We start from the raw sequence: 55,014 nt of genomic DNA on the forward strand, positions 1-55,014 counted from the left end.
TTCGCGGTGACGGTGGCGGCCGCCGACATCGTCGCTACCGTGGTCGCCCCGGGAAGGCTGTCGTCCTCGCCGAACGTCACACCCCGCGTGTTGGCCGGCGGGGAGCCGGTGACCAGCGACGCGGCGAACACGTCGGAGTCTTCGCCGTCCTCGAACGGGATGTAGATCCGCGGCTGGTTGGCGAGCATCTGGCGCACCAAAGGTGAGCGCAGCGGTGCCGGGCCTTGCGCCAGCCGGCGCAGCACCCCGGCGGCCACGATCGGCGTCCAGGCGTCGCGGCCGGTGATGTCCCACCGCGGGGGCCATTCCGGGACGGTGCCGGTCATCAGGTCGAACTCGCCGGCGAAGTCGTCGACGAGCACGTGCGGCGCCGTGTCGGTGTTCCCGGCGCCGGCGCTCGCGCGCAGGCCGATCGTGCCCGGGGTGACCATTTCGCTGATCGTCCGGGCGATGTGCCAGCCGGCCGGCTCCACGCTCGTGGTGGCGTTCCAGCCCTTAATGCTGACGTAGTTGCCTTGCAGCCGAAACCGCAGCCGGTACGTGTCGCCGATGTTGTGCGCAAGCACGGTCGCCGCGGTGTTGAGCAGGTAGAGCCGCCCGTCGGCGCGGGCCACGTACAACACGATGTTGATCCCGGCGCCGGCGGTGAAGGCCAGCGACGCGACGTAGCCGGTCCAGGTGGTCCCGGCGATGTGCCGGTAGCGGGCCGTGGTCCCGGCGTTGATCGGGCCACCGGCAGGTGTGTACGGCACCCGCACGGTGATCGTGACGTCGGAGTCGAGCGCGGCCAGGCCGTCAATCTGCGGCCGGCGGGAGAACGCCTGATCGGGCAGGTCGACACGTAGGGTGCCGCCGGCGACGGTGTAGTCGCCGGCGGCGCCGCCGAGCACGATCCAGTCTTGCCCGGTGTCGGTGGTGCCGAGCCCGGCCGCGACGGTGCGGTCGAAAGTGTCGGTGACGCCGTCGAGCGCGACCCTGATCGGGGTGTTGCGGCGCAGGTTCGGATACCACCGGCCCATCGGGTTACGGGTCGAGTAGTGTCCGCCCTTGTTGTTGATGCTCATGCCGGCCTTGCTGGCGTCGATCGTGGCGCCCTCGTCGGCCCGGCCTACCTCGATGCTGATGCCGTCGCGGACCAGCACGTCGCCGGTGATGTTGACCCACTGCCACACGGTGGGGTCGCCGGCCGGGTTGGCACCCGGCGCGGCGTACACCTTGACCGGCAAAGGGGTTGCGGGGAACGCGGGCACCGTTCACCCCCTTTCACCGGGTTGCGGGGATGAGGTTGTCGACGCGAATCCACTTACGGATCAGGCGTTTGAGCTCGCCGTCGCCGCCGCGGACGTCGACGACGATCCGCAGCACCCCGCCGCCCGCACCTGCGCGGCTGCCGCGCAGCGGCTCGACGGACGCGCCGGCGGGTAGCCAGACGCGTTCCATGCCTCGCTCGCCGACGTTGGCGAAGCCGGCGGTGCGGGCGGTGCCGCCGGTCGCCAGGTACGGAATGTTCGGGGTGTTGATCGAGATCCCGGGTACGGAGACGCCAGCGAACGAGAACCCGGGTAGCCCGATGCTGAAGTTGTTCCACTTGGCGATCACCCAGTTCAGGGCGGCGCGGAAGCCGGACTTCAGGCCGGACCAGATGCCCGACAGGCTCGCACCGATCCGGCCGGGGATCTTGCGGAAGAAGCCGACCAGCGAATCCCAGTTCTTGACGATCCAGCGGATGGCCAGACCGACCGGCCCAGTCAGGATCGACAGCAGCAACGGCCAGTTCTTGCGCACCCACGACCAACCGCCCTTGATCGCGCCCCACACTGCGGAGAAGGCGCCGGTCACGATCTTGCGGAAGGTCGCCGACCGGGTCCACAGCAGGTACAGGCCGGCGGCGACGGCGACCAAGGCGATCACGATCAGGCCGAGCGGGTTGGCGGACATGGCCACGTTGAGCAGCCATTGACCGGCCGCCGCCGCCTTGGTCGCGGCTGAGGTCGCCACGAGCGCGACCTTTTGCGCGACCATGCCGACCACGGCGCGGCCGCGGGCCAGCACGCCGCCGTTGGTCGCCGCGGTGTCCGCGGTCGTGGCGATGGCGCTGCCGCGGCTGGCCGCCGCGACTTGCGCGTGCGCGGTGGTGTTGGCGCGCAGCGCGGCCGTGAGACGCCAGTTGGTCGCCACCTCGACGGCCTTGAGCGGGATCGACGCCACGGCGACGAGGTTCCCGGCGACCTGTGCGGTCTTGACGATGGCGAACCCTGCCGCCAGGTAGGGCAGCATCGCGGCCAGCTTGCCGGAGTTGTCGGCGAGGAACCCCATCACGACGCGGGTCACGTCGAGGGTGTCGCGCAGCGACCCGCCGCCGCCGGACGCGTCCGCCATGGACGCGCGGAAGTTGCCGAACGCCGCCGCCAGCGAGGGCAGCAGTTGCCCCACGCCCGACAGGATCGCGCGCAGGTTCGACAACACCGTCTGGATCTTCGCCTGCCCGGCCGCGGAGTTGAGGAACACCCGTAGCCGCGTCGTCAGGGCGGTAATCGTGGCGAGCAGTTGCCGACCGGAGTCGGCGCCGCCGCCGCGCAGCAGCGCGGCGAGGATGCCGACGACGTTGCCGGCGATCGTGCCGAGCTGCTTGAGCACGGTGGCGCCCTGGCGCATCCAGCCGACCATGCGGCCGGACTCGCGGGCCGCGGTCGACCAGCGGTCGAAACGCTGGGCCAGCGACAACACCCACGCGCCGAGCTGCGGAAGGAACTGCGAGCCGACGACACCCCACGTGCGGAACGCGCTGATGACCGGCGCCACCGACCGGGCGAGCAGCCCGGCGGTCCGGTTGGTGTTGCCGAGCGTCGCGTCGATGTCCTGCGCGAACTTCTTCGACGTGGCGAGCTTCGCGGACTCGCGCACCGCGAGGTTGAAGCTGCCGGCGAGCTCGACCAGCCGGACACGCGCGGTCGAGAGGTAGGTGCCGGACAGTGCCCGCAGGTCACCGGCGACGCCGTCCCACATCCGGTTCTGCACGGCCTGTTGCACCCGGCGCCACGCGGGCAGCAGGTCGAGCAGCGTCCGCACGACCGCGCGGGCGTTCGGGGCGAGCCGGGCCATGGCGTCGGCCTGGGCGTTGACGCCGCCGCCCCCGCCGCCGGTGCCCTTCTGGGCCTTGGTGAGCGCGTCCTGTGCGTCCTTGACGGCCTGCACGGCGTCGGCCTCGCGCTGCCGGGCGGCCTTGACCTCGTCGGAGCCTTCAACACCGGCCTTGTTGGCGTCGGCCTGCTCGTCCTTGAGTTCCTTGGTGCGCTTCTTGGCGTTCTCCAGGGCGTACTCGGCCTGTTCGACGGCGAGCGCGGCGTCGCGGTACTGATCGGCCGCGCCGGGGCCGCGGGCCATCGACGCCTCTTCGAGGCGCTTCTTGGCGTCGGCGAGCGCGTTGGTGGCCGCTTCCTCGTCCAGCTCGGCGCCGCGGATCTCGTGTGCGTACCCGGCGAGCCGCTCCGCGGCGCTCTTGCGCGCGTCGTTGAGTGCCTCTTGCGCGTCGCGCGCCTCGCGCTGCGCCTGGGCGACGCGCCGCTCGGCGCCGGCGACGTCACCGAGAATCCGGGCCGCGCCGCCGCCCGCGCTGCCCGTGGCCTTCAACGCCGCGCCCATCCCAGCAAAGCCGAGACCGAGCGCGCCGATCACGGCGATGCCGCCGAGACCCACCGCGGAGAGCGAGCCGAGCAGGCTGATGGCCGGCACGACCGCGGACGCCAGGGCGAGCGCGTGCGCGGCCGCGGACGCGAACCCGGCGCCGAGCGCGACCTGACCGGCCGCCGCCAGCAGCGACGCCGCTCGCACCCTGCGGCCGACGCCCTCGACGACCGCGGTGGCCTTGTCCTTGCCGATGATGTTGAACACGAGAGAGGTGTCAGACATGACGTCACCACCCCCCTTTGATCCTGGCGATCTGACGGGTCTCATCCGGAAGGCGTCAACTGGCGCCACCTGGACTTGGACGGCCGAGCATGTCGTGACAATGCGGTATTCGGCTTCAGGCGGCGCGCGTTATCCGGCGCACGAAGCGAATCATTCTCACAATTACCAGGGCTGATTGGCGGCAGAGGGAGGGTATAAACTACTGATCACATACCAGTTAGCAGCGAAGCTTTCGGGGGTCCGGTGTCCTTTTCGTCCATGCTGCGTCAGATTGGCCAGACCGTTACTGTCGTTCGGGACGCGCCCGGGGGACAGACCCGGATGGACGTTCGCGCCTCAATTCAGGGCCGTAAAGGGTTCTTCGAGGTAGATACGGACCTGGAAGAAGGAGATCTGATTGAGCAGGCGATTCCCGGAGGGAAAGTCGTCGTACACCGGGTCACCGACGTAGCGCACCACATCGGCCCGGCGCGCTTTCAGGGAAATCACATTGAGGCGCAACTCAGCAAGGCTCCGCAGACTCCTCAACCACGCACCGTCGGGGGTCCCGAAGCCCTGAGAATTCTGTACCTCACCGCCGCTCCGAAATCGGACCTCCGCATGGATGTCGAGGTGCGGGAGGTGGGCACAGCGATTCGAGCGGCGACACACCGGGATATGGTCGCGTTCGAGATGATGCCAGCCGCGACCGGTACGGATCTACTTGATGGCTTAACTCGCTTTCGTCCTCATGTCGTCCACTTCTCCGGACATGCGAACGAAACTGCGCTGAGCTTCGACTCGGGTGACACTGGCGCAGGCTTCGGAACGCCCATGAAGGCCGCCACTTTCGTGAGAGCGATCGAGGCAGTGGACCAACGACCACGTCTGGTCCTATTGAATGCCTGCAAATCGGCGGCACAGTTGACGGCACTGACAAGCGCAGTATCCGCCGCTATCGGAATGAACGACAGCATCCGCGATGATGCGGCTATTAGGTTCGCTGCCCGGTTCTACGCAGCAATCGCAGAAGGTCAATCTCTCCTAAGTGCTTTGAAGCTCGGCCAGGTGGAGCTTGATGTTCGCGGTATCGCCGGCGCGGACCTGCCGACGCTAGAGACGGCACAAGGCATCGACCCGGCGTCCCTCTTTCTTCTTCAGTGACCGCGTTCAGTTCTCCGCGGCCGCTGCGGCGGCCGCTTCGGCGTCCTGTTTGCGTTTGAGTTCGTCGAGTTGCTCGACCGCTTGGTGTACCTGGGCGTAGGTGAGCTGGTCGACGTCGGACGGGGAGAGGTGCAGCACTTCGGCGAACGCGAGCCAGTAACGTGCGACTAGCTCGCCGTGTGGGCTTTTCCCGCTGCGTCGTCCGGGTCCTGGTCGGGGTGCTTGCGGCGCCATTCGGCGAGCGACATGTCGATCATCATGAGGGCCTGTTCGACGTCGTCGGGGTGCAGCCCGCCGGATTCGGCCATCTTGATTACCTGCTCGCGCTGCTCGACGAGCTCGCCGGCGTCGAGCTCTAGCACGACCTCGCCGTCGGCGAAGTCGACCTCGTCGAACTTGCGGAATGGATGCTGACGGCGCTCGAAGGTCCAGAGCAGCGCCCGGCGGGCGAGCGCGGAGCCCTTGAGCAGGGCCTCGCGGAACTCGGAGCCGAAGGCCATGCCGCCGGTGCGCTTTTCGATGGCCTCGATTTCCTTGGAGCGCAGGTGTTCGAGCTTGAATTCGTAGACGGTCGGTTCGTCCTGGCCGGCGGGGTGGTAGGTGAGCAGCACGATTCGGAACCTCTCGGGTGGTTAGCGGATGCGGCCGGCGATGCGGTCCGCCATGTCGTCCATCGCCTCGTGGCATGCCTGCGCGTAGTGGGGCCGGCCGGGCTGCAACGTGGACTCGAAATACGGTTCGCCGCGCTGGCGAACCGAGCGGCGCCCGTAGACGGGCCGCCGGAATGTCTGCTGGTTGAACCGCTTCGGGGCGTTGGCGAACTGCCGCGGCATGGTCCGGCGGCCGATAGAGATCCGTACGCCGGTCAGGCCGGGCTCTAGGCGGACCTCGACGCGGACGGCCTGGGCGATGGCCCGGCGGATCGAACCGCCGTTGCGGCGCCCGCCGCGCGACGGGATGGCCATCACGCGGGCTCGGACCGCGTCGGCGCCGGGGCGGGCGGCCCGTTCGAGGTTGCGGGCCAGCCGGGTCCGGAACCGCGCCGAGCCTTCCGCCTCCAGCGCGCGAGCAAGCCGGTTCAGCGCTTCCGGGAGGTCGGTGCGGAACTCTGCGGGCACGGCCTCACCCCGCCGGCGCCTGGTCGGCTGCCGCGGCGGGGGCCGGCGGCGTCCAGCCGAGCTGTTGCAGCACCGTCGCGGTGGTGTCGTCGACGACGACGTCGGCGTCGACCTCGAGGACGGCCTTGCGGGTGATGACGAAACGCAGTTCGAGGCGCGGCAGGCTGCCGGGGGTGGCGCGCAGGTCGATCCGGTTGATGGTGCCGGCCGGCACCGGGACGCCGTCGAGCGAAACGGTGGCGTCCTCGCCGGTGCCGATGATCTGGACGTGCGCCCGCATCAGGCGACCGCCCGCGCGACGGCGCCGGACGTCGGCCAGGAGATGTCGAACTTGTTGACGCTGCCGACGTCGCCGGAGATCGGGCTGTACGACTTGGGCAGTACCAGGCCGGACCACTGCGGGTTGGACGGTCCGATCGGTGCGGTGGTGGGTCGGACGGTGAACGGGATCGGTACCCGCCCGATGATCCAGTTCCAGGTGAGTTCGTCGAGGTCGGCGGGCGCGTAGTCGTTGAAGAACGCGGCGTTGAGTTTGGCGTCGAGCAGACCGCCCGTGCGCTTCTTCCACTGGCCGCCGAACACGGTCACGTCGAGTTCGTCGACCTCGACCGGCATCTCCAGCTTGCTCGCCTTGGTGGCCAGCGCGGCGGCGCCGAGGGTGAGCGCGCAGTCGGTCAGGACGAGGATTCCGGTAGGCACTGGGTTGCTCCTTACGCGGGGGCGACGCCGAGCGTGGCGGCGAAGAGGAATGACGGCGTGCCGCCCGTGACGGTCCAGCGCACGCGGTAATGCATGTCCGTGACCGGGCCGGCGGCGCGCAGCAGTTGCCCGGTCTGCGCGGCGGTGGCGGGGACGAACGCGAGGCGCTGCACGGGGGTGGTGAACGCCGGGTTGTCGTCGGACTCGACCAGCACGGACAGCGCCGGCGTGCCGGTGCCGCCGACGGAGAACACGTGCAGCGCCGCCCACAGGTGGTTGCCGGCGGGGATGCCGGCGGCGAACACGAGGGCGTCGCCGGTGCCGGCCGCGCTGCGCACGACGGTGTGCGGGTGGGCGACGCGGCCGCGGACCAGCGGCCCGGAGCCGTTGAGGGTGGCGTCGAACGGCGCCAATTTGCCGTGGTCGCCGAGGAAGCTGTATTTGCTTTCGAGCGATTGGCCGGACCAGGCGAGATCGCCTACGGCGCCGGTGCCCTTGACGAAGGTCCAGACGTCGACGGCGCCGAGTCCGGACCACAGCGCGTCATCGACCTTGGACGGGTCGCCGGCGAACCAGTGCCCGGAAAACCCGGCCTTGAAGTCGAGGACCGTGGCCCGGCGTGCCTTCCACCCGGCGTCGGCGGGGTTGTCCGGCTCGAACACCGTGGCGTCGGCCTCGTCCGCCTCGACCGTGAAGTCGACCTTGTTGGACTGGCCGGAGAAGTTCACGCCGCGGCCGAAGATCCGGGCGTTGATCAGTACGTCGGCCATCAGCCCCGCCCCCACACCCGCACGGTGAACCGCGCGCCGAGGTAGTCGACGCCGCCGACGTCATAGACGCCGTAGCCGAACCGCTTGGCGACCACGAGCGCGTCGACCAGGCCACCGAGCGTCCGGTCGGCCTCAAGCGCCGCCTTGACCGATCCGGGGCCGGACGGGCGCAGAAACCGGCGCAGCAGCGGGTGCGCGAGATCGCCGTCGGACGCGCGGGAGACGTAGAGCCGGCACGTGTACTGCGGCGATTCGAGGGCGCTGCCGAAGTCGTCATCGAACGTTTCGTCGTCGCCGATCTCGACCTCGCCGACCTCGAAGGTCGGCGGGTCGATCTCGTCGCGGGCGAAACCGTGCGCGTTGAGGGCCAGCGTCGGATTGCCGTCGGGGTCGTCGTAGGTGCAGGTCCGGGCGGCCGCGGCGAGCGCCTCGGCGATCAGGTCGTAATCCACAGGTGGTGCGCTCCTAGGCCGCAGACGGAAGGCGGAAGGCGTCGAGAAGCGCGCGGACGTCGGGGTCGGACGCGGCGACCCGTACCGGACCCCATTCGCCGACGCCTTCGACGCCGGTCGACGAGTCCTTGCGCTTGTAGAGGCGATTGGCGAGCAACTTGGTGGCCTCGCGGATGTCGCGCGGGATGACCGGCCAGCCCCACTCCGCGGTGACCCGCACCCGGTCGGTGCCCCACGCGCCCGGATCGGCAAGTAGCGAGGTGACCGGCCGCAGACGGTCGAGGGCGGTGTCGGGCTCCAGGTCGACGGCGCCGGTGATCGTGCGCCAGCTACCGCCGCGGCCGGTGCGGACCTCGACCAGCGCCGGCGCCGCGGCGATGTCCTCGACGAGCAGCTCGTCGCCGTCGCCGCACGAGACCACCCGGTCGCGCACGCGGAACACCCGGGCCGTGGCCGGGGTGCGGTAGAAGATCCGGCCGCCGCAGTACGTCTCGACCGCCCGGGACGCGCTTTCGAGGGCGTCGAGCAGCAAAGTGTCACGGCCGGTGTTCGTGCCGGCCGACATGCCGAGCTTGAACAGGTCGAGGGGGTAGTAGAGAACCGGCCCCGGATCGGTCACGGGGTCGGGACCGCGCGGCGCCGGCGCGGCCGCGGCGCCGGGACGTCAGCCGGGGCCGGCGGGGCGGGCTCATCGGCCGGGGCTGACGGCTGGGGTTCGTCGATGGCAGGCGCGAACGGGGTGTCGTCGGCGACCGGGGCGTCGGTGATCGGTGCGGCGAGCACGGTCGGCGGTGGGCCGAACATCGACGGGTACGCCGCGACGAGCGGGTCGTCGGCCCGGTACTCGTCGCCGAGGCCGATCCGGACCTCACGGCCGTCGAAGCCGACGAACGCGGTACCGCGGGCACGCACAATCGGGGCGGTGGGCTGGGACATGGGCGGAACCTCCGGGCGGGTCGGTCACGCCGCGGGCCGGGCCCCGACGTGGATGGTCGGTGCCGGGTGGAACTGCGCGGGAAAGCCGTGTCCCGGCCGGCTGGGGCTAACCCGCGCAGGGAATCGAACAGGTGTTCTATGATCGTCTGATGGGTCAGACTCGGCCGGAACGCGAGGTGCCGCTAGCGCGCACTACGTACGTCGCGGCTGCCCGTGATTTCGTGGCGGCGATGGCCGGTTACATCGCGGCGCCGCCCCCGCTGGAAAGCCGCAGCGGCACCGATCTACCCGCGTGGAGCCGCCGGGACGTTCAGGTCGTGCTCACGCTTCAGGAGGCGGTTAACCGCCTGGTCGAAACCCGGCGTACCTATGATCAACTCGCACGGCGGACACGGCACGTGCCGCCGCGCTGAGGCTCGGCGCACGGCCCGACCCGCCAGTCGGGCCGTGCGTCGTTACTCGTTCAGCCCAGCGGCGTCGTGGCCGGCGCGGTGGAGAGCTGCAACAGCCGGAACGCGTCGGGGTCGACGACGTCGGAACCGACGCGCCAGAACGCCGCCCATCCGGCCTTGCCGTTCGCGCGACCGTTGGCGCCCTTGAGCATCGGGTCGTACTGCACGCTCATCCCGACGCGGTCGACGATCACGAAGTGCTCGAAGTTGCCCGCGAGCAGCACGTTGGCGCCGGCCGCAACCGTGCTTGCCATGCTGGACGCCTCGTTCGCCGATGCGCCGAGCAGGTTAGCGGGGATGCCGACGCCCATGTCGGCCCAGAACGCCGACCCGCCGGACGTGTCGAGCTGCTTGACCTTGTTATAGATCCGCTTGTGCGCGAGCCACTGCGCCCGGTCGGAGTCCCGCGCCCGCAGCGCGTCAGAGACCGCGTACACGTCGGCCTGCGCGAGCGCGCCGTTGGCCGCGGACGCGACCAGGCACCCGGCCACGCTGGCGATCCGGGCGACGACACCACGCGGCCGGGTGGCGCCGACGTTGCCGGTGGCGAACGCCTGCCCCTCGTGGATCTGCTTCTGATCCGCGAGGAGCCGGCCCAGCGAGGAGGCGAACCCGGAGTCGGCGAGCATCTGGTAGGTGCCCTCGACCCAGATGTCGGCGGCCTGCGGGGTGATGGTGGGCTGGCCGAAGGTCGGCGACCCGTCGGGGAACTCGCCGCCCTCGGCGGTCCACGCCGAGCTGACACCAGCCGAGGTGACGCCGTTCCACGTGTCGGTGGCGATCTGCTTGATGGTCGACAGCCGGCGCAGCGGGTCGACGATGCCCGCGTTCGTGAGGATGATCGTCGGGTCGAGGGTGAACGGCACCAGGTAGCCGCCTTGCGCGTCGACGAGGGTCATGGTGGCGCGCAGGATCTCGCCGGGGTGCCCGTCGCGCATGTACGCCCGGAACGCCTCGTGGTACTCGGCGGAGCCGGTGCACAGCACGTGCCGGGCGATGTGCCCGGCCTGGCGGTTCTCGTCGCCGTCGTCGACGGTCACGAGGTCCTCGACGTGCGCGCGGGCCACATCTGTCATGTGCGCCGGTGCCCGGTCGATGGCGTACCGGGCCCGCTCGATGACGTCGCCGTCGTCGAAGCGGCCGGCGCGGACCAGGTCGAGCCGGTCGTAGATGCTCTCGTCGGACCGCCGGACGTGCGGCGCTCCGACGCGGCCCCGGGTGATCTCCTTGGCCGGGCGGCGGGCGCCGTCGCCGGGCTCGGCGTCCGGGCCGTCGAGCGCACGGGAGAGGATCTCGGCGCGCTGCGCGGCCTGCTTGGTGGCCTCGTCGAGCTCCGCGTTGAGGGCCTCCCACTCGGCCGGGATCGCGTCGGCGGCGCGGGTGACCTGCTCGTCGGTGGGCTCGTCGAGCTCGCCGAGCTCGGCCAGCTCGCTCTGAAGGGCCGCCATGGCGGCGCGGATGATCTCGGGCTTACGAACCTTGGGCATTGGTGCTCGCTCCTAGGTGCAGGGTCGCCAGGCGCACACGCGCGCGGGCGATGGCGAGCCGACCGGAGTGCCCGGATTCTGCGGGCGGGTCCTCGGCGCCGGATCCCGAACGGTCGGGAGTGGCGGGTACCGCGTCCGGGTCGTCGCCGAGACGCTGGTCTCGGTTCGGAGTGGTCGCGGTGAGCGCGCGGACGAGGTCGGCGCGCGCTTCGGGATGGAGGGCGGCGAGTTCGCCAGCGAGGTTGGCAATCGACCGCACGGCGAGGATCTCGGCGCCCGCGTAGATCGGAGCGGGGGTGGGGCCGTACTCGGAGAGGCCGAGCTCATGGCGGACCACGCGGGGCAGCTTGCCGCCGGGGCCGGGTCGCGGGATGCGACCGTTCGGCGATGAGCGGATGATCCGGCCGCGGAAGCTCTGGCCGCGGATCTCCTGATTGCGGATCGACTCCAGCACCTGATCGGCGACGGGCCCGCGGTTGTAGCGGCTGACGGTGCGCAGGCCTCGGCCGTCGACGCGGACGTCGACCGCGCGGGCGATCGGCACGGACAAAGCGGCGTCGGGTTTGCCGGTGAGCGGGTTGACGCCGTGGTTGTAGAACACGCCGATCCGGTCGATGCCGTGCGACAACGTGCGGTTGAACGCCGCCCGGTTGATCTCTTCGGAGTAGTGGCCGTGTTGGTCGCGGACCTCTACCGGGTCGTCGAAAACCGCGGCGTACGCCTCGACGGTCCTGCCGTCGCCACTGCGCAGGATCTCGATACCGTCGAGCGCGAACGTCCGGTCGTAGGTCAGGTGCACGTCACGGCTCCCTCGCGGTGTCGTCGTCGTGGTCGACGTCGCCGGGCGCCGGTGGCCGTTCGGCGAGGTACGCGCCGACCCACGCCAGCGCGAGCGCACGCTCTTGCGGGGTGCGCTGCGCGGCGTAGGGGCAGGCCGTCACCGGGCCGCCGGCCGCCGCGGTGGCGTGGCCGGCGGCGCCCGCGGCGTCGAGCTCGGTTCGGGTCGGCACCGGTCACACTCCAAAGTCGCGGCCGTTGCCGCCTAGCCGGATCTGTTCGAGTTCGGCGCCGTCGCCGCCGTAGATCCGGTGCCGGAATTCGGTGAAGGTGATCCGGCCGCCGTTGTCCTCCCACCAGCGCTTGAGTTCCTCGCTGGCGTGCTTACGCGCGCGGACGGACGGTCCGGAGAACAGCGACACCGGATGAATGCCACGCCCCTGCGCCTCGCCGGTCAGCAGGTGACCACGGGTTTCGGTCTCCGCGGCGAGGTACCGCAGGTGGGTCCACTCGTCGTACGCACGGCGTACGGCCTGCCGGCGGGTCTCCCCGGTGCGGCGCTCGGCGTCGATGAGCGCGAACCGCTGCTCGCGGCGCAGCTTCTCGGAGTCGCGGCCGTAGACGTCGGCGTACGCGGCGAGGTAGTCGGCGCCCGCGGCGACAAGGTCGGTGATCCGGTCTTGGCGCTGCCGTTCGGCGGAGTCGCGGCGGTCCCACTCGTCGCCGATGCGCTCGAAGGCGCGTTCGTCGGGGGCCGGCTCGTGCTGGATGTCGGCGAACAGCGCGTCGAGGCGCTCGTCGCGCAGCTTGCCGAGCGGGATCAGCCCGTCGGCGATGTCGGGTGAGCCGATCTTGCGGAAGCGGCCGCGGTGGTCCCGCGGGTGCAAGTCCGGATCGAAGCCGCGCAGTAGCTCGAGCCGCTCGTCGGCGTCGAGGGGTTCCCCCAGCCACGCCCGCATGAGCAGGTCGGCGAGCCGTGCCCGCGCGGCGTCGCCGCCGTCGCTGGCGTCCGGGGCGTCGGTGGCGTCCGGGTCGTCGTCCTGGTCCTCGTCGTCGCCCGGGTCGGCGGGGTCAGCCGGCGCGGCCGGCGGCGCCGCTTCGGATGCCGGTTCGTCGGTGCCGGGTGGGCGTAGCTGCACGGAGTAGAGCCCGGAATGATCGAGTAGCGACAGGTCACCGCTGGCCACGTAGGCGACGGCGCTCTCCCATGTGAAGCCAGCCGCGGTCAGCGTCGACAGGGTGCCCGCGTTGGTCTGCGCGGTCTGCGCGGCTTCCTGCTCCGACTCTTGCAGGGCAGCGATGTCGGTGACGTCGTACCAGAGCTCGCAGCCGTCGGGGACGTCGACAAGGTTTGCGAGGGCGGCGAACGCGCCGCGCCACAAAGGGCGCATGGTCTGATCGGCGAACCGGCGCAACGCTTGCCGGTACATCGACCACGCGGCGCTATCGAGGCCTTCTTTGAGGCCGGCGACGATGGCGGGGACCTGCGCGGCGACCGCCATCCGGTTCTCGCCGGCGGCTTGCAGCTCGTCGAACTGCACGTCGCGCATCTGCGCGCCGACGACTTGCAGGTCGGCGCCCTCGTCGAGAATCAGCGTCCGCCCGGCCTTGTCCGGGCCGCCGTGCCGGGCGTTGATCCGGTCACCGATCCGCTTGACCTGATCCGGCGACATCTTGCCGCTGTACTTGATGACCATGTTCGGCGTCGCCGCGTTGCGGAAGAACATCTCTCGGTGCTCGGTCATCGACAGATCCGCGTTCAGCTCCCGCATCGCGGGGGTGATCCACGAGACGCCGCGCCAGTTCGCCAGGGGGTCAGGGATCGGCGCCCAGTGCGCCACCTCGGCGACCGGGAAGAAGTCGATGTCGCGGTCGGGGTCACCGACCGGGTCGTAAACGATGCCGATGACCGTGCGGAGCTGGTGGCCGTCGTCGGCCTCGACTACCTCGCTGACGATGGTGACCCAGTCCGGGCGCAGCCGCTCAAGCTGGTCGCCGGCATCACGCACGTAGGCGTTACCGGCGAGGCTGGCGTCTTGCTCCATGCGGGCGAGCAGGTCGGCGAGGGTGCCGTTGGGCCACGGCCGTTCCAGCTTTTCGAGGGCGTCCGTGCGTTCGAGTTTCTTGGTGTCGCGGTGGCGAAACGTCGCGCGGGCCTCGGTGAACAGCAGCATCCGGGCCAACATCAGCCCGAAGATCACGGAGTTGCCGGCGAACGCCTTCTCCGCGAACTGCTGATAGGAGGAGAGGACGCGTTCGGCGTTGGGCTCGCCGTAGGTCTGGAACATGCCGGCCCACGCCTGCCGGGCGGCCTGCCGGGCGCCACCGGCGCGGAGTTTGGCCCACGCCTGCCGCAGGGTGTCGAGCACCGACACGGGGCCTCCTACCAGGGTTAGACGTAGTAGGCCGCGGGCTCGAAATCGGCGGCGAGCGCGTCGACGCACTCGTAGTAGGCCCAGCGGGCGTTACTGCCGGCGACAAGCGGGCTGATGTCGCAGGACGCCAGCCGGCGGCCCCACGCGACGGCGTCGCCGAGGGGTCGGAACTTGACGCCGGCGACAGCGTCGTTGAGCGCCGGGTCGTTGGCGTGGCGCATCCGCAGGCCGCGGGACGCGTCGACGAACTGCCCGACGCTGGCGGCCACATCGCGGGACTTCAGGAGCACGATGTCGCCGCGGGTGTGCGGCACCTCGGCCCGGTGCGGGAACCCCTCGGAGATCCGGCGGCGTTCGCGTTCCTCAGCGGTCAAGATGCCGGCCTTGCGCAGCTCGTCGAGCAGGGCCGCGGCGCTGCCGGCGCTGTCGATACCGATAGCGACCGGGTCGAGCTGCTCGATCAGTTCGAGCAGCCTCGGAATGATCCAGTCGGTGCCGGCGGCGTAGGAGACCACCTTGAGGTGACCGAGACCGTCGTCGCGCACGCCGTAGAGCAGGATCGCAGCGCGGTCGCGCATCGGCGTCACGTCCAGGCCGAGCGCGATATCACCGGCGCGTTTGCTGGCCGGGTCGCACATCGCCACCCAGACCCGCGGGTCGATCGGCGGCGGATCCTTCTTCGCTACCCGCGCCGGCCAGATACCGAGCCGTTCCCGGGCGAACCCGGGGTCGGTCATCGCCCGGCGTTCCCGGTCGGTGAACCGCTGCGTGATGCGATAGCCGTGCGCCGGGTTGGCCCGCCGGTGGTTCGCCCGGTCGTCGAGGTCGATCTCCGGGCGCGCGCAGTCGGTCTTGCAAGCCTCGCTGTGCGCCAGGTGGTCCAGGTCGCCGGCGAGGCCGAAGTCGAAGTAGGCCAGCTCCGGCGCCGGCTCCGGTACCGGCTCGTCCGGGTGGTCCGGGTCCGGTTCGGGCTCGCCGCGGTCGCGGATGCCGAACATGACCTCGCCGGACTCGTACGACAGCGGCGGCGAGCTCGCGTAGATGATCTGCGGATTCGTCCGGGCCGACATGGTCGGCATCAACGCCTCGATGATCTCCGGCGTCAGCGCGAACGCCTCGTCAAGGATGATGAGGTCACCGGAGAAGCCGCGGCCGCTGCCCTTGGATCGGGCGATGAAGCGGATGCGCTGGCCGGTGTCGAGGCGCTCGACGCCTTCCTCGCCGTTGGTGTTGGTCACCTTGACGCGGATCACGGTCGGCTGGCCGTGCTCGTCGGGCGGGCCGTCGATCTCGTACAGGGTTTCGGAGATCTTGCGGCCGAGCTTGCCGAGACAGGCAAGCAGCCGGCGGAACGCTTCGAGGGCGGTCTTGTACTCGTGCGCCGAGTGCATGATCAGTTGCTCGCCGAGCAGGAACAGCCCGGCGAGCTCGCGGGCCTCGATGATCCCGCCCTTGCCGTTCTGCCGCGGCACCCAGACCGCGACCTCGAACGCCGTGTAACGGCCGAGCGCGTCGACCCCGAGCGAGGCGGTGAGGACGTCGTCCTGCCACGGGTCGAGCACGAGGCCGGCGGCCGCGGCCAGCTCCCGGGCGAGCGGGCCGTAGCTGTAGACGTACGGCGGGACGACCCGAACGCGAGGCTTACCCTGCTCGCGGTCCAGGTCCAGCGCGGACGGCGCGGCCGATGATGCTGGAGACACCGGCAGGCACCTCCGCAGCAGTCGGCGGGGCCGGGGCAGGTTTGCCGGTCGGCGCGGCCGGGCCGGTGGTGCGCAGCCGCAGCTCGGCGACGATGCTGGTCAGCCGACCCTGTTGCTGGCGGGCCTCGGACAGCGCGGCGTCGATCACGACGGCGACCTCGCTGCGGCCTTCGAGCTCCGCGGCCAGGGTGATCCACTCGTTGCCCTTGCCGCGGATGACACCGTCCAGGCGCTCAAGCCGATCAGCGGTCCGGCACGCCTCGGCCAACAGGAGCAGCTCAAGCGGGCCGAACCGCGCCCCCGGGGCGGCGGTGACGTCCTGCCAGAGTTTGCGGCCGCGTTTGTCGAGGCCGGCAGGAGCCATGGTCACTGCCCCACCGTCCCTTCGGCGTCGATGACGTGGCGCGCCGCCGCCGCTGGCCGCGCCGTTCACGCCGGGGACCACCATGGACAACGAGCAACCCACCGCACTGCGCAACTGTCCACACTGCGGGCGCCCGTCGCGATCGTCGCCCTGCTCGCTACCTCGCCGCCGCTCAGGTCGAAATACCCAATTGGGTCACTATAAACGCTGAAACCAACCGATAAACTCCGTCCATCCAGGTGCGGAGTTACGTCGAGCAGACCTGGGGATTCCGCGGGGCCGCAGGGGCCGCATCAACCGAACAGTGGGAAAAGCTATGACGGAGAACCACGTGCCAGTCAAGAAACGTGATGTGTTCCGACGGCATCTGATCGGCAGAGTGGCGGTCGTTGCCGGTCTGGCCGTCGCGGCGGCCGGCGCCGCCCCGGCGGCGGCCTATGCGGCGTTGCCGCCCGGCTGCACCCAGAGCGGCAGTACCGTGACGTGCCCATTCGCGTACACGGGAGCCGAGCAGACGTTCGTCGTGCCGACCGGCGTGACAGCGCTGTCGGTCACCGCAGTCGGCGCCGCGGGCGGCGGCGGGTTCGCGACCGGGTCACCCGGGCGCGGTGGTGTCGCCTCGGCCACGCTCTCCGTGACGCAGGGTTCGACGCTGTACGTCGAGGTCGGCGGAGTGGGCGGGGATCTCACTGATGGTCCCAGTGGGGCCGGTGGATTCAACGGCGGGGGGCAGGGCGACGGCGGTGATCCTGGGGCCAACGGGATGCCCGGTGGTGGTGGCGCCAGTGATGTGCGGACCGTCAGCGGCGGCGCCAATCCGGCAAGCACCGGGCTGAGCTCCCGCCTGATCGTCGCCGGTGGTGGCGGCGGCCTCGGGCGCAGCGGCAACGGCGGCGCCGCCGGTCAACCCGGGGGCGATGCCGGTGCAGGAGGTGGCGCGGGCGGCGGCGCGGGCACGCAGACAGCAGGCGGCGCCGGGACGCCGCCAGGGACAGACGGAACGCTGGGGCAGGGCGGCGTCGGCGGCCCACCACCGGACACCACGTTCATTCCCGCGAACCGTGGCGGTGGCGGTGGTGGCGGCGGCCTGTACGGCGGTGGTGGCGGCGGCAACGCCGCCGGCGGCGGCGGCGGGTCGTCGTTCGTGCCCGCGGGCGGCACGACCGGCGTGACCAGCGATCCAGCCTCGGTCGTGATCTCCTACCAGGCGCAGAAGTACACCTTCGCCGGGTTCATTCTCCCGACGCTCAACCCGCCGGCAGTCAACATCTTCCTGAAGAGTGGTGGCCAGTGGGAGCTCAAGTGGCGACTACGCGACAAGGCGGGGGCCGTCGTCTCCACACTCTCGGCGGTCACGTCACTCACCTACAAGTCGACCAGTTGCACAAGGTTCTCCACCGACCCCACAGGGTCGACGCCGGCTGACTCGACCGGCACGGGACTGACCTACAACACCACGACCAAGACCTACCGCTTCCCCTGGAAGACACCGACGACGGCGGGCTGCTACACACTGTTCCTCACCCTGGACACCGGCCAGGTCTTCCACGCCTACTTCCGCCTGCATTAAAGACGCAACTACCGGCCGGGTCCGTAACGCGAACGGCACCTCTCTCGTCAAGCCATCGGCAGCAGAGAGGTGCCGTTCGTGGCACAGCCCCTACCGGCCGCCCACGGGTTGGCCCATCGCCACCGGCGTGATCGAGGGAACCCGTCGGGTCCGGGGTTTTCCCAGCTCATCGCGGGGGGAGAGGTGGGAGACCCTGGGCGTGGGGTCAGCCGGCCGCGTACGCCGGAAATCCGACCCCCACCCCCGCTACAGAGCGCCGGCGTCGACGTGGATGTCGAACGTCATGGGCTTGAGCGCTGCCCCGTCGCGTGCCAAGGCGTGGCGTACCCGCGCGCCCTTGCGTCCGTTGCAGCGACGATGCGCCAGACGTAGTCCGGCCCTGTCGAGCAGTGCCCCGCCGAGCTGCCGTTCGTGTACGTGGTCGGCGGTGCGGGACATGGGGTGCGTGCGCGGCAAGGTCTGGTCGACGTATCCGCCACACAGGTAGCAGTGGGTTTCCTCTGCGTAGACCTGGTGGGTGAGGCGCCGGTACGGGCGTCCCTTGAGGCCGGTGGGCATCGGACCCCCGATGTGGGTCGCCGGAAGCGTCAGGTCCAGCAGGCGCCGTTGTCGCAGGTGATGTCATCGGCCGGGGCGTCCAGGCCGGGCAACGTGTCCTGCGCGGCGGGGACGGCATCGGACAACGGCCGGTTGAAGCGGGTCAACCAGACGGGATCGCGGCCGAGCCGGGCCCGGCGGACGTTGAGGGTGGATTCCAGGTCGCACGCGCGGGCGAACAGCGCGGGATCGTCGCGGCGCCGTTCGGCCCAGGTTTGGGGCCGGGTGAAGGGGCAGAACCAACAGGCCGATTTCCCGGGTGCCGGCAGGCCGGCATCGGTGATGATCCGCAGGCACGCGGAACGGTCGAGCCGCAGGTCGAGCAGCGGGTAGACGACGCGTTCGTGTGGCTGCTCGCGGCGGTTGTGCGCGCGGTGGATCTCGTCGAGCGAGATCCCCACGGCGACCGTCGCCGGGCGGGCCGCGGTCGCGCCGTGCTGGCGCAGCCACCGACCCATCACCCGGATTTTGAAATCGGCGGTACAGGATCGCGTGCCCGGGGCGCCGTTGGACATGCGCACGGGGATCGGCAGCGAGCGGGAGCCGGGGCGGGTGAGTCTGCCGTACAGGGTTTCGGTGGTGCCGTCGCGGCGCACCCGGTCGAGCGCGACGAGGTCGAGGCCGTGGGCTTGGGCGTACGGGCGGGCGACCTGGCGCAGATAGGCGAGGGTCGCGGGGTGCTCGGAGTCGTTGCCGACGTTGGCGAACACGAACGTGCGGACGTCGATGCGGCCGGTGGCGGCCAGCACGAGCAGGGCCGTGGACTGCACGCCGCCGCCATACGCCACGACCTTCAACCCGGCCGCCGGTCCGGGCTCTCGGACCGGTTCGGGGGCGGGCCCATGGGTGCCGGACATGCGCACACCTCCGCTGCGGGATGCGGCGCCGCGTCGGGCGCGAGATGTGGCGGGGCGCCGGACGGTCGAGCCGTCCGGCGCCCTGTCGGCTTACTCGCTGTAGGAGTAGGCGGCCGTGAGTAGTTCCTCGAAGATCGTCGTGTACTCGCTGCGGGCGCCCCAGCGCTCGACGATGCGGTCGGTGTCCTTCCACCTCAGGAAACCGAGCAGGTGGCGCCGGAACGCCTCAGTCGTCGTCTTCCACGCTTCGCTGTAGGCGGCCGTGTCGACGATGCACAGGGCCGCCGAGGAGATCGCGGCCTCGATGTAGAACCCGCCGTCGAACCGCTGGTGGTTGGTCAGGTCGATCGCGGCCAGGCGCAGGATCAGCGCCACGTCGACGACCCGCGTCTCGAACGGGCAGGTGGCGCTACAGGGGCTGTCGATGTGTGCGCGGCAGCCGACGCACTCGTTGTTGGGGGTGAACATGGGTTCCGCTTCGGGCCGCATACGCTGGCGCATGGATGTTCCCTTCGCACGCAATCGGGGATGTCCAGGCCCGGCCGGTGTTCCCGCACCGTCCGGGCCGCCTTATATCCCCAATCTTACAGGAACTTCTTACGACCTGCATAGATGCTTATCCGTAGAAGTTCCTGTAAGGCTGCGTTAGGGTGGCTTCATGACCGATCGCCACAGCGCGGAACACCTCGAAGCGGTGCGCCGTGTCCGGGTCGAGTCCGGGCGCCTGGGTGGGCGTCCGCAGACCCCGCCCCCGGCCGAGGTGGTGCAGCGGATCGTGTCCGCGGTGGAGGCCGGCGACGGATGGTCGAGGATCGCCGCGGCGCTGAACGCCGACGACACGGTGCCGCCGCCCGTGGGCGGGTCGAAGTGGTGGGCCTCGTCGGTGCAGCGGGTCTACCGACGGGCGACCGGCGTCGACCCCGACCGGCCCGCGACCTGACGGTCGCGTCTGGCCGACGCCGCTGTCATCCCGGTCAGCGCGGCGCGGCGTCCAGGTCGAGCAGGTGCCGGATGGCGAGCGCGGCCTGTTGCGGGACGACACCGTTGCCGAGCATCCGGCGCATGTGCCCGGAGGTCAGGCCGGGGGTGTCGGTGACCCAGCCGGCGGGCAGGCCCATCATCCATTCGGCGAACCGCGGGTCGAGGCAGCCGTTGCCTCGACCGTTCACGGCGACGGGGTGGGGTGCGGGTCGTCCGAGGATGGCTTCCCATCGGGCGATGGTCGGGGCGTACTGCTGCCATCGGGGGTCGAGAACGCGGGCAGCAGCCGCACGGCGATCGACAGGGTCGGGCTGAACCGCTTGCCGTGTCGTTCCTGCCGAGCTCGCCACGCTTCGATGCGTTCGCTGTCGCCGAAGTTCGAGGCGGTCGGGGTGGGAAGTAGCGGGCCAAGCGGCGATGAAGACGCGGGCTCGCTGATGTGGTGCGCCGACGGTGGAGGCGCGAACGCTAGTCCACCGTGCGTCGTACCCAAGATCGGCCAGGTCTCCGAGTACGGCTTCGATGGCGCGAAGGGGTCGAAGTCCGTCCACGCGCCGGACGGGTCCCAGCGCGCGAACGGTGGCTGGTGCGGTGTAGAGGCCACGGACGTTCTCCACGATCACGAGTTGGGGGCGCAGGGCGCCGATGGCGCGGGCGAACTCGGTCCACAGTCCCGAGCGGGATTTCTCCGTGATGCCGGCGCGGCCGTTGGTGATACCACCGCCGAATGACACGTCCTGGCAGGGAAAGCCACCGGCGAGGATGTCGACGCCGGGAACGGCCGACCAGTCGACGGCGCCGATGTCGCCGAGGTTCGCCGCGTCGGGCCAGTGCCGGCGCAGGACTCGCACCGCGGCGGTTTCGATCTCGGCGTGCCACGCGGTGTCGACGTCGAAGACGTCGGCGACGGCCAGGTCGAGACCGCCGTAGCCGGAGAACAGAGAGCCGAGCAGCATCGCGCCGCACCTCCCGTATCGGTGAAAGGGGTGCGGGGGCCGCGCGTCGTCCACGAGGTCGCCGCTGTCGGCCGACTCGTCGTGTGTGTGGGTGCCCGGTGCGACCGGGACGTCGGCGGCCCGCGCAGCGGGGCGGGAAGGAAAGCCGGCGGGGAGGCGGGAACGAGAAAGCCCCGCGGGCCGAATCGGCTCTCGCGGGGGTCTCGTGGATCTGTCAGTGAGTAGATTTCACCAACGTGGGACTTACGATCTCCCATACGGTCCTATCTGGTCAATGCCTTGATCGTGTGCTCTACGTCACCAGGGTGGTAGTAGGTGCGTCCGTGGTGGACGATGCGGCGCCAGCCGTGGCGGTGGGCGAGGCGATAGACCGCGGGGACTTTGCGGCCGAGCAGGGCGGCGGCCTCGTCGGCGGACAGGTAGCGGGCGCTCATGCGGCGGCCTGCATCTGCCGGCGCAGCGCCGGCCACTGGGTCATCGGCCACTCGTGTGCGGGGTCGGTGTCGCACAGGGCCTCGGAGGGGATGACGGCGTCCGGGTCGCGCACGATCGCGGCGACCGTGCCCGCGCACCCGGGGCGCGGGCACCGGCCGAGTTCCACGCGCCGGGCGGGCTTGTGGAACACGGCGCGTACGGCCTCGGAGCGCGCCTGTGCGATCTCGTCGGCGGCGTCGCCGGCGGCCGGGTAGGCGGCGAGCCAGTCGACGTGGTTGCCGAGGAATCGGGCGAGCGGGCGGGCGGCGCGCCGGGGTGGGGTGACGCGGCGGTGGTAGGTGACCAGCGCGGCCCACTCGGCGAGCACCGGCACGATCTCGGTGCGGGCGTAGGCGGTGCGCACGTTGAGGGGCAGGCTCCGTTGCGGGGTGCCGGATACGGCCGGGCCGCCGCCGGCGCCGGCGGGGAGGTTCGCGTCGAGTTCGGGCCACAGCTCGTCGACGCGGCGCAGGTCGCGGGCGAGCCCGTCGCGGCAGGGCCAGCACAGCAGCAGGCCGGGCGCGGCCGGGCGCGGTTCGATCTCGCCGGTGTCCGGGTTGCGGGCGCAGCGCGGCGACTCGCACAGGTGGGCAGGCACGGGTTCCTCCTTGCAAGGGGTGTGCGCGCGGGAAGGTCAGGTGGGTTGTTGGCGGCGGCGTCCTCGGCGGGCCCTGGGTGAGCGGGGGCGGATGTCCGTAGAGGGGTGTGAGGAGGTGGGCTCCCGTCCCGTCCCTACCCGTCCCGGTGATCCAGGTTCCGGAGACCGCCGATTCGCCGGATTGGCCAATCGCCGTTGATCTTGATGTTGTGGCTGGTCGGGCGGTGTCCCGCTGGGTGCGGGGTCGCGTGCGCCGGACGGCGCTTTCGTGCTCGCGGTGGTGCTGGTGGTGTCGGTGCCGCGTGGTCCCGCCGGGTGCGGAGTCGCGTCCGGGCCGCTCGGGCTGGGTGCCGGGGCGGTGCCGGTGGTGCGGCGCGGGGTCCGGCTGGCGGCCGGGTCGCCGGTGGGTGTGTCGGTGGCGGTGTCCCGCGGGGTGCGGGGTCGCCGGGTCGTGCTGGTGGTGCTGGTCGCGGTGTCCGGCGGGGTGCCGGGTCGCGGGGTGCGGGAGCGGCGGACGCGGTGCCCGTGCTCGCGCAGCATGGTGGCCGTTTTCAGGCCGTAGAACGGCGTTGCGGGTGCCGGCCGGGGCGGACACCAATCGTCCGCGTCGGCCTTGTTCGATCGGCGGGCGTTGCAGGCGTGGCAGGCGACGCGCAGGTCGTCGGGGCTGGTCGCGGCCTGCCCTGCGATGCGGTGGTCGTAGGTGCCGCCGCGGCCGCCGCGCTGGTCGCCCCAGACCACGATGACGCCGCAGTAGCGGCAGGCGTCGCCGTCACGCAGCCGCACCGCAATGGTCAGGTTCGGGTTGGAGTTGTCGCGCTTGCGCTGCCGCTCCCACTCGAGTTCGTCCTTGAGCCTGATGTGCACGAGGTTGGTGGGGTCGTCGACCAGGCGCCAGGCCGGGCCGCCCTCGTCGAGGTCGACCGGGGTCAGGTAGCCGGCGCGCTCCATGAGCGTCGCCCAGTGCCGCCAGTTGTCGCCGGCGGTGCTGGCGAGCACGCCGGCGGTGATGACGTAGTCGGTGAGGTAGCCGGCGGACTGCACGGCGCAGCGGGTGAAGATGCCGAGCAGCAGGTTGACCACGTCAGCCTGCGTCCATGCCGGCGGGTGCCAGTTCTCGAAGGCGGTCGCGGCGAGCACGGCCGGGTGGTGCGCGGCGGTGTCGCTGAACTTCGCCCACGGCATCAGCCACCACCGACCAACGACAGGTGACCACGGCGGACGCGGGCGCGGCGGCCGGCGCCGGACGCGGCGAACTCGCGGGTAGCTTCCCGCTCGGCGCAGACCTTATGGCACAGCGCCCCGGCGCAGTCGTGCAACGTCGTGGGCCGTCCGCACGCCCGGCACGGTCCCGGGCGGGCCGCCGACCGGTGGTTAGACCAGTCCATGAACACCTCGCCGCGATACATGACCGGCGGCGCGTGTTCGCAAGCCGTACGGACACGACGGCGCCTCATCCGAGGCCCCCGCGCCGCGGTGCGAATCGCTCTCGGACCAGGTCGTCGAGGCCGGGCCGGTCGGTGTCGGGCACGCTGGCGGCCAGCAGCATGACGAGGTGCTCCAGCTCGGCGCGGTCGAGGCGCGCGAGGCCGTCGAGCACGATGTCGGGGTTGCCCTGTCGGATAGCGCTGACGAGTCGGTGACCGTAGGCAGCCAGCCGGTCAGCCGTGATCATGGTGCGTTCCCCCGTCCGGAGATAGGTGAAGCTGCGGCACCGCCGCCGGTCGTCGAGGACAGGCCCGACGACCGGCGGCGATCACTACGGCCGCGCGCGGGAACGGTCAGCCGGCGGCAGTGCGCGTTCGAGCAGGAGGACGGCGGCGAGCTGCGACACCACGGCAGTGCCGGTGATCGCTGCGCGCAGGTGCTCGGAAGGCACACCGCGCAGCGCCACTCGGGCGCAGTCGACGTGTCCTTGCGCTGCCTCGGTCACCGCGAACTCGATAGCGGCGTGGGGTGCGGCGTCAGGGCCGATGATGCTGGCCAGTACCGCGGCCAGTCCCCGCGAGGTCTGGTCGGTGCCCGTTTGGTCGGTGGTGTGGGACATGGGCGCTCCTGTCGTTGAGGCCGTCGGGAGGTGCGCCGGGCGTCGTTGCCGCGGCGGGGTGGGAGGGGTCGACGCTGGCGAGTAGGTGGTTGATTCGGTCGTTGGCTTCCGCTAGAGAGATCGCGGCGCCGACCAGGCTGAGCGTGAGGAGCACGGCGACGACAACGAGTAGGTCGCTCATGTCGCCCCCGCGACGACAGGCGCCGGAACGAGCGTGCGGACCAGGCCAGGGCGGCGGACGAGTCGGCCGGCGGCGACCAGGCCGTCGACGTGGTAGGCCACCGTGGACACCGCCAGGTCGGTAGCCGCGGCGAGCTCGCGCACGGTTGGCGGGTAGCCGTGGCGGTCGTGATGGGCGACGACAGCCGAAAACACGCGCTCGCGGCTTGACCTCGGTACGGATGCCGGCGGCGAGGCATCGGGGGTCGCCCGCACAGGGTTGGGCGGGCAAGCGGGTGCCAGGCGCCCGGCGGGCCGGCCGCTGGAACGTGTCGTAAGCACCGAGGATCGCTCGCATCGAACAGGCGAAGCCGCGGTGGCGGCGTCGACGCTCATGCCGTCTCCACAGGGCCGGGCGCGGCCCCCGCGCGGTTCGGGGCGATGTCGCGGGTCAGCCCGTCGACGTACGCGCTGAGGTCCGTCAGCCGCACGCGGCGACAGCGACCGACTTTCACGCTGGGCAGTTCACCGGCGGCGATCAGCTTCTTCGTGTAGCTCGGGCTGAGCTTCAGTTGAGCTGCGGTCTCCGCCACCGTCAGCATCAACTCCGGCAACTCACGGACGCTCATCAGGCACCTCACGAACGAGCTGGCTGAGCTCGACGTCGAGGCGTCGCGCCACGCTGCGCAACGCATCGAGCGAAGGGGTGACGGTGCCGGTGCGCCACCGGTAGAGGCTCGCCCGCGAGATGCCGGCGACGGCGCAGCGCTCCTGATCGGTGCGAGCGCCGAGCGCCCGCGTCCGGGAACGGAAAAGATCTTCATTGAGGACAACGTGGGACGTCTCGTATCCAACACTCCTGAGTACCGCTCGCGTCAGGCCCATGTCGCCCACCGTAAAGTCTCTTAGGTGCAACATCAAGTGAGCTTCGCCGCTGTTGCTAGCGTGGATCAGCCGCTACTGTCTCACGTATGAGACTCCTGCTACACGCTGCACCCAATACCGAGACCGAGGAGACCCCCTTGACCGAGCGCGCGAAGGTTTCACGGGTGAGACACGCGGACCCTGTGACCAGCGGCTATGGTGTCGCCATGCGCGACGACGTGACCCCCGAAGGCGCTGCCTTCGCCGAGCTGCTCCGTACTGCGCGCAAAGACGCCGGATTTCTTCAGGAAGATGTGATCCAGCGCTCAGGTGTCAGCCGATCCACCTACCTGCGGTGGGAGGCCGGCGACGGAGTACGCCCAGACCTGAGATACGTACGCAAGGTGTGCCAGGTGCTCGGCATCAATCCTCGCCGCGCCGCCATCGCGCTCGGCCTCGTCACCCCCGCAGAGCTAGACCTCGCACCCAACGAATCCGAGTACGACCCGATGGTGGTCGAGATCAACCGGGTACTCGCCGACGCATCGGTACCCGATGCCGCGCGGGCCGCGTTACGGCACACGCTCGAAGCTGCCATGAACCTGTGGCGCACGGCAGTCACCATGCCCGAACCCCACGAACCACGCGGCGCCGATCTCACCCGGCGACGCAGCACCCGGGGTTAACCCCTCGCGGCCTCACGGCCGCCGCATTTTCAAGCGCAGCGACGTAACGCGCAATCCCTCTTTGTCCACTTTGGAGTGACCGGTGGGACGACCACGCAAGACCATCCCTGAACTTGATTCAATGGTAGAGATTTTCCTCGGCGCCGACGGCGATTATCACGCATACGTGCCCGTCGGGACGCTTCCTAATGGGAAGGTCGATCGACGCCACCGACAAGGAAAAACGGAAGACGCCGTTCGGGCGAAAGTGCGTGAGCTGCAAAAGGGCATGGTTGCCGGTGAGGTGACCAAGCCAGGACGCGTTCCGCTGCTATCGGAGTTTCTGACGGACTGGCTGGCCAACCCCGCTGCCGAGTGGCGGTACAACACGAAGGAAGGTTCGTACGGCTGGGCGGTAAACAAGTGGCTTATCCCTGGCCTCGGGTGGTGGCGCCTCGACCTGCTCGCGGCAGAGACCATCGAAGACTTTCTTCGCTCCATCGCCCGGGATGCAGACGATGACACCGACGACGGCCTTGCCTCGGCGAGCGTGCATTCGGTGTTTCGGGTGCTGCGCGCAGCACTCAACGATGCCGTACGACGCAAGGACATCAAGCGCAATCCCATGGATTTCATGACCTGGCGACCCAAGCTTGTCGAGCAAGAAGTCACGCCGCTATTCGTTGAGGAAGTCAAGGAAATTCTTCGGGTATGCGAGCACCGCCGCAATGGGACGCGCTGGTCGATCGGGCTGCCGCTGGGGCTGCGCCAAGGTGAAGCGCTCGGCCTGCCGTGGATGCGTCCGGTGAAGTCGACACGGGACAAGCCCATGGGTCTCGACCTCACGGGTTGGCTCGTCGTGCGTCGCAAGGCTGAACGCCGCAAATGGGAACACGGCTGTACCGACCTGGTGGCATGTGCTCGCCCGCACTGCCGTACGACACCGTGCCCTCCGCGGTGGCAACACGGCTGCGGCAAGGAGCCGGCCGACTGCACGAAGCAACGCGTCGACCGGTGCCCGCAGCGCCGTCCGCGGCCGGGCTGCGCCACCCACCGCGACCCGGATTCGTGCGCCAAGGTCTGCAAGCCTGAATGCACCGACCACGCCCGACTGTGCCCGAAGAAGCGGGGCGGCGGCATCGTGTTCACCGACACCAAGAGCGACGCCGGCAACCGCCGCGTTGCGCTGGCCCCCCAGATGACCGAACGCGCTGCCCGGCACAAGCGCCAGCAGGACCAGGAGCGCGAGGCCGCTGGTGAGCTATGGGAAGACTTCGGCCTGGTTTGGTGCCAGCCCAACGGGCGCCCCATCGACGCACGCGCCGACTGGGAGGACTGGAAAGCGCTCCTGAAAGAGGCCGGCGTCCGCGATGCACGCGTGCACGACGGACGGCACACCGCCGCCACCATGCTGCTCTTGCAAGGCATCGACGAGCAGACCGTGATGGCCGTCATGGGCTGGTCGGACCGGCGGATGCTACGCCGTTACCAGCACGTCATTGACGAGCTCCGCGAGGAGGCATCGAAGCGGGTCGGTGCGCTGTTGTGGGGCGAGCCCGAGAAGCCTGCCAAGAAGAAGAAGAGCAAGGCGAAGAAGGCCAAGAAGCAGGCCAAAGAGAAGAAGGTCGATCAAGCCGTGGCGAGTTTTGCAACGGATCTTGCAACGGACGATGGCCTAGCCAAGATCATCCCGTTCCGGCGACCTGCGTAACTCGATACAAAAACGGCCTCCCACCTGCGGTGGGAGGCCGTTTCTTGTCTGTGCGCCCGAAGGGACTCGAACCCCTAACCTTCTGATCCGTAGTCAGATGCTCTATCCATTGAGCTACGGGCGCTCACATAACTACTCTCCGTGCTGGCGCGTGAGGATGCGTCCAGGGGGTCGCGGTTACGTTTCCGCTGGTCCAGGCGTTTTGGCGCGCTGAACCATCTAGGCGACGACTCTAGCATGCCGCCGAGGCGAACCCTCGCGCCGGTGGGCGACGCCACGTCTGCCCGCCTCAGCGCACGCGGAACGCGCTTCTCCGGCCGCAGTCGCCGCCCTGGAGCCCGCTCGCCGAGACCGCGGCGGCGACCCGCGTGAACGGAACAGCGGGGGCGTACCGCGGGCTGAATGCTCCCGCTGGTACGCCCCCGCTGTCGGGACGTTCAGTAGCGCGTTGTTACCGGGCCGACAGGGCGGTGGTCGCCCGGATCTTGGCCTCGACCGCGTCCTTGACCGTGGCGGCGGCCGACGCCGAGGACACCGAGCGGGCGCCGGCGGCGGCGAGGTTGCTGAACTCGCAGTTGACCGGGCTGCCCGCCGCCATCACGATGCAGGTGTCGCCGAGGATCTCGGTGCCGCCATCGAGGGTGTCGAGCGCCGTGTCGCTGCCGATCGGCGTGCCGTCGTCGAGGACGTCCTCGCCGATGAGGATGTCGTCGGCCTCGTTACCGAAGAGGGCGTCGTCGCCGTCCAGGCCGAAGAGGATGTCGTCGTCGAGTCCGCCGTTCATCCGGTCGTTGCCGGCGTCGCCGAGGAAGACGTCGTTGCCGGCCTCGCCCGAGAAGGTGTCGTTGCCGACCTCACCGACCGAGAGGTCGTTGCCGGCGCCGCCGAAGATCCGGTCGTCGCCGGTGCCGCCGGCCACCTGGTCGTTGCCCGCGTCGCCGTAGAGCGCGTCGTTGCCCGCGTCGCCCCAGATCGAGTCGTCGTCCGCGCCGCCACGGATGACGTCGTTGCCGGCTTCGCCGGAGATCTCGTCCTTGCCCGCGTCGCCGTAGATGGTGTCGACGTCGGAGCCGCCCCAGATGTCGTCGACTCCAGCGCCGCCGGCGATCCGGTCGGCGCCGGTGCCACCGAGGAGCAGGTCGTTGCCGGCGTCGCCGTAGAGCTTGTCGGCGCCCGAGCCCGCGTCGACGCGGTCGTTACCGGTGTAGCCGTAGATGGTGTCGTTGCCGGACTCGCCGAAGATCGTGTCGTTGCCGGCCTTGCCGTACAGCTTGTCGTTGCCGGAACCGCCCTGCAGCTGGTCCTTGCCGGAGCCGCCGGTCAGGGTGTCGTTGCCCGAGCCGCCGTCGGTGAGCAGGTACACGGAGGTCTTGTTGGTGACCCAGTCGTTCTTGTCGCCGAGCGCGACGCTGAGCTTGGTCACCTTCTTCTTCGTCGTGCACTTGACCTTGGTCTTGTCGCCCTTGACCGCCTTGCAGCCCTTGCCGGCCTTGATGGCGACCTTGTCGTTCAGGGTGACCGTGCGGCCGGAGATGGTGATGGTCAGGCCGTTGCTCTTACCCTTCAGGGCGTTGAACTGCACAGTGGACGACCCGACCACCTTCGCCAGGCCCGCCGACGCCGCCTGCGCGGGCATGGCGAACAGGGCGGTGGAGGCGACGGCCGCGGCGGTGACGCCGATACCGGCAAGCGCCTTGCGGTGGAACACGGACATGTGGAAACCCCCCGTGGTTGGCGTGCGCTGATCGACGATCATCGTACGTGAGGGGCGCTCGCCTAAGAGTCCCGATGGGACGGTAACGACTCGTCCTTTCGGCCAGAAAATGAGGCACCCGGAGCCGTCGTCCATGGAGCGTCAACCTCGCGTCGATGACGGACGAACCCACGTGCCGTGCGGCCACGCACAAGGCTCCAGATCGGATCCGCGCAAATCACTGCGAGACGGTCCGCAAAGGATGCGGAAAGATCACCTTCAGTAGTTGACCAAAACCTGCGAGTAGTGGCTATGGCCGCGCGGACACCGTCGCCACCCAGCGAGCGGGACTGGACGGATCAACTGACCCGCGATCGGACCGGGAGTCGGAACGCCCGCGATCGGATCGGGAAGCAGAAACGGCCGCGATCCGCGCTTCCGCGGGTCACGGCCGAGTTCGTGCGACAAAGCGGAGACTCCGGGATTCGAACCCGGGAGGGGCTATAAAACCCCAACCGCATTAGCAGTGCGGCGCCATAGACCGGACTAGGCGAAGTCTCCCCGGTGGCGTGCAAGCCACCGCCGGTTGAGGATACCGGACTGCCCTGGCGCCCGGCAAAGAGGTTGCCACTCGGCCGCGCCGCGCCTCGAAATTCGAAGGAATCGACCGACCGTACCCGCTTCCAGCAGGTGAAACGGCCGACTCCAGGCTAGGCTGCCACGGCATGGAGGAGAATGAGCAGCCGCAGCGCCGCCAGCGGACGCCGAACCCCGCGTTCAGCACGCCTGAACAGCCGACTCCTCAGAGCAAGCCGGCGAAGGCACCCCCGGCGGTGACCTTCCGGCCACCGTCGGAGACCAAGAAGCCTTCCGGTACGCCCGCAGGCGCGAAGCTGCCCGCCAAGTCGGCGACGCGCCGACCCACGCCGGCCAAGCCGGACCCGGCGACCGCCGAGACGGCGGCGCCGCAGCCGCCTGCCAAGAAGGCGGCCAAGGCACAGCCCGCGGCCAAGTCATCGCCGCCGAGGGTCGAGGTGTCCGCGCCCACGCCACCGGTGGACGAGCCGGAGCAGGCTCCCAAGAAGGCACCTCCGGCGAAGGCTCAGCCGGCCAAGGCACAGCCCGCGAAAGCTCAGCCGGTAAAGGCGCAGAAGGCTCAGCCGGCGAAGGCCCAGCCCGCGAAGGTGGCCGCGCCGGCCAAGTCGGCCGCCGCGAAGGTGGCCACGCCGGCCAAGACGGCCGCTGCGAAGGTGGCGGCGACGGTCAAGGCGGCGGCCGCGGAGGTGGCACCGGCCGTCGTTGCACCGGACATGACCACCGTTCCCGACGAGGAGACGGCGGCGGCCACGCCCGCCCCCGATGCCCCGACCCTTCCGCGTCGCACCACACCGGCGACGGACAGCACGTCCGTTCCCCGCACCGAGGCCTGGGCGGCCCTCATCGCCGACCCCGGCCACTCGCCCGAGCTGCTCGCGCTCGCCGCCACCCAGACCATCGGCCCCCGCGCTCAGCGGTGGGCCCGCCGCACCCGCGACGCCTACCCGACCGCCACCGCGGACGGGCTCGCCCGGCTGGCGGTCGAGCAGGTCACCCGCTTCGGCGGCGTGAGCAGCCTCGTCGCGGCGGCGGCCGGCTCGTACGCCCCGGTCGCCCTGCTGGGCGCGGGCGCGTTCACGCAGGCCGAGCTGGCGTTGCACGTCGCCGCGGCGTACGGCCTCGATCCGACCGACCCCGAACGCGCCGCCGAGCTTCTCGTGCTCGCCCGGGTGTATCCCGGCCGGCAGGAGGCGGCGGCCGCGCTCGCCGTCGCGCAGGGCCACGGCCCCGAGAGCGCCGGGCTGACCGAGGCGAACCGGCGGCTGGGCGGCAGGCTCGCCGTGAAGGCCGGCGGGTGGGCCGCGATCCGGGTAGTCAACCGCTACTTCCCCGGCGCCGCCGTGCTCGCCGCCGTCCTGGGCAGCCGGGGCGCGGCCGCGATGATGGCCGCGCGGGCCACCTTCTATTACCGGGGTCAGAGCCAGGTGAGCCAGCGGTCCGGCAGCAGCGTGTAGCCGACGAAGGCGACGACGTCGAGCAGGGTGTGCGCCACGATCAGCGGCATGACCCTCCCCTTGCGCAGGAAGAAGAGGGAGAACACCACGCCCATCACCGCGTTGCCGACGAAGGCGCCGAAGCCCTGGTACAGGTGGTAGGAGCCGCGGAGGACCGAGCTGGCGGCGACGATGTAGCCGAGCCGCCAGCCCAGCTCGCGTAGCCGGGTCACCAGGTAGCCGACCACGATCACCTCTTCGAGGATCGCGTTCTGCATCGCGGCGAGGATCAGCACCGGGACCGCCCACCAGACCGGCTGCAGCGCGGCCGGCACGATCTGCGCGTTCAGCCCGAGCTGCGCCGCCGCGTACACCAGAAGCAGGCCGGGCAGCCCGATGGCCGCCGCGAGCGCGACGCCCCAGCCGGCGTCGCCGGCGGGCCGGCGGAGGTCGATGCCGAGCGTGCGGGCCGGGTCCAGGCGGTCGCGGCTGAGGAGATAGAGAACCAGCAGCACCGGTACGAGCGCGAAGAAGATCCCCAGCAGCTGGTACGTCAGGTCGAGGTAGATCCGCGGCGACCGGGACTGGTTCAGCACCGCCGCCTGCTGGGAGAGCGGCGGGCCCGCGGTCAGCTTCGCCACCAGTGACACGACCGCATAGACGGCCGAATGACCGAGCGACAGCAGCAGCACGATCGCTATCTCCCAGCGGAGCTGGTAGCGGGTTGCCGGGGTGCGATCGAGGGCTGCCGTCACGTCGACCACTCTAGGATCGTCAGCCCTTCGAGTGATACCGAGTAGGCACATTCGGACCTATCGGGGCAAGCGACGCGCCGCGCAGTGCCAATTCTGCGGCATGGATCGCACTTTCCGTGCGATGCGTAACCGTCTGATCTGCCCAGTCTGATGGACATGGGAGACCTCGCGCGTTTGCTCAAGGAGAGCTGGAGCCTCGTCGAGGAGTATCAAGACAAGGTCGCCGGCTATTTCTACGCGCGAATCTTCCTGTCGCACCCGGATCTGCGGGACCTCTTCCCGGTCCACATGGACGTGCAGCGATCCCGGTTGCTCAACGCGATCGTCACCGCCGTGCAGACCCTGGAGGATCCGGAGAAGTTCGACGACTACCTTCGCGGGCTCGGCCGCGACCACCGCAAGTTCCACGTGGAACCGGAGCACTACGAGGTTGTCGGAGGGGCTTTGATCGAGGCGATGCGGCATTTCGCGGGCGAGCAGTGGGGCGTCGAGTACGACCAGGCGTGGGCGGACGCGTACGCGGTGATCGCCGCCAAGATGCTCTCCGGCGCGGAGGCGGACACCAACCCGCCGTACTGGTATGCGGAGGTGATGTCCCACGAGCGGCGGGCCAAGGACATCGCGGTCTTCACGGTCATGCCGATGCATCCGCTCGAGTACCGCGCGGGCCAGTACCTGAGCATCGAGTGCCCGCGGTTCCAGCCGCGGCTCTGGCGGACGTACTCGCCGGCGAACGCGCCGCGCCGCGACAACACGATCGAGTTCCACGTCCGCGCGGTCGGCGCCGGCTGGGTGTCCAGCGCCCTGGTCCGCCGCCTCGAGGTCGGCGACATGATCCGGCTGGCCGCGCCGATGGGCTCGATGAACCTGGACCGCCGCTCGACCCGGGACGCGGTCTTCGTGGCCGGCGGCACCGGCCTCGCCCCGATCAAGTCCCTGCTCGAGGAGCTGACCCGGTACAACCGGACCCGCTGGGTGCACGTCTTCTTCGGCGCGCGGACCCGCGAGGACCTCTACGACCTGGCCGAGCTCAACCGGCTGGCCGCCCGCTACCCCTGGCTGTCCGTGGTGACCGCGTGCAGCGACGACCCGACCTTCCCCGGCGAGCAGGGCAACATCTCCGAGGTCGTGGCGCGCTACGGGCCGTGGAACGAGCACGACTTCTTCGTCTCGGGCTCCGGCTCGATGGTCAAGGCGACCCTGAAGACCCTGTCGGAGCTGCAGGTCCCGTCCGTCCGGATCAAGTACGACAGCTTCTCCGACTAGCTAATAGCTCCAGGGCTGGCCGGACTGGCGGTACTCCTCGACCGGCACGAGGTGGGCGCCCGCCGCCATCCGGTCCACGTACAGGCGGCCCTCGAGGTGGTCGATCTCGTGACTGACCAGGCGGGCCATCGCGCGCTCGAAGGAGGTGATCACCCGGGTCCCGTCGTACCGGGCGTGCTCGACGTCGACCCGCAGCGGCCGGACGACCAGGCCGCGGTAGTCGAAGAAGGAGAGGCAGCCCTCGTACTGCTCGTCGGTCTCGCTCGACTCGTCGACGACCCGCGGGTTCAGCAGCACGACCGGCTCCGGGCCGCGCTCGGGCGGGCGTACCACGGCGGCGGCAACCGCCAGGCCGATCTGCGGCGCGGCCAGCCCGACGCCCTTGCTGAAGTCGTGCAGGCCCTCGAGCCGTTCGAGGATCGCCCGCAGGCCGGCGACCGCCTCGCGGGAGGCGGCCTCCTCCCGGGGCAGCTGGAAGTGCCGGGCGCGCTGGCGGAGCAGGTCCGCACCGCGCTGCACGATGCCTATTCCACGCATCCGCTGGCTCGCTCTCAGCTCGTGACCGTTGAGTTCGGGCTTGGGGACTCCTTCGTCCGGGGTGGTCGGTGCGGCTTCTCCGCGGAACCGCCATTCGAGGCGGTAGCGGGCGTTGAGCAGTGGCGCGTCGGTGGACCATTCGAAGACCGCGCGCTGGTCGTCGTAGTGGCGTTCCGGCGGCGTGCGGACCGGGGTCTCGGCGGCCAGCGAGGTCTCGACGCCCCAGACCTGCGGCTCGAACTCGGCCGGGAAGTCGAGGCGCACGGTGAGGTTGCGGGTGGGCAGGCGGACGGCCCGCTGGAACCACTGGCCCCACTTCTCCTCGCCGACGCTGTACGCGTACTCGATGGCGGTCCGCTCGCCGGGGTAGAGGGGGAACTGGCCGTGTTCGTTCTGGAAGAGCAGCCAGACCTCCTTGGCCGCGTCGCGGTCCAGCTTGAGCCGCCACTGCATCCGCTCGGGCGTGTCGCCGTCGCCGGCGACCGCGCGCAGGTCCATCTCCTCGAAGCTGAGCGGGTGCTGCCGGTGGTGCCGGTTGGAGCCGGCCGGGTCGTTCGGGTACCGGTCGACCGCGATCTTGACGAGGTATCGGGTCACCGGCTCGACTCCGGCGTTGTACAGCGCGCGCCGGATCACACACCGGTACGCGTGGTTGGTGTACGTGAGCTCGGCGATCTCCTGCTCGACGATCAGGCCGGTGCCAGGCGGCATCCACTGCGCGGGCACGGGTGGGTCCCGGTGCAGCACGGGGCCGCGGGCGTGCCGCAGTTCGTCGTACTCCTGGAAGCGTTGCCAGATCGCCCCGCCGGCGGCGAGGACCGCCTCCGCGCGCCTCGCGAAGTCCTCGGTCGGCTTGTGCCGTCGTCCCTCGACGTGACTGACGTACGACGGATCGAAGCCCATGCGCGCCGCGAGCTGCTTCTTCGTCATCCCGCGCTCGACCCGCCACTGCGCGAGTGCCGACACGAAGTGGTCGGCAGCCCTCTCGACAGGCGAGGTGGTCATCACGGATGTCCCCTTTGCGACAGGAATTTCAGTGTCCAGTCTTGAGGTGTTCGTAAGGGGTTAGTAGCGCGTTGCCGACAGATACCTTGACGAAACCGGCAACGTCGCAACGCTCGGTCAGGTCACCGTCGCAGGGGGTATTTACCCGAAAAGCACCTGCCCGGGGGCGGGTAAACCGGCATTTTGCTCGCGTGGTTAGGTTAGCCTTAACAAGGTACGGTGGACCGTCCCGAGGACCCGACGACGCGTGGCGAGGTGCAGTGGTGATCCGGCAACAGCAGCCGCTCAGCCCCGGCCGGGACGACGACCGCCGGTGACCACCGCCCTGGATCGCGCCCTCGCGGGTCACCCCACCGACATCGACCGGGCGCTCGCGCCGGTGACCGCGACGCTGCGCGCCATGTTCGGCACCAGCACGGAGCTTCCCGGGCTCGCGCCGGACCTGCTGGTCGACGACCCGGCCGGCTGGCTGCCCGCCGCACACCTCCGCGGCGCCGGCCTGGCGACCCTGCTGGACCGGTCGCGGGGGCGCTGGCAGGCGCAGCCGCACGCCGCGGCCGCGCTCGCGTGGAAGTCGTACACCTACTGGCTGGCCCTGCCGGCCGTGCTCGGCTGGGCCTCGGCGCGCCGGGTCCCGCTGCTGACCGGCGAGGACGTGCTCCTGCACTTCGCCGACCCGCGACCGCTGGTCACGCTCGGCCTGCGCGGGAACGTCACGGTGGCGGTGCTGCCGTCCGATCCGCTGGCGCTCGGCGGCCTCCGGCAGGTGCGGGTCGTCGCCGACGAGGCCGCGCTGCTCGAGGAGCTGCGCCGGTCGCTGCTGGACGAGCACCTGACGCCGCTGCTGGACGCGATCCACGCCAAGGTGCGGCTGGGCAAGCGGACGCTGCTGGGCTCGCTCGCCTCCGGGGTGGCCCACGCGGTGCTGCGCTCGGCGGACGCGCTGCCCGGCTCCTCGGCGGAGACCATCGCCACGCTGCTCGGCGCCCTCGGCGTCGACGACCTGATCGAGTTGGTGCCGGACCGGACCGGCCGCCTGGCCGTGCAGCGCAAGACCTGCTGCCTGGCCTTCACCCTGCCGCAGCCCAAGGTGTGCACGGGCTGCTGCATCAAGCCCGCCTGACGCCGGCCTTCCTACCTATCTACTGCGCGGCCTTCTGCGCGTCCACGAGGTTGCGGACGTCCCAGATCCAGGCGCCGCCCGTCCAGGTCGGCTGGAAGCCCAGCAGGTCGGTCATCGTGCGCAGCATCTCGATGTCCCGGACCTGCGGGGTGAGCACGACCACGCCGGCCTTCCAGTAGCGCAGGTCGGCCAGGGTCATCTCGCGCCGGGTCTCGGTGATCTCCGGGATCGGGTTGCCCTGCTTGATCGAGGCCATCAGGCCGCTCGTCGGCCGCCACGGCGGCGCGAACAGCGCCGAGCGGTCGGTCGGGTCCAGCGGGTTCTGGTTGGGCAGCAGCGCGTACGCGCTCGCGATCCGCATGTCCTGGCCCGTGTACGCGCTCCAGCGCAGCGGGTCCGGGTACGAGCTGTCGGGCAGCGGCAGGGCGACCAGCGTGTGGTCGTCGTCCACGTACTGCCGCCAGGCGCCCGAGGTCACGAAGTCGGGTACCGGGTCCATCGGGGTGGCGCGCACCGGGGTCGGCGCGAGCGGCACGAGCGCCATCGCGACCGCCGTGATCATCGCGACCCGCACCGGGCCGCGGGCGGCGGGTTGGGACTTCATCAGGTCCGACGCCCGCTGGCAGCCGAGCGCCAGGATGATCGCGACCAGCGGCGCGATCGCCAGCGCCCAGCGGGTGGGCACCGCCGAGTTCAGCACCGGGACGCTGTGCAGCAGCGACCAGAGGCCGGGAACGCCGGTGTCGACGCCGTTGAGCCGGATGCGCGGGCCGAGCGACATAGCGCCGAAGAGCAGCGCGATGCCGGCCACCGTCACCACGGCGACGTTGCGGCGCATCCAGGCGACCAGGCCGAAGAACAGGATGACGAGACCCCACCCGAAGAACGCGTTCTCCTCGGCGGCGTTCTGGGCGAGGCGGCCCGCGGTGATCGGGTTCCCGGCCACCGAGCGCTGGGCGTACGCGGTGAAGGAGCCGAGGTCGGCGCCGAAGTAACGAACGAACTCCGGCAACCCGTGGTAACTCTGCGGCCCGAAGAACTGCACGCAGAGGGGGTAGGCCAGCGCCGCCAGGGTGACGGCGGCCGTGACGCCGAGGCCGCGCAGGAACGTGGCGATCTCGGCGGGCCGGTCCCGGCGCCGGGAGATCGCCATGACCGCGCAGAAGATGCCGAGGCCGACCGCGGTCATGAAGAGGATCTCGAGGTTGATGAACGCCTGCCAGATCAGCAGGCCCGCGAGGATCAGCCCGTTACGGACGGCACGGCCCCGCGTACGCAGGGCGAGCGTGCGCCAGATGATCAGGGGCACCAGGAACTGGGAGACGATGTTCGGGTGGCCGCCGGCGTGCGAGATCATGCTCGGCGCGAACGTGGCGAACAGCGCGGCGACCCAGGCGGCGAGCCGGGAGCTGACGAACTGGCGCGACAGCACTAAATACCACGAGACGCCGGTAACCGCCAACGCGAGAGTAAGAAACGCGTTGAACGCCACATGCGGCCCGAACAGCGCAGTGATCGGCGTCATCGGCAGCGAAACGGCCAGCACCGAGGTGTTGGCCATCATGTTCACCCCATCGGGGTAATTCATGCGATCCGAGAAGAACGGATAAACGCCATCCGTGAGCACTCGGGCACCGTGCGCCAACATCCACTCAAAGAATGCCTGATCTTGCGGATCATCACGCAACTCATGATCAACATTGAGCCACAACGGGAAGGTGATGTAGATCGCTACCGCAATGAAGCTCGCTATAGCGAGAACGTCTCGCCTGGTGAGAGAGCGCCACCAACGGGGGCGCGGTGCAGCCTCAGGCTCACTCTCCGCAGCGGCGCCAACTGCGGGTATGACCGAGATGGGCGCGGTGGCGACCTGTGTTTCCAGGGCGAGCAGCTCAGCGTCCAGGTCGTCTGCGTCGGCCTCGTGGTTGGGCGGCAGAACGTTCCCGCCGGCCGACTGGCCCGTCGAGTCAATACCCGTAATCGTCATAGCATCGGCGAGCCTAACCGAGGTTGGTAACAGTGTTGTGACGGGTGGGGCAGGCGTGATCGAGCCGATATCTAGCCCTGTATTAGCGGTCGATGGCAGCACCCGTGCATGATGGGTATCGCCCGTGGGTACCCACAGGGCCAATGTCTCAATCAGGCTAATAATGAGCGGCCACCCCCTGCTCAACTTTCGGTTGCGCGCGGTGGATGGTTAACTCTTCCGGTCCCGCTGTCAGCTCGGATCGGCAAGACGAGGGAACCTTACTTATGGCAGACATCACTGGAGACCAGCGGATCCAGTCCGAAGTGCTCGAAGGCCTCGCCACGGCCGTGAACCACCGTCGTTGGTTCGTGGAGCTCGCGCTCCCGTACCTGGGCGACAACCCGATCGAGGTCGGGAGTGGTCTGGGCGACTATGCGCTCGAGTGGGCGGAGCGGGTGCCCCGCTTCACCGCGACCGAGGCGGACCCCGACCGGCTGGTGCTGCTCAAGGAGCGCCTCGCCGACCACCCCAACATCGACGTGCGGCAGATGCTGCTGCCGTCGCCCGACGCGGACGGCGAGTACAGCGCGGCCGTCTCCTACAACGTCCTCGAGCACATCGAGGACCACGTGGGCGCCCTGCGCAGCATGGCCGAGCTCGTCCGCCCCGGCGGCCGGATCATCCTGATCGTGCCGGCCTTCATGTTCGCGATGAGCCAGGTCGACATCGCGACCGGGCACATCCGCCGCTACACCAAGAAGACGATGCGGGCCGCCATGACCGAGGCGGGCCTGACCATCGAGAAGCTGCACTACGCGAACGCGCTGGGCCTCATCGGCTACTACGGCGCGACGAGCATCTTCAAGCTGGCCCCGAAGGAGGGCCCGATGGTCAAGGTCTACGACACCCTCGTGCTGCCGGTCACCAAGGCCGCCGAGAGCATCGTGAAGCCGCCGTTCGGGCAGTCGGTCTTCGTTGTCGCGAAGGTGCCCGGCTGATCCTGGCCAACTGACGAAAGCCCGCCGGATCCGAGATCCGGCGGGCTTCGTCGTGCAGCGGTCAGGCCCGCACCTGGTAGGTCGGGCGCAGGGTGGCCCGGGCCAGGGTGTGGAACGCCAGGTTGAAGCCGACGTAGGCGGGCGTGGCGTCCGCGCCGACCTCGAGGCGGTCGACGTCGAGCGCGTGCACGGCGAAGACGTAGCGGTGCGGGCGGTCGCCGGGCGGCGGGGCCGCGCCGCCGTAGCCGGTGTCGCCGTAGTCGTTGCGGACGGTGAACGCGCCGCCGGGCAACGGGTCGGCGCCGCGGGCGAGCTCGGTCACCGAGGCCGGCAGGTTGACCGCGACCCAGTGCCAGAAGCCGCTGCCCGTCGGCGCGTCCGGGTCGAAGCAGGTGACCACGAAGCCGCGGGTCTCGGCCGGGAAGCCGGACCAGGACAGCTGCGGTGAGAGATTCTTGCCGCCGACGCTGGTGTGCGCGTACAGCTCGTCGAGCGGGCGGCCGTCGGTCAGGTCCGCGCTCGTCAGCGTGAAGGCCGGGACCGGCGGCAGGATGTCGTAGGGATCCGGCGCTTCGGCTCGCTCCAGGCTCATGCTTGGTCGTCCTTCCAGATCATCCGGCGCCGGACGGCGCCTACACCTTCTCTTCCCCAGAGCTCCGAGCGTAACGGGGTGACGTGTCACACATCTTTCGCCCCGGTTGCCCCTCCCGATGCCAGAAATTCAGAAACGCACAGACGGTCCGCATACTCCAGCCCCGCCTGGGGAATGGTTATGTCAGACATCCGACCGGGTACGAAGGGCAGGAGATCCCCGCGCTCGGTCGCGATCGGTCGCCGTGAGGCGTCCAGCAAGTCGGCACCCGCCCATCGGGACGGGTGCCGACTGCTGCGTGCGTAGGCGTGTCAGAGGCCGAACAACGGCAGGCAGGGTTCGAGGCCCTCGATCCGGACGTCGACCGTGCGGGCGGCGGCCCAGCCCGCCCGGTCCAGCCGCAGCCGGCGCCCGACGACCGGCTCGCCGCGGACCAGATGCCGGGCGGTCCCGTCGTCGGTGTAGCCGAGCCGCCGCGACACGCGGTACGAGGCGACGTTGTCCGCGAACGCCTCCGAGGTGGCCCACTCGGCGCCGAGCCCGGTGAAGGCCAGGTCGAGCACGGCGGCCCGCATCTCGGTGCCGTACCCCTTGCCCTGGTACTCCCGGCCGAGCCACGAACCCGAGCCGACCTCGCGCAGGCCGGCGAAGTCCTTGGCGTCGATCGCCTGGGTGCCGATCACCTGCCCGTCGGCGACGGTCACGAAGTTCAGCGACCAGTCCTGCGGCGTCCACCGGCCCCACATGCTCCACTGCCACTGCAGCGTGTTGCGCGCCCGCTCCGCCGGGGTCCCGTCGGTCCACGGCACGGCGAACGGCTGCCGGTCCGGCTCGTGCACCCCCGCGGCGGCGGCCGCGGCGAGTCGCGCCAGGTCCTCCAGGCCCGGTACGCGCAGTTCGAGTCGCGGAGTGCGCAGCGTGAGCCCGAACAGCGGCCAGTACTCGGTGATCATGCCGTCGATTCTCGTGCCGGCAGCCACCGCGCGCGAACCAGATTTCAGAAGCGCTCGATGTGCAGGCCGCCGTAAAGCCGCCGATAAACGACGCCGGTACGCGGGTTGCCGGCGTCGATCATCATTCCGCCGCCCATGTAGATCCCCACGTGGCCCGGGCCGACGACGAGGTCGCCCGGACGCGCGTCGCTCCGGGAAATGGCACGGGCGCGGGCCGCCTGACCGCCCGATGAATGCGGCAGCCACAGGCCGGCACGGGCATACGCGCGCTTGGTGAATCCGGAGCAGTCGAACGAATTCGGACCGTCTCCGCCGCGCCGGTAGTTCTTGCCGAGCTGCGCGCGGGCGTACTCGATGACGGACGTCATCCGCACCCGGCCCCGGCCGGAGCCGAAGGACCGGGCGCTCTTGCGGTGGCGTTTGACGGTGGACCGCGTCTTCGCCGACCGGGTCCGGTCGGCGACCGCCGCGTCCGAGCGCCGCGGTGCGTCCCGGCGGTTTGTGGCCTCCCGGCGGTGTGCGGCCGCCCTACGCAGCTGTGTCTTCCGCGGCACCGCCCGGACCTTCCCCGTCTCCCAGGTTGCGGAGCGCTGCGCCGAGCGCGGCGCGAAGGTCATCGGCCGGTTCGCCGAGCGGTACGCCACCGAGCGGGAGACCCGCTGCATCGCGCGCTGGTCCAGGCGCTCTTGCTGTGCGGCCGTCGGCACGGTGAGCGGGGCATGGGCGATCTTGACCGTGAACTCGACGTTTGCGAGTACCGGCGAGCCGACCGCGAGCGCAAGAGCACTGGCGGCGAGGACGCGGCGGGTAGTCGGACGGGACAGCGAAGCCTCCGAGTTCGGCCCGGGGCACTCACGCGATCCCAATTCGGTACGGCCAACGGTGCCACCGTACCGGTTGTCACCCGTTGAGCGGCGACAATGGAAACCCAGGCAATTATGGTAATTCCGTCGATCATGCCAACACACATTCGCTGGGCCGTTGCACGGAACAGGAAAAATTGCTCCGGGCGATGTAGATCTGAGCGCAACCCGTTCGTATGACAAGTGAGCATTCCTCGAAAAGGGAGTCACCTTGAAGACGTACCTACTCAGCATCTTTCAACCCGACGGTCCGCCACCACCGCCGGAACGACTCGACCCGATCATGCGTGATCTTGCAGCCCTGAACCAGGAACTCGTTGACACCGGCGCGTTCGTGTTTTCCGCCGGGCTGTGCCCGCCGAGCACCGCCACCGTGGTCCGGCACGCCGAGGGCGAGGTGCTGCTGACCGACGGGCCTTTCATCGAGGGCAAGGAGCACCTCGGCGGCTTCACGGTGATCACGGCACCCGATCTCGACGCCGCGCTGAGCTGGGCGAGGCGCCTCGCGGCGGCGACGACCCTGCCGATCGAGGTTCGGCCATTACAACGCTGAGCGACGTGTTCCGGGCCGAGTACGGCCGCGCGGTCGCGGTGCTGACCCGCGTCCTCGGCGACCTCGACCTGGCCGAGGACGCCGTGCAGGAGGCGTTCGGCGTGGCGAGCGAGAGGTGGCCCGCCGACGGCGTGCCGCCGAGCCCAGCCGGCTGGATCATCACGACCGCCCGGAATCGGGCGATCGACCGGATGCGCCGCGAGTCGGCCCGCGGACCGAAGGAGGCGGAGGCCGCCATGCTGTTTTCGGTGGAACCGGTGGAGGAGGAGGTCGATCGGCTGCGGCTGATCTTCACCTGCTGTCATCCCGCGCTCGGCGAGGCGGCCCGGGTCGCGCTCACGCTGCGGCTGCTCGGCGGGCTCACCACGCCGGAGATCGCCCGCGCGTTCCTGGTGCCGGAGCCGACAATGGCGCAGCGCATCGTCCGCGCGAAGGGCAAGATCCGCGACGCCGGGATCCCGTACCGGATCCCTCCGCGTACCGAGCTGCCGGATCGGCTGCGGTCGGTCCTCGCGGTGATCTACCTGATCTTCAACGAGGGGTACGCGGCGAGCTCGGGCGCGGCGCTGGTCCGCGACGACCTGTGCGCGGAGGCGACACGGCTGGCCCGAATGCTCAGGACGCTGCTGCCCGACGATCCGGAGGTACGGGGCCTGCTCGCGTTGCTGCTGCTCATCGGCGCGCGCCGGGCGACCCGGACCAATGTGGACGGCGCGATGATCCGGCTGCGGGATCAGGACCGCTCGCGCTGGGATCCGGCGATGATCGCGGAGGGGCATGAGCTGGTGCGCGGCTGCGTGCGGCACGGCCGGCCCGGCCCGTATCAGCTGCAGGCGGCGATCAACGCGGTGCACAGCGCCGCGCGGGACGTGACGACCACCGACTGGGCGTCGATCCTGCAGCTGTACGACCAGCTGTTGCAGGTCGCGCCGACGCCCGTGGTGGCGTTGAACCGGGCGGTGGCGATGGCCGAGGTGGTCGGTCCGCGGGTCGCGCTCGCGGTGGTGGAGCGCCTCGACCTGCGGCGGTACTACCTGTTCCACGCGGTCCGCGCGGATCTGCTGCGGCGGCTGGGCCGCGAGCAGGAGGCTCAGGCGGCGTACGAGCTGGCCGCCGGGTTGACCGCCAACGAGGCGGAACGCTCGTTCCTGCTGGGTGCACGCGCCGGGCGTTAGCGCGCCTGCCCTCAGCGCGCCGCGCCTGGTCTCAGCGCGCCGCGCTGGCGAAGACGGCCTCGAAGGCGGCCCGGTTCGGGCCGAGGACCGCGAACACGACCTCGTCCATCGGCTGTCGCTCCAACGCCGCCGCGAAAGCCCCCGCCACGACCGCCGGGTCGTTGCCGAACACCCCGCAACCCCACGCGCCGAGGACGAGCCGGCGGTGCCCGTGCGCGGCGGCGACCGCCAGCACCCGCGCCGCTCGGCGGCGCAGGATCGCCGGAACCTCCGCGGCCAGGTGGGGCTGGCCGCGCCGGATCGCCGCCAGGTTCGGGGCGGCCGAGGTCAGAAACGTGACCGGGTACGCCTGCGTGAGCCACCCGCCCTTGTCGTCGCGGAACACGGGTACGCCGGGCGAGTAGATGACCCGATCGGTGTAGGTGAGTTCGGTCTGCGCCCGGTGATGTGCGTAGAAGTCGCCGGCCGCGCGCAGGCACGGGTACAGCCCCGAGCTGCGGGCGAGGCTCTCCTCCTGCGCCTGCGCACCGTTGAGGAAGCCGCCGCCCGGGTTGCGCGCCGAGGCGAAGACCAACGCGGCGACGTCGCCGCCGATTCTCCGCGCGGCCACCAGAGTGGACTCGCCGGTGACCTCGATCCGTGCCGCGGTCCCCCCGGACTCCCGCACGCCGGGCAGCTCGTCCTCGGGCAGGTAGAGACGGGTCCCGGCAACCGCGGGGCCGACGTCGACGCGCACCTGCTCGCCGTCGGGGCCGCGATACCGGCCCGACTCGGCCGCCGCGACGGTTTCCCGGGCGATGGCCCGCAATCTTGTACTCATGATCGTCCATGATGGCAAGATTCCCGGACGCGGTCACGCGAGATACTCGGCGTCATGCCGCTGCCGATGAGCAATTCTCAGCCTGGCCTCGGGCCAGAGGTATCCGAGCCGTTGACCACCGCCGGGACCTGCCGCGCAGGCCATGTTGAAGAGCGCCCCCTCATCGACGAGCTTCGCCGCCTCACCCCCGAGATCCGCGCCCTCGCCCCCCGGATCGAGCAGGATCGCGAGGTGCCGGGGCACCTGATCGACCGGCTCGCCGCGCTGGGCGTCTTCCGGCTCAGCGCGCCGCGCGCCGCCGGTGGCGCCGAGGCGGAACCGGCGTACCTGGTCGAGGTCTGCGAGGAGCTGGGCCGGGCCGACGGTTCCGTCGGCTGGTGCGCGATGATCGGCGCCGCCACCGGGATCGCCCTGGGCTATCTGCCCCGGGAAACCGCCGCCGAGCTGCTCGCGGACCCGAGGTTCCTGATCGCCGGGGTGGCCGCGCCGATGGGCCGCGCCGTGCCGGTGGACGGCGGCCACCGGATCACCGGCCGCTGGCCGTTCGCGAGCGCCTGCCGACAGGCGACCTGGCTGGTCGGCGGCGTGCTGGTCGCCGACGGCACCCAGCCGCCGCGGGTACGGCTGGCGATCATGGCACCCGGCGACCTGACGATCCACGACACCTGGGACGTCGCCGGGCTGTGCGGCACCGGCAGCCACGACATCGAGGCCACCGACGTGTTCGTGCCGGACGCGCGGCTCTTCTCGCTGGCCGCGCCGCCGGTACAGCCCGGCCCGCTGTACGGATTCCCGCCGCTCGGCCTGCTGGCGCTCGGCATCGGGGCGGTGTCACTGGGCATCGCCCGCGCCGCGATCGCCGACTTCGCGGAGCTGGCCCGCGGCAAACGCAACCCGCTCACCGGCGAGACGATCGCGGCCAAGCCGTCCGTACGCGCCGCCGTCGCCGAGGCCGAGTCCCTGCGCGCGTCCGGGCTCGCGTACCTGAAATCGGAGGTCGCGGCGACCGGGACGGACCCGGACCGCCGGGCCCGGCTGCGCCTGGCCGTGCGCACGGCGACCCGGAACGCGGTCCGCGCCGTCGACCTGGTCTATGAGGCGGCGGGCGGCAGCGCCGTGTACGCCGCAGGCCCGCTGCAACGCCACTTCCGGGACGTGCACGTCGCGACGCAGCACGCGATGGTCAACACCGACGTGCTGGAGACGGTGGGGGCGGTGCTCCTCGGGGAATCCGTGAACACCGCCCGCCTGTAGCTCAGGCCGTGGCGTAGGGACGGGTCGCGCGGGCCTCGCGCAGGGTCTGCGCCCACCAGGCCAGCTGGTCGAGCAGCCGGAGCGCGGCGGGCACGCACGCGGAGGCGTCGACGGGCAGGCCGTCGGCGCCGAAGCACTGCCGCCCGCCGTGGAAGCTGACGGTCTCGCGGACCGTGACCGCGTGCAGCTCGGCGAAGACGGGACGCAGGTGCTCGACCGCGCGCAGCCCACCGGACAGCCCGCCGTACGAGACGAAGCCGACCGGCTTGACCAGCCACTCGTCGCGGTGCGCGTCGATGACGGCCTTGAGCGGCGCGGGGTAGCTGTGGTTGTACTCCGGGGTGACGACGACGAAGGCGTCGGCGACCCCGAGCTGCTTGGTGACGGTGTCCTCGTCGGCCAGGTCGACGATCTCGATGTCCAGGCCGGCGCGGCCACGCGCCACACCGGCGAACCAGGCGGCGACGGTCGGCCCGAACCGCCCCTCCCGGGTGCTTGCGACGATGACGGCCACCCGGAGCGGCTTGACGGACAAAGGATCCTCCTCGGTCGAACGGCATGACAGGCACGACGCTAAAACTTCAACCGAGGTTCAGGTCAAGCCGCCCGCTCGGCCGTGGGACAGGGGCCTGCACCGATGTCCTTTGCATGACGGGTTGCTAACGTCGCTCCGCTTCATCGATCAACGGGGAGATGTCTAGTGCGTATTCGTTCGTGGTTCGCCTTCCTGGCGGGCACCCTCTTGGCGGTCGCCGGGCTCGGCGTCGCCCGCTCCGCGCCCGCACAGGCCGCGACGTCCGTGCCCTTCCGGGTGCTGACGTTCAATGTCTGCGGCAACAACGCACCAGGGGACTACAACGGCTCCCAGGGCTGCATGTACCGCACGCAGAACCTGGCCGATTCCAAGGCCTGGGTCGCACGGCTCAAGACCCAGATCCTCACCGAAGGCGGCACCACGACGCCGGACATCATGATGTTCCAGGAGATGTGCGCCGGCCAACGTGACCTGATCCGAGCCCAGCTCAGCGGCTATCAGGTTGCCTGGGTCAGCTTCCGGAAAGAGGGTTACGCCTGCCACCACTGGGACAACACCAACCAGGACAAGAGCTTCGGCACCGCGATCTTCTACAAGGGCGCTGCCGCGACGCCGCTCACCAAGGTGCTACGGGCCACGAACTATCCGACCGTCGACAAGCGCGCGTTGCTCTGTGTTCCCGCGCCGGTCGGCGGACGCCAAGCGCTGGTCTGCAACGTGCACAACGATGCCTCGCTGGCCGACGAGGGCGCCCATGAGACCGTCGCGCAGATCCAGGGCTGGGCGGCCGGACGGCCGGTGATCCTCGGCGGCGACTTCAACGCCGACCCCTTCGATCCCCAGCTCAACGCCTACTACGGCATCGGTGGCGGCGGCGGCCCTTTCACCGAGGTCGACCAGGGCAACCGCCAGTACTTCACCGACAGCTGCCGCCGGCTCATGGCGTGCCGCACCGGTGAACCGACCACCGCCGGCGGCCCACCGACCTCCGCCGACCCGGCCCGGAAGTTCGACTACCTGTTCGCGAGTTCGGCCAGCATCTCGTGGACCGCCCGCCGAGTGATCACACCCACCAACCTCACCCGTGTTCCCGACCACCGGGGCCTGCGGGGTGACGGCGTGTGGGTGGACACGGCCACGCCGTCCGCGCCGGACGTGCACCAGGTCCGTCCGCTCGGCTGGTTCGGCACCGCCGACACCGACGACTGGCGTGGCGTGCGGGACATGTCGGTCGGGCGCTTCGCCGGCCGGGACCAGGTCGAGGACGTACTGGTCCGCCGCTGGACCGGTGAGGTGCAGGTCTACCCGGGACGCGTCGGCGGCGGCCGGCTGGGCCGGCCCGTCACGCTCGTGCCCGCGAATCAGGGCTGGTCGGACGGTCGCAAGATCGTCACCGGAGACTTCGACGGGGACGACGACGACGACATCGCCATCCTCTGGAGCTCGGGCACGATCTTCGTGTACCCGGGGGACAACGACGGCCACCTCTCAGACTGGACCATGCTCAAGAGCAACAACTTCTTCTCGGACGCCCGGGATATCGCCGCCGGCGACTTCAACGGCGACGACCGCGACGATCTGCTCGTCGAATGGAGCCGGGGCAGCCTGTTCTTCTACCCGAGCCTGAAGACCGGCATCGGCCTCGGGGACCGAATCTCCCTCATGGATGTCGATTCCCTGTATGTCGCCTCCGCCGAAATCTACGATGAGGCGAACCTTGCGAAGGCCACGCCGAACGGTCTCCTGGCCGGCGACGTGGACCACGACGCCAACGACGACATCGTCGTACGCCGCACCAACGGCGACCTGGTCAGGTACACCCTGACGGTCAACGGGTCGACGTTCACCCTGAGCGCACCTGCCACGGTCCATCAGCAGCCGGAGAAGCTGGAGGATCGGACCTGGCCGGTCAACGACGTCGTCGGCGACCTGAGCGGCGACGGCAACGACGACATCGCGGTCCGCTGGGGCAACATCGACACGGCGGCCCTGCACAACGCCGGCCTGTCCGATGCCCGCAGGGATGACCTGCTCGTCTACGCCGCCCCGCGGGCCGGCATCAACCCGACGAGCCCGTCCGGTGTCATGCAGGTCGACGGGTTCGGTGCCGGCCTGGAGGATTCGGCCGACGTCATCGCCGGCAATCTCGTCGGCGACGACAACCGCGATGACCTGCTGATCCGCCGGGAGTCCGGCACACTCTCCGCCTACCCGGGTACCAGCGCCGGCTTCGCCAGTTCCAGCGTGCAGATCGGGACCGGCGGGGCCTGGAAGAACGCCCGCGACATCGTGGCCGGCGACTACAACGGCGACGGCCACGACGACATCGTGGCGCGCTGGGCGGACGGCTCGGTCACCATGTCGCCCGCCGACGGTGCCGGACATCTCGGCTCGCAGGTGGTCATGCGCTCGGCCGCCCAGGGCTGGTCCGACGCCGTGGAGGTGGTCGGCGGCGGCGACCTGACCGGCCCGGACGAGAACGGCAACACGTACGACGATCTCGTCGTGCGATGGACCGCGGGCAGCGTCTACCTCTATCCCGGCAACGGCGCCGGTGGGCTGGGCGACAGGATCGTGCTGCGAGACGCCGCCCAGGGATGGCCGGATTCGGTCGGCATGACGGTCGGCCGTTTCACCGGCGACACCCTCGACGACCTCGTGGTCCGCCGGCGAGCGGGCAGCGGGTTCGTCTACCCACGCCTCGCGGCGGGCGGCGTCGGCGACTCGCAGCCCTACCGGACCGCCGGCACGCTCACCGCGGCCGAAGGGCTGGGGGCCGGAGCGTTCACGCAGACCGGCGCCGGTTCCCGCGACGTCGTCGCGCTCTGGGACGATCACACCGTCCAGCTCTACCCGGCCGACCCGGCGCCGAGCGACCCGATCTCGCTGCGCTCGACCGGCGGCGACATCGACCATTTCGAGTACGCGTTCGACGGCGCTACCACCTGGGCGAGGGCGACCGCTGTGCGCGGGGCGGCGAGCGTAAGCGCGCCACAGGGAGCAAGGCAGGTCCAGGCCGTGGCGGTGGACCGGGCCGGAAACCGGTCCGCGCCCGCCTTCTGCCAATTGCCTGCGTGAACCCGCTCTGAACACGAGACGGCCCCGCCGTCCTGCGTAATCGCAGGTCAGCGGGGCCGTTTCATACTCTTGTTTCCTTTGTGGACATACGGGGAGGCATAGGACCTGCGGGGTACCGATCTGCACAACGCCGCACGCGGCCACCCGGGGGTAGGCATTTAAAGGCTTGACTGTCCTCTGTAGGTTCCTGGTGGCAAGCAACGGGGATTGAAGGAGAACGACTTTGTCTATTCGTGCACTCGTAGGCCGTGGCCTGATCGCCACCGCCGTCATCGCCACCACCATGGTCGGCACCGCGGTAGCAGCCGAGGCCGCCGTGTCCACCCTCGAGGTCAAGGCCGGCCGGCTCGTGCTGGAGCCCGGAGCCCGGGGCTACGTGGGCTCACTTCCGGTCACCATCACCTACCGGGGCGACGCGCCCGACTACGCCAACTTCACTTTCGTCGAGCCGGTGGCCGGGGCATTTGACGGCCTGACCCCGTCCGACGCATGCCTCTACCTGAATCTGGTGGACGGCCGCCGCGGCATCACCTGCGGCGTACCAGGCGGCGACCTCAAGCCCGGCAAGCGCCGTCACTTCACCATCGACTTCGAGGTGCTGACCACCCCCCGCCCGTACGCGATGCAGGCGGCGGACACCACCGTCGATGTCAGCCTCGGCAGCCAGCCGGACGTGCGGGCCACGGCGAGCTCGAAGACCCTGTTCCGATCGACCACCGGCACGCTGGTGCGGCCGCGTCCGTACGTGCAGGACACCCAGTCGGATATCACGGTGACGACCGGCAACGCCACGCTGACCGCTCAGGAAGACGGCACCTACGCGGGCCGGGTGCCGGTCACGATCCACTGGGCCGGCGACGCCCCGCACGAGGAGCTGACCGCCCAGATCCAGATCCCGAGCGGCTTCGACTGGATCGGCACCGACCCGAGCGAGCCATGCGCGGGCAACTGGTGCTCGGTGCCGGGCGGCCGTTTCATGGCCGGCGAGACCCGCACGTTCGACCTGCTGGCAACGGCCCCGGCGGAAGCGGTGCCGGGAACAGTGGGCACCGGCTCGGTGTCGATCTCGACGAACTGGCGGGGGAATTCGTTGCCGGACGTCGACCCGAGCGATAACACGGCGCCGTTCACGCTGACCGTGGGCTGACGCACTACATCTCCACAGGCTGCGCGGTGACGGTTCCGATCGTCACCGCGCAGCCTTTTGTCGCAAGTACTAGGCGCGGCCGGTTGGGGACGTAACGGCGACGCGGAGCCGTCCGTGCCCCCTGCTGGCGGGAAGCTGTTCGTCAGGTAGAGACCGGCGGCAACAACAGGACGCCCCTATGACCAGCGTTCGCGCAGGTCATGGGGGCCTTTTGGTGCTCGGAGCGGAGGGCGTGGGATTCGAACCCACGGAGACGCGGAACGCCTCACCGGTTTTCAAGACCGTGCGCGGCAAGGCTCTGACCAGCGAATCCGGTTGAGGGATCGCCCTCGTTGCCGCCCAAGTGCCGCAGACCGCACCCGTCGTGACGGGCCGCGTGATAGATGGGGCGGCCCCATGCAGCAGACCGCCAGGCGGAGGCCGGAGTTTCGCTGTTGGGTGCGACTCTCCGACCCCGTCCTTGGCGTCAGCCGGGGATGACCTCCTTGATCAGCATCGTTATGGAGCCGAGGAAGGTCGTCGCGGCACCGAGGGCCAGGCAGATTTCCTGGATGTTCCAGCGCTTCCTACTCCGGTCGCTCCTGCTCCCGGGCGCCTTCCTGCGGTTACGCGTCATAATGGACTTGAACCTTTCTGTGGGTTCGGGAGCGGCACCCTTGGTTTTCCAGGCCTGGGGGTGCCGCTCAACTACCTTCGGCTGCTTGCTGATGCCGCTGCGGGAGCACCCGGACGGCATCGCAGTCGCGATGTCGCCAAAGCCTCCCACCATCACCATATCGGATCCACTCCCATGTAGGATGTGTAGGTGGATCGTCAAGGGGAGTTCGCGCGGCGGAGGTTGACCCTGTTTCCAGGGCACACGGACCAGCCCGACGGCTCCGAACTCGCAAGTTTGGTCGCGCGAAGCCCTCTCGGGTTCTTCGAGGTGACCGGTCCACTCCACACCTCGTTTGAGGCAGAGTGGCCCGTCCGAGTTGACGTTCCTGCCTCACTTCGAGGCTTTCGACACGCCTTGGATATGAGTCAGGTGAAGTTCGCAGCCCTGATCGGGACGTCCCGCGTCAACATCGAAAGGTGGGAAGGGGGGACCATCCGGCCCTTCAGGGGGGACGTCCTCCCACTTCTCACTTTGCTTCGTCGCTACGCCGACGGGCCGCAGGCTGTAGGGCAACTACTCAACTTTGCAGCGGCAGCGGTCTGCCCGCTGATGACTCGGCCGACTGCGATCTACACGGGACTCGACCTCGCGGCCCCGCTTGCTAACGACGTGCACGACCACACCGATCTCTTGCCATCGCTTCTGATGGCATTCCGCTTGGTGGAGTTACTCGTCCCGCTGGATGACCCGCCCCTCGTAGAAGAACTCTCCCGCCGCTACCTGCCGGTTGTCGGCGCCGGACACGTGGGAGGCCGGGAGCACTCGTGGGAACCCACAGTCAGTGCGGTGGCTCAGCGGCTAACAGAGGACGATCGGCGTCTTTGGTTGGCAATGGGCCGACGGCTGGCCGAGCTCAACCCGCGGCACATGGGCCAAGGCGACATCATCGATGCGGAAGGGGCCGTAACGGCCGAGGATGATCAGAGCCACTGACCATCCCGCGAACCTTCGCACCTGCCGCCGCGCTGGGCGAGCGGCCTGAGACCTGGACCGCCTTGAGCCCGTACCGAAGTCGGTCGCCGTGCTCGACGCTTCTCCATCGACGGGCGTGACCGGGTTGCTTATCGTGCCTGGATGATCACCAACGTGGATCACGGATCGGGCCGCTGGAAACGGATTGCCTCGCTGTACCTCGCGTGGGAGCGACGAGCCGCAGCCCGGTTCAGCGGCTGGACAGGCCAGCGACGCTGGACAGTCTTCGTTTTTGTCCCAACGACCCTGTGTTGCTGCGGTGGAACGGTTGCCGGAGTCCCGATCGCATGGTTCGCGCAGGAGACAATCGAGGCGGGCCGGGGCGCGCCGTCGCCCGACGCGGCGGCGGACGAGTACCTCGGGGCGCTGTCCTACGGCAACGAGGATGGGCTCCTGAACATCCTCGACGACGACCGCCAGGACGCCTTGCTTGCTCAGTGGCATGCCTACCGGGCTGCGATGGACGGTACCGAACCGCCGCCGTCCCGGATCGATTACGGGACGCTGTCCGTTGGCCCGATTGTGAGCGGGCGTGCCCAGGTGAGCACGGATGTGTCGGCGACCTGGTGGGACAAGGATGGTGGGGGCGGCGGGTACAACAGCGAGTCGCTGACCTGGCGATTCGAGACCCGCGAAGACAACGGTTGGCAGGTCACCGGGGTCGAGTCACCAACTTGGTGCGGCGGCTATGTACGCGCCGATGCGTGCGCCCGGTAGCCATAAGGCGTGGCTCGCCGCTACACGGCGCACCGAGAGTAACCAGCATCGGCGCCGGCGGATGCCGGCCATAAGGTGAGCCCCAGCCAGCTTGGCGGACGCTGACCGGGGCTTCACCGGTGGAGCTACATCGGGGTTGTGGGCTGGCCGCTACCTGGGCACTTCGCCCGGTCGTTCGGCGGCTGATGGGGTGGACAGGGCGATCCGGGCGCGGGGCTCACGACGGCCCCGCAGGCGCTACATCTGCTTGCCACGACTTGACTCCTTCAGGAATTCGGTACTCCGGGTAGGGGTCTTCCGAAGGGTCGCTCGCTCCCGAACCTGACGTCACGCGCAGGTACGTCGTGCTTCCGTCACGGCAGCTGAGTTTCAGCCCCGAAGGGCTCAAGCCTATGGAAGCAAAAGCCACAGGCTCCCAGGCCGCGAAGGGTTCGGGCTGAGCGAAATCCAAGAGGTCGAGTGCGAACTTCAGGAGGTGTGTCGCGCGGTTCTTCAACGGAGGCATGACCTCCGGGAGTTGGGCCGTCGTCGGCTCGGGTTTACCGACCGCCGCCCATAGATAGCCCTCCGACCCTGATCCATACGTCACCGAGACACCGGCCGGAGAGCTACCTCCGGGAGTCGTGTCCCTGCCGTACCGATCGACAGCCACAATGTCGGGATGTCTGCTGGCGCGGAACAACGCCTCGAAGACGTCGAGGACCTGGGCCGACTGCATCTGTGCTCCGATCTTGACCACGTTTCACCAGTTCAGAGATCGCCTGGGAGTGTAGTCGCCGGGCGGGCCGCGCTCTTCGTACACGTGACGGGTTAGGTCGGTAGCGGTCATCGGCTCTTCACCCAGCCTGGGATCAGGCGGGCTTCGCAGTAAGGCCCGTATCGGCGGCAGGCGGGCGGGTGCCCGACGAGGTACCGCGGGCCATCCGGATGGTCCTCTAGGTCGGTAATCATTGCGTGCCTGTGGAGCGTGAGCTCGACGGGATCGCGATCGCAAGTCCGGACCGTGACGCGGTCGCCGACCGCGAGGGTTTCCCGGTTGCTCATCGTCGTCCGCCTTGCCGGCTTCGAGCCGCTTGCCCGCGGGTGAGGAGCGGTCGCGGCCTCGGTGCCGCCAGACCGGGCACCTGGACGGTTGGCCCAGCCCACGCCTGCGCGGGCCGAGGTTGCATCGCGGCCTGGCGCTCACGCATTCGGACCACGGGGCATGGCCACGCGCCGAGGCCGCACCGGCAGACCACTTTCCAGCAGGCCCACCAGCGTCGCCGCGGTCCGTGGTGAATGTGTCGGCTTCCCATCGCTCGTGCCCCCTCTTTCGCCTCCCCCGTCGTTAATCGACTGGGCTGAGGCGGGGAACGCGGCCAATCGCCGGCATGCCGCCTCTACCACGATCGTGATGGTCTGATCACTCGTGGTGAAGGTACGTAGCGGGGCAGAGCGAGGCCGGCCTTGGCCGATCTAGCCCACAGCGGGCGAGAGAGTCGGAGAGCTGGCGCCCTAACTGGCCCAAGACGTACCAGCAAGCGTCCCGTCTGATGGCTGAGGCCCGAAGTTCCTGATCCGGGGCATTCGCTCGAACGCGAGTAGCGTTTGGTGGAGGTGAGCTGTGGCGGACAGCGCGTCGCAGCCGGATCTCTGACACCGGGAGCCTGACCGTGACCGAAGCCTCCACGACGATCGGTGACCGCGTCGCACAACTCCGACGCACGCACCCGCTCACGCAGGAAGAGCTCGCAGCCCGCGCCGGCCTGAGCGTCGAGATCGTCCGAAAGCTCGAACAGAACGAACGCACGAGTGCGCGGATGACGACTGTGCACCGGCTGGCGCGGGCGCTTGGCGTGTCGACGAGCACGCTGATCGGCGACGCTACTCAGGCCGCAACCCGTCGGGAACCCGACGAGGACGACCTGGGCCTGCTTGAGGTGCGGCGCATCCTTACTCCCGCGCGTGGCCTAGGTGGATACACCGTCGGCGACGCCATGGAAGGGCCGGCCACCCTGGACAACGTCCTCGCCTCTGTCCGGCTCGTCGACGAGCTCTATCACCACGACGAGTACACGGCGACTCTGCAGGCCATACCGTCTCTCGTGACCGACGCCCGGCAGGTCGCCCAGGACGCGACCGGCGATGAGCAGGGTGCCGCGTATGGGGTGCTCGCCGCCGCGTACCGGATGACTGGGAAGACGCTGCTGCAGTTGCGGCGCCTGGACCTGGCCCACACGGCCCTGTCGGCGGGCCTTGACGCAGCCGAGAGATCATCAGACCCGACTAGGTCGGGTGCACAGGTCGTGCGAACGATGTGCTGGCTACTGACGAGGCAAGGCAGGTTCGCCGACGCCGAGCGGCTGGCCGTCCAAACCGCGGACATGGTCGAACCACGGTTCTCCCGGGCCACACCGGTCGAGCTGGCAAACTGGGGGTGGCTGCTGCTGTATGCCTCCGGCGCAGCGGCGCGAGACAACCGGCCCGACGATGTCCGCGATCAGTTGGACGCCGCAGCGGCGGCCGCGGTACGGATCGGTCAGCTCCCGCCGGCGCAGTACCACGACGTCGAGATGGGTGGCTTTTCCTCGCCCAAGGTCCAAATGATGCGGGTGGAGGCAGCAGTCGTTGAAGGTGAGCCGGGCCAGGCGGTCAACCTCGCGGCGCAGGTCGAGCCGAGC

Annotated in this window: 57 protein-coding genes and 2 tRNA genes (2 of these 59 running past the window's edge); 18 read left to right on the top strand and 41 right to left on the bottom strand. The window is 70.0% G+C overall.

Translation table 11 applies throughout. The features are described from left to right. Both ACIBSW_RS06770 and ACIBSW_RS06775 read right to left on the bottom strand, forming a co-directional pair. Positions 1 to 1,250, bottom strand: partial view of a hypothetical protein gene (locus ACIBSW_RS06770; protein WP_354718591.1) — the 5' portion only. It extends 2,047 nt beyond the left edge of the window; the window shows 1,250 of its 3,297 coding nt (coding positions 1-1,250); its start codon is at positions 1,248 to 1,250; the stop codon falls past the left edge of the window. A 13-nt stretch (positions 1,251 to 1,263) separates the two neighbouring features. After that, entirely contained in the window at positions 1,264 to 3,909 is a 2,646-nt protein-coding gene (locus tag ACIBSW_RS06775; RefSeq protein WP_354718592.1) for a hypothetical protein, read from the bottom strand. 258 nt (positions 3,910 to 4,167) lie between these two features. Between ACIBSW_RS06775 and ACIBSW_RS06780 the strand changes: the two genes are divergently transcribed. Beyond that, positions 4,168 to 5,052 (top strand): CHAT domain-containing protein, encoded by an 885-nt coding sequence (locus tag ACIBSW_RS06780; RefSeq protein WP_354718594.1) that lies wholly within the window; start codon positions 4,168 to 4,170, stop codon positions 5,050 to 5,052. A 6-nt stretch (positions 5,053 to 5,058) separates the two neighbouring features. On the opposite strand, the gene ACIBSW_RS06785 is transcribed toward ACIBSW_RS06780, so the two are convergent. From ACIBSW_RS06785 to ACIBSW_RS06825, 9 genes are read right to left on the bottom strand one after another with little or no spacing between them, the layout of a single operon-like run. Continuing rightward, positions 5,059 to 5,190: a hypothetical protein gene (locus ACIBSW_RS06785; RefSeq protein ID WP_354718596.1), complete on the bottom strand. Its 132-nt coding sequence runs from the start codon at positions 5,188 to 5,190 to the stop codon at positions 5,059 to 5,061. A 29-nt stretch (positions 5,191 to 5,219) separates the two neighbouring features. Next, a complete protein-coding gene (locus ACIBSW_RS06790; RefSeq protein WP_354718597.1) occupies positions 5,220 to 5,663 on the bottom strand; it encodes a hypothetical protein in 444 nt (147 codons plus the stop codon). 21 nt (positions 5,664 to 5,684) lie between these two features. After that, positions 5,685 to 6,170: a hypothetical protein gene (locus ACIBSW_RS06795; protein WP_354718599.1), complete on the bottom strand. Its 486-nt coding sequence runs from the start codon at positions 6,168 to 6,170 to the stop codon at positions 5,685 to 5,687. Positions 6,171 to 6,174: 4 nt separating this feature from the next. Then, positions 6,175 to 6,450: a hypothetical protein gene (locus ACIBSW_RS06800; RefSeq protein WP_354718601.1), complete on the bottom strand. Its 276-nt coding sequence runs from the start codon at positions 6,448 to 6,450 to the stop codon at positions 6,175 to 6,177. Next, on the bottom strand, positions 6,450 to 6,869 hold the full coding sequence (locus tag ACIBSW_RS06805) for a hypothetical protein (RefSeq protein ID WP_354718603.1): 420 nt from the start codon (positions 6,867 to 6,869) through the stop codon (positions 6,450 to 6,452). The genes ACIBSW_RS06800 and ACIBSW_RS06805 overlap by 1 nt, the downstream gene beginning before the upstream one ends. A gap of 11 nt (positions 6,870 to 6,880) precedes the next feature. Next, positions 6,881 to 7,639, bottom strand: coding sequence for a hypothetical protein (locus ACIBSW_RS06810; RefSeq protein WP_354718605.1), 759 nt, complete (start codon positions 7,637 to 7,639; stop codon positions 6,881 to 6,883). Continuing rightward, positions 7,639 to 8,091: a hypothetical protein gene (locus tag ACIBSW_RS06815; protein ID WP_354718607.1), complete on the bottom strand. Its 453-nt coding sequence runs from the start codon at positions 8,089 to 8,091 to the stop codon at positions 7,639 to 7,641. The genes ACIBSW_RS06810 and ACIBSW_RS06815 overlap by 1 nt, the downstream gene beginning before the upstream one ends. Before the next feature lie 13 nt (positions 8,092 to 8,104). Then, entirely contained in the window at positions 8,105 to 8,710 is a 606-nt protein-coding gene (locus ACIBSW_RS06820; protein WP_354718608.1) for a hypothetical protein, read from the bottom strand. Next, positions 8,707 to 9,027, bottom strand: coding sequence for a hypothetical protein (locus ACIBSW_RS06825; protein ID WP_354718610.1), 321 nt, complete (start codon positions 9,025 to 9,027; stop codon positions 8,707 to 8,709). The genes ACIBSW_RS06820 and ACIBSW_RS06825 overlap by 4 nt, the downstream gene beginning before the upstream one ends. Positions 9,028 to 9,158: 131 nt before the next feature. Here ACIBSW_RS06825 and ACIBSW_RS06830 point away from each other — a divergent pair, with 131 nt between their 5' ends. Further along, positions 9,159 to 9,440 carry a hypothetical protein gene (locus ACIBSW_RS06830; protein ID WP_354718612.1) on the top strand — a complete coding sequence of 94 codons (282 nt, stop codon included), beginning with the start codon at positions 9,159 to 9,161 and terminating at the stop codon, positions 9,438 to 9,440. 50 nt (positions 9,441 to 9,490) lie between these two features. On the opposite strand, the gene ACIBSW_RS06835 is transcribed toward ACIBSW_RS06830, so the two are convergent. From ACIBSW_RS06835 to ACIBSW_RS06860, 6 genes are read right to left on the bottom strand one after another with little or no spacing between them, the layout of a single operon-like run. After that, on the bottom strand, positions 9,491 to 10,966 hold the full coding sequence (locus ACIBSW_RS06835) for a phage major capsid protein (protein WP_354718614.1): 1,476 nt from the start codon (positions 10,964 to 10,966) through the stop codon (positions 9,491 to 9,493). Continuing rightward, positions 10,950 to 11,765: an HK97 family phage prohead protease gene (locus ACIBSW_RS06840; RefSeq protein WP_354718615.1), complete on the bottom strand. Its 816-nt coding sequence runs from the start codon at positions 11,763 to 11,765 to the stop codon at positions 10,950 to 10,952. Before ACIBSW_RS06840 ends, ACIBSW_RS06835 begins: the two co-directional genes overlap by 17 nt. 1 nt (position 11,766) lies before the next feature. Further along, complete coding sequence (locus ACIBSW_RS06845) at positions 11,767 to 11,976, bottom strand: hypothetical protein (protein WP_354718617.1); 210 nt, start codon at positions 11,974 to 11,976, stop codon at positions 11,767 to 11,769. Positions 11,977 to 11,979: 3 nt separating this feature from the next. Continuing rightward, positions 11,980 to 14,118 carry a phage portal protein gene (locus ACIBSW_RS06850; protein WP_354718618.1) on the bottom strand — a complete coding sequence of 713 codons (2,139 nt, stop codon included), beginning with the start codon at positions 14,116 to 14,118 and terminating at the stop codon, positions 11,980 to 11,982. Positions 14,119 to 14,135: 17 nt separating this feature from the next. Beyond that, the gene (locus tag ACIBSW_RS06855) at positions 14,136 to 15,818 is read right to left on the bottom strand and encodes a hypothetical protein (protein WP_354718620.1); all 1,683 of its coding nucleotides are present in this window, start codon (positions 15,816 to 15,818) and stop codon (positions 14,136 to 14,138) included. Next, positions 15,760 to 16,188: a hypothetical protein gene (locus tag ACIBSW_RS06860; RefSeq protein ID WP_354718622.1), complete on the bottom strand. Its 429-nt coding sequence runs from the start codon at positions 16,186 to 16,188 to the stop codon at positions 15,760 to 15,762. Before ACIBSW_RS06860 ends, ACIBSW_RS06855 begins: the two co-directional genes overlap by 59 nt. A gap of 310 nt (positions 16,189 to 16,498) precedes the next feature. On the opposite strand from ACIBSW_RS06860, the gene ACIBSW_RS06865 reads away from it, so the two are divergent. Next, positions 16,499 to 17,752, top strand: a complete 1,254-nt coding sequence (locus ACIBSW_RS06865; protein WP_354718624.1) for a PxKF domain-containing protein — start codon at positions 16,499 to 16,501, stop codon at positions 17,750 to 17,752. A gap of 246 nt (positions 17,753 to 17,998) precedes the next feature. On the opposite strand, the gene ACIBSW_RS06870 is transcribed toward ACIBSW_RS06865, so the two are convergent. From ACIBSW_RS06870 to ACIBSW_RS06880, 3 genes are all read right to left on the bottom strand, one after another. Then, positions 17,999 to 18,310 carry a hypothetical protein gene (locus ACIBSW_RS06870; protein ID WP_354718626.1) on the bottom strand — a complete coding sequence of 104 codons (312 nt, stop codon included), beginning with the start codon at positions 18,308 to 18,310 and terminating at the stop codon, positions 17,999 to 18,001. Between the two features lie 29 nt (positions 18,311 to 18,339). Then, positions 18,340 to 19,206 carry a phosphoadenosine phosphosulfate reductase gene (locus tag ACIBSW_RS06875; protein WP_354718628.1) on the bottom strand — a complete coding sequence of 289 codons (867 nt, stop codon included), beginning with the start codon at positions 19,204 to 19,206 and terminating at the stop codon, positions 18,340 to 18,342. A 90-nt stretch (positions 19,207 to 19,296) separates the two neighbouring features. Next, positions 19,297 to 19,707, bottom strand: coding sequence for a hypothetical protein (locus ACIBSW_RS06880; protein WP_354718630.1), 411 nt, complete (start codon positions 19,705 to 19,707; stop codon positions 19,297 to 19,299). Positions 19,708 to 19,864: 157 nt separating this feature from the next. On the opposite strand from ACIBSW_RS06880, the gene ACIBSW_RS06885 reads away from it, so the two are divergent. Then, complete coding sequence (locus ACIBSW_RS06885; protein ID WP_354718632.1) at positions 19,865 to 20,146, top strand: hypothetical protein; 282 nt, start codon at positions 19,865 to 19,867, stop codon at positions 20,144 to 20,146. 34 nt (positions 20,147 to 20,180) lie between these two features. On the opposite strand, the gene ACIBSW_RS06890 is transcribed toward ACIBSW_RS06885, so the two are convergent. The 9 genes from ACIBSW_RS06890 to ACIBSW_RS06930 form a co-directional block, all read right to left on the bottom strand. After that, positions 20,181 to 21,197, bottom strand: a complete 1,017-nt coding sequence (locus ACIBSW_RS06890) for a DNA (cytosine-5-)-methyltransferase (protein ID WP_354718633.1) — start codon at positions 21,195 to 21,197, stop codon at positions 20,181 to 20,183. 209 nt (positions 21,198 to 21,406) lie between these two features. Further along, entirely contained in the window at positions 21,407 to 21,577 is a 171-nt protein-coding gene (locus ACIBSW_RS06895; RefSeq protein WP_354718634.1) for a helix-turn-helix domain-containing protein, read from the bottom strand. Further along, positions 21,574 to 22,215 carry a hypothetical protein gene (locus ACIBSW_RS06900; protein WP_354718635.1) on the bottom strand — a complete coding sequence of 214 codons (642 nt, stop codon included), beginning with the start codon at positions 22,213 to 22,215 and terminating at the stop codon, positions 21,574 to 21,576. The genes ACIBSW_RS06895 and ACIBSW_RS06900 overlap by 4 nt, the downstream gene beginning before the upstream one ends. 36 nt (positions 22,216 to 22,251) lie before the next feature. Continuing rightward, complete coding sequence (locus ACIBSW_RS06905; protein ID WP_354718636.1) at positions 22,252 to 23,400, bottom strand: hypothetical protein; 1,149 nt, start codon at positions 23,398 to 23,400, stop codon at positions 22,252 to 22,254. A 268-nt stretch (positions 23,401 to 23,668) separates the two neighbouring features. Next, a complete protein-coding gene (locus tag ACIBSW_RS06910; protein WP_354718637.1) occupies positions 23,669 to 23,890 on the bottom strand; it encodes a hypothetical protein in 222 nt (73 codons plus the stop codon). Positions 23,891 to 23,974: 84 nt separating this feature from the next. After that, positions 23,975 to 24,262, bottom strand: a complete 288-nt coding sequence (locus ACIBSW_RS06915; RefSeq protein WP_354718639.1) for a hypothetical protein — start codon at positions 24,260 to 24,262, stop codon at positions 23,975 to 23,977. 177 nt (positions 24,263 to 24,439) lie between these two features. Next, complete coding sequence (locus ACIBSW_RS06920; RefSeq protein ID WP_354718640.1) at positions 24,440 to 24,817, bottom strand: hypothetical protein; 378 nt, start codon at positions 24,815 to 24,817, stop codon at positions 24,440 to 24,442. Then, on the bottom strand, positions 24,814 to 25,050 hold the full coding sequence (locus ACIBSW_RS06925; RefSeq protein ID WP_354718642.1) for a helix-turn-helix domain-containing protein: 237 nt from the start codon (positions 25,048 to 25,050) through the stop codon (positions 24,814 to 24,816). Before ACIBSW_RS06925 ends, ACIBSW_RS06920 begins: the two co-directional genes overlap by 4 nt. Beyond that, complete coding sequence (locus ACIBSW_RS06930) at positions 25,037 to 25,306, bottom strand: helix-turn-helix transcriptional regulator (protein WP_354718644.1); 270 nt, start codon at positions 25,304 to 25,306, stop codon at positions 25,037 to 25,039. The genes ACIBSW_RS06925 and ACIBSW_RS06930 overlap by 14 nt, the downstream gene beginning before the upstream one ends. Before the next feature lie 206 nt (positions 25,307 to 25,512). On the opposite strand from ACIBSW_RS06930, the gene ACIBSW_RS06935 reads away from it, so the two are divergent. After that, positions 25,513 to 25,971, top strand: a complete 459-nt coding sequence (locus tag ACIBSW_RS06935) for a helix-turn-helix transcriptional regulator (protein WP_354718646.1) — start codon at positions 25,513 to 25,515, stop codon at positions 25,969 to 25,971. A gap of 82 nt (positions 25,972 to 26,053) precedes the next feature. Beyond that, complete coding sequence (locus ACIBSW_RS06940; protein WP_354718647.1) at positions 26,054 to 27,661, top strand: tyrosine-type recombinase/integrase; 1,608 nt, start codon at positions 26,054 to 26,056, stop codon at positions 27,659 to 27,661. Between the two features lie 51 nt (positions 27,662 to 27,712). On the opposite strand, the gene ACIBSW_RS06945 is transcribed toward ACIBSW_RS06940, so the two are convergent. The 3 genes from ACIBSW_RS06945 to ACIBSW_RS06955 form a co-directional block, all read right to left on the bottom strand. Further along, positions 27,713 to 27,785 (bottom strand) — tRNA-Arg (locus tag ACIBSW_RS06945). A gap of 327 nt (positions 27,786 to 28,112) precedes the next feature. Continuing rightward, positions 28,113 to 29,375 carry a calcium-binding protein gene (locus tag ACIBSW_RS06950; protein WP_354718648.1) on the bottom strand — a complete coding sequence of 421 codons (1,263 nt, stop codon included), beginning with the start codon at positions 29,373 to 29,375 and terminating at the stop codon, positions 28,113 to 28,115. 449 nt (positions 29,376 to 29,824) lie between these two features. Next, positions 29,825 to 29,915 (bottom strand) — tRNA-Ser (locus tag ACIBSW_RS06955). A gap of 164 nt (positions 29,916 to 30,079) precedes the next feature. On the opposite strand from ACIBSW_RS06955, the gene ACIBSW_RS06960 reads away from it, so the two are divergent. Next, on the top strand, positions 30,080 to 31,405 hold the full coding sequence (locus ACIBSW_RS06960; protein ID WP_354718650.1) for a hypothetical protein: 1,326 nt from the start codon (positions 30,080 to 30,082) through the stop codon (positions 31,403 to 31,405). Here ACIBSW_RS06960 and ACIBSW_RS06965 read toward each other — a convergent pair. Continuing rightward, complete coding sequence (locus ACIBSW_RS06965) at positions 31,366 to 32,139, bottom strand: type II CAAX endopeptidase family protein (protein ID WP_354718651.1); 774 nt, start codon at positions 32,137 to 32,139, stop codon at positions 31,366 to 31,368. The genes ACIBSW_RS06960 and ACIBSW_RS06965 overlap by 40 nt on opposite strands. Positions 32,140 to 32,295: 156 nt before the next feature. Here ACIBSW_RS06965 and ACIBSW_RS06970 point away from each other — a divergent pair, with 156 nt between their 5' ends. Further along, positions 32,296 to 33,405 (top strand): globin domain-containing protein, encoded by a 1,110-nt coding sequence (locus tag ACIBSW_RS06970; protein WP_354718652.1) that lies wholly within the window; start codon positions 32,296 to 32,298, stop codon positions 33,403 to 33,405. Here ACIBSW_RS06970 and ACIBSW_RS06975 read toward each other — a convergent pair whose 3' ends face one another. Continuing rightward, the gene (locus tag ACIBSW_RS06975) at positions 33,406 to 34,947 is read right to left on the bottom strand and encodes a peptide deformylase (RefSeq protein WP_354718654.1); all 1,542 of its coding nucleotides are present in this window, start codon (positions 34,945 to 34,947) and stop codon (positions 33,406 to 33,408) included. Positions 34,948 to 35,347: 400 nt separating this feature from the next. On the opposite strand from ACIBSW_RS06975, the gene ACIBSW_RS06980 reads away from it, so the two are divergent. Beyond that, positions 35,348 to 36,070 (top strand): IucA/IucC family C-terminal-domain containing protein, encoded by a 723-nt coding sequence (locus ACIBSW_RS06980; RefSeq protein WP_354718704.1) that lies wholly within the window; start codon positions 35,348 to 35,350, stop codon positions 36,068 to 36,070. Positions 36,071 to 36,089: 19 nt separating this feature from the next. Here the strand turns inward: ACIBSW_RS06980 and ACIBSW_RS06985 are convergent, their stop codons facing one another. Further along, positions 36,090 to 38,057, bottom strand: coding sequence for a hypothetical protein (locus ACIBSW_RS06985; protein ID WP_404799237.1), 1,968 nt, complete (start codon positions 38,055 to 38,057; stop codon positions 36,090 to 36,092). 266 nt (positions 38,058 to 38,323) lie between these two features. Between ACIBSW_RS06985 and ACIBSW_RS06990 the strand changes: the two genes are divergently transcribed. Beyond that, a complete protein-coding gene (locus tag ACIBSW_RS06990) occupies positions 38,324 to 39,037 on the top strand; it encodes a class I SAM-dependent methyltransferase (RefSeq protein WP_354718658.1) in 714 nt (237 codons plus the stop codon). 61 nt (positions 39,038 to 39,098) lie between these two features. Here the strand turns inward: ACIBSW_RS06990 and ACIBSW_RS06995 are convergent, their stop codons facing one another. From ACIBSW_RS06995 to ACIBSW_RS07005, 3 genes are all read right to left on the bottom strand, one after another. Beyond that, complete coding sequence (locus ACIBSW_RS06995; RefSeq protein ID WP_354718660.1) at positions 39,099 to 39,629, bottom strand: YbhB/YbcL family Raf kinase inhibitor-like protein; 531 nt, start codon at positions 39,627 to 39,629, stop codon at positions 39,099 to 39,101. A gap of 311 nt (positions 39,630 to 39,940) precedes the next feature. Further along, positions 39,941 to 40,582 (bottom strand): GNAT family protein, encoded by a 642-nt coding sequence (locus ACIBSW_RS07000; protein WP_354718662.1) that lies wholly within the window; start codon positions 40,580 to 40,582, stop codon positions 39,941 to 39,943. 44 nt (positions 40,583 to 40,626) lie between these two features. Next, positions 40,627 to 41,448: an NlpC/P60 family protein gene (locus ACIBSW_RS07005; RefSeq protein ID WP_354718663.1), complete on the bottom strand. Its 822-nt coding sequence runs from the start codon at positions 41,446 to 41,448 to the stop codon at positions 40,627 to 40,629. A gap of 280 nt (positions 41,449 to 41,728) precedes the next feature. Between ACIBSW_RS07005 and ACIBSW_RS07010 the strand changes: the two genes are divergently transcribed. Next, positions 41,729 to 41,998: a YciI family protein gene (locus tag ACIBSW_RS07010; protein WP_354718665.1), complete on the top strand. Its 270-nt coding sequence runs from the start codon at positions 41,729 to 41,731 to the stop codon at positions 41,996 to 41,998. Then, entirely contained in the window at positions 41,986 to 43,173 is a 1,188-nt protein-coding gene (locus ACIBSW_RS07015) for a sigma-70 family RNA polymerase sigma factor (protein ID WP_354718706.1), read from the top strand. Before ACIBSW_RS07010 ends, ACIBSW_RS07015 begins: the two co-directional genes overlap by 13 nt. 31 nt (positions 43,174 to 43,204) lie before the next feature. Here the strand turns inward: ACIBSW_RS07015 and ACIBSW_RS07020 are convergent, their stop codons facing one another. After that, a complete protein-coding gene (locus ACIBSW_RS07020; protein WP_354718667.1) occupies positions 43,205 to 43,993 on the bottom strand; it encodes a TIGR02452 family protein in 789 nt (262 codons plus the stop codon). A gap of 111 nt (positions 43,994 to 44,104) precedes the next feature. On the opposite strand from ACIBSW_RS07020, the gene ACIBSW_RS07025 reads away from it, so the two are divergent. After that, a complete protein-coding gene (locus ACIBSW_RS07025) occupies positions 44,105 to 45,247 on the top strand; it encodes an acyl-CoA dehydrogenase family protein (RefSeq protein ID WP_354718669.1) in 1,143 nt (380 codons plus the stop codon). A 1-nt stretch (position 45,248) separates the two neighbouring features. Here the strand turns inward: ACIBSW_RS07025 and ACIBSW_RS07030 are convergent, their stop codons facing one another. Continuing rightward, positions 45,249 to 45,782, bottom strand: a complete 534-nt coding sequence (locus ACIBSW_RS07030) for an NAD(P)H-dependent oxidoreductase (RefSeq protein WP_354718671.1) — start codon at positions 45,780 to 45,782, stop codon at positions 45,249 to 45,251. 165 nt (positions 45,783 to 45,947) lie between these two features. Between ACIBSW_RS07030 and ACIBSW_RS07035 the strand changes: the two genes are divergently transcribed. Together ACIBSW_RS07035 and ACIBSW_RS07040 are read left to right on the top strand one after the other, a co-directional pair. Continuing rightward, a complete protein-coding gene (locus tag ACIBSW_RS07035; RefSeq protein WP_354718673.1) occupies positions 45,948 to 48,860 on the top strand; it encodes an FG-GAP-like repeat-containing protein in 2,913 nt (970 codons plus the stop codon). 223 nt (positions 48,861 to 49,083) lie between these two features. Further along, positions 49,084 to 50,007, top strand: coding sequence for a hypothetical protein (locus ACIBSW_RS07040; RefSeq protein WP_354718675.1), 924 nt, complete (start codon positions 49,084 to 49,086; stop codon positions 50,005 to 50,007). Positions 50,008 to 50,473: 466 nt separating this feature from the next. Here ACIBSW_RS07040 and ACIBSW_RS07045 read toward each other — a convergent pair whose 3' ends face one another. Next, positions 50,474 to 50,782, bottom strand: a complete 309-nt coding sequence (locus ACIBSW_RS07045; protein WP_354718677.1) for a hypothetical protein — start codon at positions 50,780 to 50,782, stop codon at positions 50,474 to 50,476. Between the two features lie 150 nt (positions 50,783 to 50,932). On the opposite strand from ACIBSW_RS07045, the gene ACIBSW_RS07050 reads away from it, so the two are divergent. The 3 genes from ACIBSW_RS07050 to ACIBSW_RS07060 form a co-directional block, all read left to right on the top strand. Beyond that, the gene (locus tag ACIBSW_RS07050) at positions 50,933 to 51,598 is read left to right on the top strand and encodes a helix-turn-helix domain-containing protein (RefSeq protein ID WP_404799238.1); all 666 of its coding nucleotides are present in this window, start codon (positions 50,933 to 50,935) and stop codon (positions 51,596 to 51,598) included. 141 nt (positions 51,599 to 51,739) lie between these two features. Continuing rightward, complete coding sequence (locus ACIBSW_RS07055) at positions 51,740 to 52,354, top strand: hypothetical protein (protein ID WP_354718681.1); 615 nt, start codon at positions 51,740 to 51,742, stop codon at positions 52,352 to 52,354. A 1,652-nt stretch (positions 52,355 to 54,006) separates the two neighbouring features. Continuing rightward, positions 54,007 to 55,014, top strand: partial view of a helix-turn-helix domain-containing protein gene (locus tag ACIBSW_RS07060; protein ID WP_354718683.1) — the 5' portion only. The gene runs 288 nt beyond the window's last position; the window shows 1,008 of its 1,296 coding nt (coding positions 1-1,008); the start codon lies at positions 54,007 to 54,009; its stop codon lies off the right edge, out of view.

Source organism: Actinoplanes sp. NPDC049668 (assembly GCF_044465445.1).
In the GTDB taxonomy this organism is placed as follows: Bacteria; Actinomycetota; Actinomycetes; order Mycobacteriales; family Micromonosporaceae; genus Actinoplanes.

What these genes read in the sequence shown, in the direction of transcription:
- ACIBSW_RS06775 (WP_354718592.1), bottom strand. Translation starts at nt 3,909, where the DNA reads ATGTCTGACACCTCTCTCGTGTTCAACATCATCGGCAAGGACAAGGCC.
- ACIBSW_RS06780 (WP_354718594.1), top strand. Translation starts at nt 4,168, where the DNA reads ATGCTGCGTCAGATTGGCCAGACCGTTACTGTCGTTCGGGACGCGCCC.
- ACIBSW_RS06800 (WP_354718601.1), bottom strand. Translation starts at nt 6,450, where the DNA reads ATGCGGGCGCACGTCCAGATCATCGGCACCGGCGAGGACGCCACCGTT.
- ACIBSW_RS06810 (WP_354718605.1), bottom strand. Translation starts at nt 7,639, where the DNA reads ATGGCCGACGTACTGATCAACGCCCGGATCTTCGGCCGCGGCGTGAAC.
- ACIBSW_RS06825 (WP_354718610.1), bottom strand. Translation starts at nt 9,027, where the DNA reads ATGTCCCAGCCCACCGCCCCGATTGTGCGTGCCCGCGGTACCGCGTTC.
- ACIBSW_RS06835 (WP_354718614.1), bottom strand. Translation starts at nt 10,966, where the DNA reads ATGCCCAAGGTTCGTAAGCCCGAGATCATCCGCGCCGCCATGGCGGCC.
- ACIBSW_RS06865 (WP_354718624.1), top strand. Translation starts at nt 16,499, where the DNA reads ATGACGGAGAACCACGTGCCAGTCAAGAAACGTGATGTGTTCCGACGG.
- ACIBSW_RS06870 (WP_354718626.1), bottom strand. Translation starts at nt 18,310, where the DNA reads ATGCCCACCGGCCTCAAGGGACGCCCGTACCGGCGCCTCACCCACCAG.
- ACIBSW_RS06875 (WP_354718628.1), bottom strand. Translation starts at nt 19,206, where the DNA reads ATGTCCGGCACCCATGGGCCCGCCCCCGAACCGGTCCGAGAGCCCGGA.
- ACIBSW_RS06880 (WP_354718630.1), bottom strand. Translation starts at nt 19,707, where the DNA reads ATGCGCCAGCGTATGCGGCCCGAAGCGGAACCCATGTTCACCCCCAAC.
- ACIBSW_RS06885 (WP_354718632.1), top strand. Translation starts at nt 19,865, where the DNA reads ATGACCGATCGCCACAGCGCGGAACACCTCGAAGCGGTGCGCCGTGTC.
- ACIBSW_RS06895 (WP_354718634.1), bottom strand. Translation starts at nt 21,577, where the DNA reads ATGAGCGCCCGCTACCTGTCCGCCGACGAGGCCGCCGCCCTGCTCGGC.
- ACIBSW_RS06905 (WP_354718636.1), bottom strand. Translation starts at nt 23,400, where the DNA reads ATGCCGTGGGCGAAGTTCAGCGACACCGCCGCGCACCACCCGGCCGTG.
- ACIBSW_RS06910 (WP_354718637.1), bottom strand. Translation starts at nt 23,890, where the DNA reads ATGATCACGGCTGACCGGCTGGCTGCCTACGGTCACCGACTCGTCAGC.
- ACIBSW_RS06915 (WP_354718639.1), bottom strand. Translation starts at nt 24,262, where the DNA reads ATGTCCCACACCACCGACCAAACGGGCACCGACCAGACCTCGCGGGGA.
- ACIBSW_RS06920 (WP_354718640.1), bottom strand. Translation starts at nt 24,817, where the DNA reads ATGAGCGTCGACGCCGCCACCGCGGCTTCGCCTGTTCGATGCGAGCGA.
- ACIBSW_RS06925 (WP_354718642.1), bottom strand. Translation starts at nt 25,050, where the DNA reads ATGAGCGTCCGTGAGTTGCCGGAGTTGATGCTGACGGTGGCGGAGACC.
- ACIBSW_RS06930 (WP_354718644.1), bottom strand. Translation starts at nt 25,306, where the DNA reads ATGGGCCTGACGCGAGCGGTACTCAGGAGTGTTGGATACGAGACGTCC.
- ACIBSW_RS06935 (WP_354718646.1), top strand. Translation starts at nt 25,513, where the DNA reads ATGCGCGACGACGTGACCCCCGAAGGCGCTGCCTTCGCCGAGCTGCTC.
- ACIBSW_RS06950 (WP_354718648.1), bottom strand. Translation starts at nt 29,375, where the DNA reads ATGTCCGTGTTCCACCGCAAGGCGCTTGCCGGTATCGGCGTCACCGCC.
- ACIBSW_RS06960 (WP_354718650.1), top strand. Translation starts at nt 30,080, where the DNA reads ATGGAGGAGAATGAGCAGCCGCAGCGCCGCCAGCGGACGCCGAACCCC.
- ACIBSW_RS06970 (WP_354718652.1), top strand. Translation starts at nt 32,296, where the DNA reads ATGGGAGACCTCGCGCGTTTGCTCAAGGAGAGCTGGAGCCTCGTCGAG.
- ACIBSW_RS06975 (WP_354718654.1), bottom strand. Translation starts at nt 34,947, where the DNA reads ATGACCACCTCGCCTGTCGAGAGGGCTGCCGACCACTTCGTGTCGGCA.
- ACIBSW_RS06980 (WP_354718704.1), top strand. Translation starts at nt 35,348, where the DNA reads ATGTTCGGCACCAGCACGGAGCTTCCCGGGCTCGCGCCGGACCTGCTG.
- ACIBSW_RS06985 (WP_404799237.1), bottom strand. Translation starts at nt 38,057, where the DNA reads ATGACGATTACGGGTATTGACTCGACGGGCCAGTCGGCCGGCGGGAAC.
- ACIBSW_RS06990 (WP_354718658.1), top strand. Translation starts at nt 38,324, where the DNA reads ATGGCAGACATCACTGGAGACCAGCGGATCCAGTCCGAAGTGCTCGAA.
- ACIBSW_RS06995 (WP_354718660.1), bottom strand. Translation starts at nt 39,629, where the DNA reads ATGAGCCTGGAGCGAGCCGAAGCGCCGGATCCCTACGACATCCTGCCG.
- ACIBSW_RS07000 (WP_354718662.1), bottom strand. Translation starts at nt 40,582, where the DNA reads ATGATCACCGAGTACTGGCCGCTGTTCGGGCTCACGCTGCGCACTCCG.
- ACIBSW_RS07010 (WP_354718665.1), top strand. Translation starts at nt 41,729, where the DNA reads ATGCGTGATCTTGCAGCCCTGAACCAGGAACTCGTTGACACCGGCGCG.
- ACIBSW_RS07020 (WP_354718667.1), bottom strand. Translation starts at nt 43,993, where the DNA reads ATGAGTACAAGATTGCGGGCCATCGCCCGGGAAACCGTCGCGGCGGCC.
- ACIBSW_RS07045 (WP_354718677.1), bottom strand. Translation starts at nt 50,782, where the DNA reads ATGGTGATGGTGGGAGGCTTTGGCGACATCGCGACTGCGATGCCGTCC.
- ACIBSW_RS07055 (WP_354718681.1), top strand. Translation starts at nt 51,740, where the DNA reads ATGATCACCAACGTGGATCACGGATCGGGCCGCTGGAAACGGATTGCC.